Here is a 56,375-nt window from a genome sequence, read left to right as displayed (position 1 = left end):
GACCAGTAGTTGGCCGAGCCGCCGTCCTTGCTCGGCTGGTCCATGTAGCGCAGCGGGGTGCCGTCGCCGTTGATGTTGATCTTCTCGCCGATGAGGTAGTCGCCGACGTCGGAGGTGTTCGCCGCGTAGAACTCGACGGCGGTGCCGAAGATGTCGGAGGTCGCCTCGTTGAGGCCGCCGGACTCGCCCGAGTAGTTCAGGCCCGCCGTGTTCGAGGTGACGCCGTGGGTCATCTCGTGGCCGGCCACGTCCAGCGAGGTCAGCGGGTGGGTGTTGCCCGAGCCGTCGCCGTACGTCATGCAGAAGCAGCTGTCGTCCCAGAAGGCGTTGACGTAGGCGCTTCCGTAGTGGACGCGGGAGTACGCGGCGACACCGTTGTTCTTGATGCCGCTGCGGCCGAACGTCGCCTTGTAGAAGTCCCACGTCGCCTGCGCGCCGTAGGCGGCGTCGACGGCGGCCGTCTGGTCCGTGGTCGAGCTGGAGGCGGCGCCGGTGCCCCACGTGTCGTCCGCGTCGGTGAACAGGGTGCCCGCGGAGGTGGTCGTGGTGTGCGACTTGTTGTACGTCTTGTGGCCGCCGCGCGTGCTGTCCGTCAGGCTGTACGTCGAGCCCGAGAGGGTCGTGCCGAGGGTCACCGTGCCCGAGTAGAGGCTCTTGCCGGTGCCGGTCTCGATGCCCTGGTACTCGTACAGCTTCTTGCCGGTGGCCGCGTCGGTGATGACGTGCAGCTCGTTCGGGGTGCCGTCCTCCTGGAGACCGCCGACGACCGTCTCGTAGGCGAGAATCGGCTTGCTGCCGTTGCCGGCCCAGATCACCTTGCGGGGCGCGTCGCTGGCCTCGGTGCTGGCGGAGCCGGCGTCCTTGGCGAGGGTCAGGGCCTGCTTCTCGGCCTTGGCGGCGGTGACGACGGGGGTGAGCGAGGCGACCTTGATGGTGGTGTTCGTCGCCTTGGTGACGCCCTTGTTCGCGCCGGCGGCCGACTCGTGGACGACCAGGTCGCCGCCGAGGACCGGCAGACCCGCGTAGGTCCGCTCGTAGCGCGTGTGGACCGTGCCGTCCGCGTCCTTGACGACGTCGCGCACGACCAGCTTCTCCTGGACGCCCAGGCCTATCTCCTGCGCGGTCGAGGGCGCGTCGGCCTGCTTGTCCTGGATCAGGGCGGTGCGGGCGGCCGGGGCCAGCGCGGTGGGCACGGCGAGGGGCGTCGCACTGGTGGCGTCCGCCGGGGTCTGGGCGGCGGCGGTACCGGCGGTGAGGCCGGTGGTGACCAGGGCTCCGGCCGCGACGGCGGTGGCGATGGCCAGAGTGGTGCGCTTGTGACGCGCGTAGAGGGAGGTCACACAAGCTCCTTGGATGTGGGGGTGCCCGGGCGGCGTGGGGTGGCTGTCCGTGGCTGTTGTGAAGTTGTGCGGCGGGTGACAGGAAGACTGGCATCAAGGCGCGTACATGTCAGGACCCCGAAGTGATGTTGGCTGAAAATCAACTGCCGGATGAACATTGCCGGAATGTAAACGGACTTGACCTCGGTAAAAGGCCAACAGGGCGTAGGTAAGGCGCCGGCAAAAAGGGGACGCCGTCCCGGAGGAGTCGAAACTCCGGGACGGCGTTCTGTGCGCTGCCTCTCGACCTGCTGTGCTCGGCCCCTGCGAGGCCTGTGACCTACGGGAAGGTCAGTTTCCAGCTGTTGATGTAGCCGGTGTCCTGAGCCGCGTTGTCCTGGACCCGCAGCTTCCAGACACCGTTGGCGACCTCGGAGGAGGCGTTCACCGTGTACGTGGTGTTGATGTTGTCGGTGCTCCCGCCGGTGCCGTACGCCTTCAGCGTGTACGCCGTGCCGTCGGGGGCGAGCAACTGCACCTGGAGGTCACCGATGTAGGTGTGGACGACGTTGACCGCCACCGCGAGGTTCGAGGGCGCGTTGCCGGTCCGGCCGGAGACGGTGACCGAGGAGGTGACCGCCGCCCCGTTGTCCGGAATCGATACGTCGGCCGTGTTCTCGAAGGAGGTGCCGCCACCGCCGCCCCCGCCGTCGGAACGGGCGCCGACCGCGACACCGGCCCACGCGTCCTGCACCGCCTTGTACTCGGTGGAGGTCGTGCCGTACAGCTCACCGGCCGCCGCCAGCGTGCCGGTGCGGGCCGCCGCGTACTTGGTGGTCGTGGTGAACTTCGTGGTCAGCGCGCGGAACCAGATCTTCTCCGCCTTGTCGCGGCCGATGCCGGTGACCGGAAGGCCGTCCGCGGTGGCCGAGTTGTAGGTGACACCGTTGATGGTCTTGGTGCCGCTGCCCTCCGACAGGAGGTAGAAGAAGTGGTTCGCCGGGCCGGACGAGTAGTGGACGTCGACCGATCCGATCCCCGAGTACCAGCTGTCCTTCGACGCGCCGTCCTTGCTCGGCTTGTCCATGTAACGCAGCGGCGAGCCGTCGCCGTTGATGTCGATCTCCTCGCCGATGAGGTAGTCACCGACGTCGGAGGAGTTCGCCGCGTAGAACTCGACCGCCGTGCCGAAGATGTCCGAGGTGGCCTCGTTGAGACCGCCGGACTCACCGCTGTAGTTGAGGCCCGCGGTGTTGGAGGTGACGCCGTGCGTCATCTCGTGCCCGGCCACGTCGATGGACGTCAGCGGGTGGGTGTTGCCGGAGCCGTCGCCGTACGTCATGCAGAAGCAGCTGTCGTCCCAGAACGCGTTGACGTACGCGTTGCCGTAGTGGACGCGGGAGTACGCGGCGACGCCGTTGCCCTTGATGCCGCTGCGGCCGTGCACGTTCTTGTAGTAGTCCCAGGTCAGGGCCGCGCCGTAGTGGGCGTCCGCGCCCGCGGTCTCCAGGTTGGACGCGGCGCCGGTGCCCCAGACGTCGTCGGAGCCCGAGAAGAGCGTGCCGGTGCCGGAGGTGCCCCGGTTGAGGTTGTACGTCTTGTGGCTGCCGCGCGTGCCGTCGGTCAGGTTGTACGTCGACCCCGACTGCGTGGTGCCGAGGGTCACCTGGCCGCTGTACATCGTGTTGCCGGTGCCGGTCTCGATGCCCTGGTACTCGTACAGCTTCGCGCCGGTGGTTGCGTCGGTGACGACGTGCAGCTCGTTCGGGGTGCCGTCCTCCTGGAGGCCGCCGACGACCGTCTCGTACGCCAGGACCGGCGTGCCGTTCGCCGCCCAGATCACCTTGCGCGGGGCGCGGTTGGTGTCCGCCCGCTCGGCGCCGGCGGCCGTGGCGAGGCTCAGCGCCTGCTTCTGCGCCTTGGCCGCGCTGAGGGTGGGCGAGAGCGAGGCGACCTTGATGGCGGCCCGGGTGGCCTTGGTGACGCCCTCGGTGGCGCCGGACTTCGCGGTCTCGACGACCAGGTCGCCGCCGAGGACCGGGAGTCCGCCGTAGGTGCGCTCGTAGCGGGTGTGCAGGGTTCCGTCGGCGTCCTTGACGACGTCGCGGACGACGAGCGCCTCCTTGGCGCCGAGGCCCAGCTCCTTGGCGGCGGCGGCCTTGCCGGCATCGGCCTCGCGTATCAGCGCGGCGCGCTGGGCGGGGGTGAGGCGCACCGACTCGGCGCCCGGGGCGGCCTGGCCGGCCGCCTGCGGTGCCTTCACCGGGGCGGCCGTCGCGGCGCCGGACTGCACGGCGGCGGCGATGAGCGCGGAGACGCCGACGAGGGCGACGGCCGCGGCACGACGGGAGGCGCTGTGGGGGGTGCGTCTGCGAGAGGGACTGCTGCTCAACACTGACTCCTTCTGCGCGGCCACGGGTCACGCGGCCAGGGGAGACCCGACGGCGGGTGAGCCGCGCGGGCACGACAAAGGCGGTACGCAGAACAAAGGCGGAACGTGGAGCGGGCTTAGCTGTGGGGTTGCTGTGAACCAGCAGTGGGAAGAGTGGCAGTGGATTGCGCTATCTGTCAGGAGCGCGTCAGGAAGTTGGCCGGAAACGGTTCGTTGTCCGGTAGTTCATGTTCGATATGCGGTCAATTGGCCGACGTGACATGCCGACTGGCTGGCGGGACATTCCGATTGGCTGGCGGATATGCCGATTGACCGGCGGGACATGGCGGGGGCGAACGGCGGATCAGGATCCGGTCCGCTCCCCGTCAGGCATGCCCCCCTGTCAGGCATGCCCCCCCGTCAGGCATGCCCCCCGTCAGGCACGCTCGCCGTGCCACGTCCGCCAGAGGGCCGCGTACGCTCCGTCCGCCGTCACCAGCGCCTCGTGGGTGCCGAGTTCGGTGAGGCGGCCGTCCTGCATCACGGCGACCCGGTCCGCGTCGTGCGCGGTGTGCAGGCGGTGGGCGATGGCGATGACGGTCCGGCCCCGGAGCACGGCGGCCAGGGCCCGCTCGGTGTGCCGGGCGGTCGCCGGATCCAGCAGCGCCGTCGCCTCGTCCAGGATCAGCGTGTGGGGGTCGGCCAGCACCACCCGGGCCAGGGCGAGCTGCTGGGCCTGCGAGCCGTCCGTACGGGCACCGCCCCCGCCGAGCACGGAGTCGAGGCCGCCGGGCAGCTCCCGGACCCAGTCGGCGGCGCCGACCGCGGCCAGCGCCGACCACAACTGCGCGTCGTTCGCCGCCGGTTCGGCGATCAGCAGGTTGTCGCGGACCGTACCGAGGAAGACATGGTGCTCCTGGGTGACCAGCACGACCTGCCGGCGCAGCGTCTCGGGCGCCAGCTCCGCGACCGGCACCCCGCCCACCGTCACCGTGCCCGCGCTCGGCGCGTCCACCCCCGCGAGCAGTCTGCTCAGTGTGGTCTTGCCCGCGCCCGACGGGCCGACGACCGCGAGCCGCTCCCCGGGCCGCACCGTCAGGTCGACCCCGCGCAGCACCTCGCCACCGCGCTCGTAGGCGTACCGCACGCCCGTCACGTCGATCCGGTCGTCCGCCGGAGTGGGCGCCACGCCGTCCGGCTCGGCGCGCGGCGCCCCGGCCAGGCCCTCCACCCGGGCGAACGAGGCGCCACTGCTCTGGAGTTGCTCGACGCGCAGCAGGATCTGGTCGAGCGGTTCGGTGAACTGCCGCAGATACAGCGCGGCCGCCACCACCGCGCCCAGGCTCATCGCGCCCCGCGCGTGCAGCGCACCGCCCAGCAGCAGCACGCCCGCCACCGGCAGCGAGTACGACACCTCGATCACCGGGAAGAACACCGTGCGCAGGTGCAGGGTCCGCAAGCGGGTGCGCCGTGAGATCTCCAGCGCCTCCCGGCTCGCCGCCGTCCGTCGCTCCTGGAGCCGGAACGCCTCGACCGTGCGTGCCCCGGACGCGGTGGCGGCGACGATCTCGGCGACCTCGGAGGTGGCCGCGCCCTCGGCGAGGTAGGCCGCGCGCGCCCGCCGCAGATACCAGCGCAGCGCGAACCAGATCGGGGTCAGTCCCAGCACTCCGATCGCCCCGAGCAGCGGGTCGATCACGAACACCGCGCCGAGCGTGAACAGTGCCTGGACCGTGCAGACCAGCAGCTCGGGTCCGGCGTCCCGCAGGGTCGTGCCCACGGCCGCCACGTCGGCGGTGCCGCGCGTGGTCAGATCGCCGGTGCCGGCCCGCTCCACCACCGACGCCGGCAGCGCGAGCGCCCGCCCGACGAACTCCTCCCGCACCCGCGCCAGCGTCCGCTCACCGAAGCGGTGCCCCGCGTACCGGGCCCAGCGGGCCAGCAGCAGCTGTGCGAAGGCGCAGGCCAGGATGGCAGCCGCCAGCCGGTCCACGGCCTGCGTGCCGTGTCCGGCCCGCACCTCGTCGATGATCCGCCCCAGCAGCCACGGCCCGGCCAGGCCGGCCCCGGCGGCGAGCACGTTCAGGGCGAGGGCGCCGGCGAAGGCCCGGCGGTCGGCCCGCAACAGCCGGACCGCCGCCCGGCGCACGTCACCTGGCGCGGCGATCGGCAACCGTCCCGAGCCCTCGTCGACCACCGTCACCGCACAACCTCCTCGGCCCCTGCGCCTGCGCCTGCCCCTGCGCCTGCGCCTGCGCCTGCGCCTGCGCCTGCGCCTGCGCCTGCGCCTGCCCCTGCGCCTGCCCCTGCGCCTGCGCCTGCCCCTGCGCCTGCCTCTGTGCCTGCGGCCGCGCCGCCTTCCGTACCCGGGTCCGGATCGCGTGGGTCGGCGTCATCGATGCCGTCGGCGTCGTCGGTGTCCCCGGCCACCAAGGCCCGGTATCCCGGCTCGCGTTCCAGCAGGTCATGGTGGCGGCCGGTGGCCGCGACCTTTCCGTCGACCAGGTAGTGGACGGTGTCGGCCTGGGCGAGGAGCAGCGGGGAGGTGGTGGTCACCACCGTGGTCCGGCCGGTCCGCGCCGCGCGCAGCCGCTGGGCGACCGCCGCCTCCGTGTGCGCGTCGAGCGCCGATGTCGGCTCGACGGCGAGGAGCACCCCGGGGTCGGCGAGCAACGCCCGTGCCAGCCGCACCCGTTGCCGCTGGCCCCCGGAAAGGCTGCGGCCCTGCGCGGTCACGGGCGATTCGAGCCCTTCCGGCAGACCCTGCACGATGTCGTCGGCGGCCGCCGCCCGCACCGCGCGCCCGACGTCCGCCGGGGCGGGCGCACGCCGTCCGCCCACCACCTCGCGCAGGCTCCCGGCGAACAGGTCGGCCTCGTTGTCGGCGACCAGGATCCGGTCCCTGACCTGGTCCAGGGGGACGGCGTCCAGACGTGTCCCGCCCCAGGTGGCGTCCGTGGGGCCGTACCGGCCGAGCCGGTCCACGACGGCGGTCACCTCCGCGTGCCGCGCGCCGACCAGAGCGGTCAGCCGGCCCGGCGCCACCCGCACACCCGAGACGGGGTCGTGCAGCACCGACGGCTCGACGGGCGCGTCGGCGGCAGCGGAGGCTACAGCGGAAGCGGCGGCTGAAGCAGCGGCGAGGGCGGGGGCGGTGGCGGGGGCCGGCTCCAGCCGCAGCAGTCGTACGACGCGCCGGGCGGCCACCACGCCCCGGCTGAGCTGGTAGCCCATGTCGACGAGGAACGCCACCGGCCCGATCAGGACCGCGACATAGCCGTACACCGACACCAGCTCGCCGACGGTCATGTCCCCCTGGGCGGCGAGGCGGGCCGCCAGCCAGGTCACCACGGCGAGGAACAGCGTCGGCAGGCCCATCCCCAGCGCCTGCATCCAGCTGGTGACCGCGCCGACCCGGTAGCCCTGCGCCCGCAGCCGCTGCGAGTCGCGGCCGAAGGAGGCCGCGAACAGCTCCTTGCCACCGAGCCCGTTGAGCACCCGCAGCCCGCCCGCGAGGTCGCCGATCCGCGCGGTGAGCACTCCCTGCCGCTCCCGGTACTCGGTCTCCGTGCCCTGCAACCGTGACATCAGCGGCCCGACCAGCACCGCGACCACCGGCATCCCCAGCAACACGACCACCGCCAGCAGCGGCGACACCGACAGCAGCAGCCCGGCGACGAAGACATAGACGACCACCGAGCCGACGCCCGGCCCGACCACCGTCAGCGCGCCCGCGATCGTGTGCACGTCGCTCACCCCGATGGTGACGACCTCCGCGGCCCCCACCTGACGCGGCAGCGCGGCGCCGAGCCGCACCGTGTGCCCGACGACGACCTTGGTGGTGCGGAGGTAGGCGTCCATGCGCACCCGGGTCATCGTGCGGTGCCGCATGATGCTCACCCAGGCGTTGAACGCGCCGACGGCGAACAGGGCCGCCGTCCAGCCGGCCAGCGCGGCCGTGTCACCGGGCTCGAGACCGTCGTCCACCGCCTTCGACAGCAGATACGGCGTCACCGCCATCAGCACCATCCAGACGCTGGCCAGCACCGCCCCGGCCAGCGCCCGCCACGGCTGGCAGCGCACCAGCCACGCCAGGTACGCCCAGCCGCCGCGGCGGTCGGGCGTGCCGGGATCCTCGTACGCGTCGGTCATCCACTCGTCCTTCCGGCCCCCGAGGTCGACCCCTGGACACTCACGCGAGACTGTCCCGCCAGGCCCGGTGCAGGTCCGCGAACCGGCCGGTGCCCGCGATCAGTTCGGCCGGGCTGCCGTCCTCGACGATCCGCCCGTGCTCCATGACCAGGACCCGGTCGGCGATCTCCACGGTCGACAGCCGGTGCGCGATCACCACCGCCGTACGGCCCTTCAGCACCGTCGCCATCGCCGCCTGCACGGACCGCTCGCCCGGGATGTCGAGCGAGCTGGTCGCCTCGTCGAGGATCAGCACCGCCGGGTCGGCGAGCAGCGCCCGTGCGAACGCGACGAGTTGCCGCTGCCCGGCGGAGATACGGCCGCCCCGTTTGCGTACGTCGGTGTCGTAGCCGTCGGGCAGGGCGCTGATGAACTCGTGGGCGCCGATCGCCTTCGCGGCCCGCTCGATCTCCTCCCGGCTCGCGTCCGGCCGCCCGATGGCGATGTTCTCGGCGACCGTGCCGGAGAACAGGAACGCCTCCTGCGTCACCATGACCACCCCGCGCCGCAGTTCGGGCACGGCCAGCTCGCGCAGGTCGACCCCGTCCAGCAGCACCCGCCCCTCGGACGGGTCGTAGAAGCGGGCGAGCAGCTTGGCCAGCGTGGACTTGCCCGCGCCGGTCGAGCCGACCACGGCGACGGTCTGCCCGGCGGGAAGGGTGAGGTCGAACCCGGGAAGGATCTCGCCGCCCGTGCGGTAGCCGAAGGAGACCCCGTCGAAGACGACCTCCCGGCCGGGCAGTTCGCCCTCGAGCGCCGGGAGCTCCCGCGGCGCCGACGGCTCGGGCACTGACGGCGTCTGCGCGAGCAGCCCGGCGATCTTCTCCAGCGAGGCCGCCGCCGACTGGTAGGAGTTGAGGAACATGCCGAGCCGGTCTATCGGGTCGTACAGCCGCCGCAGATACAGCACGGCCGCCGCCAGCACCCCCAGCTCCAGCGAGCCGTCGGCCACCCGGGTGGCGCCCCACAGCACGATCACCGCGACCGCCGTGTTGGCGACCAGCCGCGATCCGACGACGTACCGGGCCATCTCCAGGAGCGCGTTGCCGTTGATCTGTTCGTGCCGCTGGTTCAGGACCTGGAAGTCGGCGTCGTTGACGGGCTCGCGGCGGAACGCGCGCACCGGCCGGATGCCGTTCATCGTCTCGACGAACTTCACGATCACGGCCGCGATCGCGGTGGAGCGGGCCCGGAACACCTCCCCGGCGCGCCGCTGGTAGATCCTCACGAGGAGGTACAGCGGCACGAAGGAGGCCACCGCGACGGCCCCGAGGCCCAGGTCCAGCCAGAGCAGCATCGCCGAGATGTAGAGGAAGGACAGGATCACCGTCACGAGTTCCTGGAGACCTTCGCTGAGCAGTTCGCGCAGCGACTCCACGTCCGTGGTGGACCGGGAGATCAGCCGGCCCGAGGTGTAGCGCTCGTGGAAGTCGAGGCTCAGCGCCTGCGCGTGCCGGAAGATCCGGCCGCGCAGGTCGAGCAGCGCGTCCTGGCTGACGCGGACGGAGGCGATCAGGAACGCGTACTGGAGCCCGCCGGAGACCAGCGCGCACAGCAGATAGGCGACGCCCACCGCGACCAGCGGCCCGTGGTCGTCGGCCCGGAACGCCGGTACGGCGCGGTCGATGGCGTACGCCACCAGCAGCGGGCCGGCCTGCACGGCCGCCTGCTGGAGCAGCAGCAGGAGCGAGGTGCAGGCGACCCGTGCCCTCATGGGGTCGAGCAGGGAACGCAACAGGGCGCCCGTGGCGCCGGGCGGGGTGGGCAGGACGTCCTTGTCGAAGGGGTCGTCGACGGCCGTCCGCGGCGGGACTTCGGGGTCGTCGTCGGTGACGGGGGAAGCGGTGGTGGGGGCGGTCATCGGCGGTCGGCCTCCTGTTCACCGAACTGGGTGGCGAACTCTGTTCCGGACGGCGTTCCGGATGGCGTTCCGGACGGCTCTCCGGACGGCTCTCCGGACATGAGGTGGGCGTATTCGGCGTTGCTGCGCAGCAGTTCGTGATGGGTGCCCACGGCGGTGACGCGCCCGTCCGACAGCAGGGCGACACGGTCGGCGAGGAGCACGGTGGACGGGCGGTGCGCCACGATCAGCGCGGTGGTGTCGGCGAGGACCTGCCGCAGCGCGGCCTCCACGGCGGCCTCGGTGTGCACGTCCAACGCGGACAGCGGGTCGTCCAGGACGAGGAACCGGGGCTGCCCGACGACGGCTCTGGCCAGTGCGAGGCGCTGCCGCTGCCCGCCGGAGAGGCTGAGCCCCTGCTCGCCGACCTGCGTCTCGACGCCCTGCGGCAGCGTGTGCGCGAAGCCGGCCTGCGCCACGCCCAGCGCCCGCTCCAGCTCGACGGCGCCCGCACCCTTCGCCGCCCCCATGAGGACGTTCTCCCCGACGCTCGCGGAGAACAGGGTCGGCTCCTCGAAGGCGACGGCGACCCGCGAGCGCAGCTCCTCCCGCGACATCGCGGTGATGTCCTCGCCGTCGAGCGTGATGCGGCCGGCGGTCACCTCGTGCAGCCGGGGCACGAGGGCCGTGAGAGTGGTCTTCCCGCTGCCGGTCGCCCCGACCAGCGCCATGGACTCGCCGGGCCGGATGTGCAGGTCGACGCCGTCGAGGGTGGGCGGGGAGTCGGGGGAGGCGTCGGGATAGCGGAAGGTGACGCCGGCGAACCGCAGACCCCCGTCGGCCGCGGCGGCCCGCCCACCGCGGCCGACGGGCTCCTCGGGCAGCTCGTCCATCACCTCGAAGTAGCGCTCCGTCGCCGTCGCCGCCTCCTGGCTCATCGCCAGCAGGAACCCGATCGAGTCCACCGGCCAGCGCAGCGCGAGCGCGGTGGACAGGAAGGCGACCAGGGTGCCCGCGGACAGCTCGCCGTCCGCCACCCGCACCGCGCCGAGCACCAGCGCCGCCCCGATCGCCACCTCCGGGAGCGTCACGATGACGGCCCAGATCGTGGCCAGCAGCCGCGCCTTGCGCAACTCCGTGCCGCGCAGCGCCGACGACAGCTCCCGGAAGGCCCGCGCCTGGCTGCGGTGCCGCCCGAAGCCCTTGATGATCCTGATCCCGAGGACGCTCTCCTCGACCACCGTCGTCAGGTCCCCGGCCTGGTCCTGGGCGCGCCGCGCCACGACCGCGTACCGGTTCTCGAAGTACACGCACATCACGACGACGGGGATGGCCGGCCCGAGGATGACCAGCCCGAGCGTCCAGTCCTGGAGCAGCATGATGACCACCCCGAAGAGGATCGTCACCGAGTTGACCAGCAGGAACGTCAGCGGGAAGGCGAGGAACATGCGCAGCAGCCCCAGGTCGGACGTCGCCCGGGACAGCAACTGTCCCGAGGGCCACCGGTCGTGGAACGCCACCGGCAGCCGCTGGAGCCGCCCGTAGAGATCCGCCCGCATCTCCGCCTCGACATGCGACAGCGGACGCGCCACCAGCCAGCGCCGCAACCCGAACAGCACCGCCTCCGCGAACCCGAGCAGCAGCAGGCAGAGCGCGCCCAGCCAGACTCCGGCCGTGTCCCGGTCGGCCACGGGTCCGTCCACCATCCACTTCAGGACGAGCGGAACGACCAGCCCCGTACAGGAGGCGAGCACGGCGACGAAGGCGGCCACGAACAGCCGTATCCGCACGGGACGGACGTACGGCCACAGGCGCAGCAGGGAGCGTACGGCGGAGCGGTCACGGGAAGCGGTTGCAGGTGTCCTGGGCATCATCGCGAGCCTACGGACCGGCACTGACAACGCCCACCGAGTTTTGGCCCGACCGGGCTCGGCCGCTGGTCCTACGACCTGCGTGTTCGAGGAACGGACGCCATCCCCCACCCACCTGTACGCCAAGTCGGCCGTCACCGACCGGGCTGCCGCGGTGGCGGTGGCGTACGAGCGGGGGATCCTGGGCGGGGCGGGTGCGTGACCGGGGGTTCCCGCTCAGTCGGTGTACGGCAGCAGTCCATGTGATCAGCCGTCCGGTCCCGGGACCAGGAATCCGCAGGGGATTTCACGGGCCTGAAACGTTGCCTGAATCGGTTCCTGAAGCGTTGCCCGAAACGTCGCCCCACCCCACCACCCGCAGCAGCAGAACCGCCCGCCCCGGCACCGTCACCGCCATCCCCGCCTGGTGTGTCACACCCGGCGCCGCCCCCTGCTCCTCGCTCGACGTGTCCACGACCACCTCGTACCGCTCCGCCCACGGCGCCCCCGGCAGGACGAAGCTCACCGGCCGGTCCCCGGCGTGCAGGACGGCGAGGAAGCTGTCGTCGGTGATCGGGGCGCCCCGCTCGTCCCGGCCGGGAATGTCCCGCCCGGACAGATACATCCCGAGGGTCGCCGCGGGCGCGTACCAGTCCCCTTCGGTCATCTCCGTGCCCCGCTCGGTGAACCAGGCGAGGTCCCGCAGCCCGTCCGCCGAATGCGCCCGCCCGGAGAAGAAGGCGCGGCGACGGAGCACCGGGTGCCGGTGGCGCAGCGCGATCAGCCGGGAGGTGAGATCGAACAGGGCCCGCCACCCCGGCTCCTCGAGCAGCCCCCAGTCCACCCAGCTGATCTCGTTGTCCTGGCAGTAGGCGTTGTTGTTGCCCCGCTGGGTGCGCCCCAGCTCGTCGCCCGCGACCAGCATCGGCACGCCCGTCGACAGCAGCAGCGTCGTGAGCAGGTTCCGCTGCTGCCGCCGCCGCAGTGCCAGTACCCGCTCGTCGGCCGACTCGCCCTCCGCCCCGCCGTTCCAGGAGCGGTTGTCGTTCGTACCGTCCCGGTTGCCCTCGCCGTTGGCCTCGTTGTGCTTGCGGTCGTACGACACCAGGTCGCGCAGGGTGAAACCGTCGTGCGCGGTCACGAAGTTCACCGACGCGTAGGGCCTTCGTCCGCCCCACGCGTACAGGTCGCTCGACCCCGAGAGCCGGTAGCCCATCTCCCGCACGTCCGGCAGCGCATGCCGCCAGAAGTCCCGTACGGCGTCGCGGTAGCGGTCGTTCCACTCCGTCCACAGGGGAGGGAAGGCCCCCACCTGGTAGCCGCCCGACCCCACGTCCCACGGCTCGGCGATCAGCTTCACCCGCCGCAGCACCGGGTCCTGCGCGATCACCGCCAGGAACGGGGACAGCATGTCGACGTCGTGCATGGAGCGGGCCAGTGCCGCCGCCAGGTCGAAGCGGAAGCCGTCGACGCCCATCTCCGTCACCCAGTAGCGCAGCGAGTCGGTGATCAGCCTCAGCACATGCGGCTGGACCACGTGCAGGGTGTTCCCGCAGCCCGTGTAGTCGGCGTACCTGCGCGCGTCCGACTGCACCCGGTAGTAGCCCCGGTTGTCGATGCCCTTCAGGGACAGGGTCGGCCCCAGCTCGCCGGCCTCCGCCGTGTGGTTGTAGACGACGTCGAGGATCACCTCGATGCCCGCCGCGTGCAGGGCCCGCACCATCCGCTTGAACTCGCCGACCTGCCCGCCCGTCGTCCCGGCGGAGGAGTACGCGGCGTGCGGTGCGAAGTAGCCGACGGAGTTGTAGCCCCAGTAGTTCTTCAGCCCCCTGCGCAGCAGATGGTCCTCGTGCGCGAACTGGTGGACCGGCAGCAGCTCCACCGCCGTGACGCCCAGCTTCACCAGGTGCTCCACGGCCGCCGGGTGCGCCAGACCGGCGTACGTGCCGCGCAGCTCCTGAGGGATCCCCGGGTGCAGCCGGGTGAAGCCGCGCACATGCAGCTCGTAGATCACCGAGTCGGCCCAGGGCGTCTTCGGGCGGCGGTCGTCGGCCCAGTCGTCGTCATCGTGCACGACGACGCCCTTGGGGACGTGCGGCGCCGAGTCCCGTTCGTCGCGCACGGTGTCGGCGACCTGCTGCTGGGGCCAGTCGCGGACGTGCCCGTAGACCTCGGGCGGCAGGCTGAACTCGCCGTCCACCGCCCGGGCGTACGGGTCCAGGAGCAGCTTCGCCGGGTTCCAGCGGCCGCCGGTCCACGGGTCCCAGCGGCCGTGCACCCGGTAGCCGTAGCGCTGGCCCGGCATGATCCCCGGCACGAAGCCGTGCCAGATCTCGTGCGTGAGCTCGGTGAGCCGGGCGCGGGTCTCCCGGCCGCCCTCGTCGAACAGGCACAGTTCGACGGACTCCGCCCCACCCGCCCACAGCGCGAAGTTGGTGCCCGCGACCCCGTCCGGGCCGACCCGGAACCGGGCGCCCAGTGGTGTGGACGCGCCCGGCCACACGGGTGGACCGGGCACCTTGCGCGATGCACCGTTCATGACGGTGTCCGGCGTGGCGCGCTTCGCCACCGCCTCCTGCTCGGCTGCGCTGGACACCGTTCAGCCTCCCGCGGCTCATGGAACGACGTGGGAAAAGAGCGCGCGGTGTCCCGGCCGCGGCTCCCCGTCGCGTCGTCCTCCCCCCATTTCTGCCCAGAGCGGCCCTCGCACTCACGTTTCCCCGGAGCGTGCCCGGTCGTTGGGCACCATGTGAGGCACGTACATGGGCGCGCACGGCGCGCGGGGGTCGCACTGGCCGCCGTACTGACATGGGCAGGACTACTTGCCGGGGCCGCCGGTTGCACCGGCGGCGACAGCCGGAGCGGACTCGACCGGGTGCTCGGCAAACCCCCGGCCCCCGAGGACGTCATCCGCGTCACCCCGCAGGACGGCACGAAGGAGGTACGGCCCGAGGAGCGGCTGTTGGTGCGGGTACCGGGCGGGCGGCTGGAGTCCGTGAAGGTCGTCAGGTCGCAGGACGCCCAGGAGACCCCGGTCCCGGGCAGGATCGCCGCGGACGGCCTGAGCTGGCGGCCGGACGACGACCGGCTGGGGCTGGCCGCCCGCTACACCGTCGACGCCGTCGCCCTGGACGGCGACGGGAACCGCTCGGCCCGGCACACCACTTTCACCACCTACGTTCCCGAAGAACGCTTCATCGGCTATGTGACCCCCGAGAACCGCGCCACCGTCGGCACCGGGATGATCGTCTCGCTGGAGTTCAACCGGGAGATCGACAACCGCGCCGCGGTCCAGCGCGCCGTCCGGGTGACGGCCGAACCCGCGGCGGACATCCGGCCGCACTGGTTCGGTGACACCCGGCTCGACTTCCGGCCCGAGGAGTACTGGGAGCCCGGCACCCGGGTCACCGTCGCGCTCGGACTGCGGGACGTCGAGGGGGCGCCCGGGGTCTACGGGCTCCAGGACAAGTCGTTCTCCTTCACCGTCGGCCGCAGCCAGGTGTCCCTGGTGGACGCGGCGAAACACACCATGCAGGTGCGCCGTGACGACGAACTGCTGGCCACCGTGCCGATCACGGCCGGGGCGCCGAAGAACACCACCTACAACGGGAAGATGGTGGTGACCGAGATGCTGGAGCTGACCCGGATGAACGGCGCCACGGTCGGCTTCAAGAAGGCCGACGGCAGGGGCGAGTACGACATCCCGGACGTGCCGCACGCCATGCGGCTGACGAACTCCGGCACCTTCCTGCACGGCAACTACTGGGCGGACGACGTCTTCGGCCGGGTCAACGTGAGCCACGGCTGCGTGGGCCTGCGGGACGTCAAGGGCGGCGCCTCGGACACGCCCGCGGGCTGGTTCTTCGACCGTTCGCTCGTCGGTGACGTCGTCGAGGTCGTGCACAGCAAGGACAAGCAGGTCGCCCCGGACAACGGGCTCGGCGGCTGGAACATGAGCTGGAAGGAGTGGATCGCCGGCGGCGCCGTGAAATGACCTCGCCCCCCGGTGCAACCTTCCCCGCGTTCCCACGGTCCTAGTTGGGACTGAACGGTGACAATCTTGGCCCGTCCAGGCCGTTGACCTTGTGGTTAATATGCGGCGAACGCGGGGGACGCGTCGCGGTGCGGGCCCGGGGAGGGCCCGGGGGAGTGGGGAGAACGACTTTGAACGTGCGACCGATATCGGGGGCGTCGGTTGGAGGACGACCGCGAGGCCGCGACAAGCGGCTGGCGCTGATCGTCGGCGGGCTGCTGCTGGCCGTCACGGCCTGCGGCGGCGGCGACTCGGACTCCGGGTCCGGCGGCAAGGACGCCGGCTCCGGCAAGGGCGCTTCGGCCACCGCCGAGAGCAAGCAGTCCGAGGCGGTCGTGACCATCGCCCCGAAGACCGGCGCCAAGGATGTCGACACCAGCGGCGCCCTGAAGGTGACGGCGGCCAAGGGCAAACTGTCCGAGGTCGTCGTCAAGGACGACAAGGGCACGGCGGTCGCCGGCGCGATCTCCGCGGACGGCGCCGGCTGGACGCCGGCCACGCACCTCGCCGGGTCCACCAAGTACCAGGTGCACGCCGTCGCGAAGGACTCCGAGGGCCGCACGTCCGCCGAGGACTCGTCCTTCACCACGCTGAGCCCGCAGAACACCTTCACCGGCAACTTCACGCCCGAGGACGGTTCCACGGTCGGCGTCGGCATGCCGTTCTCGGTGCGCTTCACCCGGGGCATCACGCACCCGGACGACGTGGAGAAGGCCATCTCCGTCACCACCGTGCCGGCCGTCGACGTGCAGGGACACTGGTTCGGCAACGACCGTCTCGACTTCCGTCCCGAGAAGTACTGGAAGGCCGGCACCAAGGTCACCGTGAAGCTGAACCTCGACGGCGTCGAGGGCCGCAAGGGCGTCTACGGCAAGCAGGCCAAGACCGTCTCCTTCACCATCGGCCGCGACCAGGTGTCCGTCGTGGACGCCAAGAAGCACACGATGAAGGTCACGCAGGAGGGCAAGGTCGTCAAGACCATTGCGGTCACCACCGGCAAGTCCGGCTACGCCACCTGGAACGGCCAGATGGTCATGAGTGAGAAGTTCACCGTGACCCGGATGAACGGCGACACGGTCGGTTACGACGGCGAGTACGACATCAAGGACGTCCCGCACGCCATCCGCCTGACCGACTCCGGCACCTTCGTGCACGGCAACTACTGGGGCGGCGACGCCTTCGGCAACTACAACGCCAGCCACGGCTGCATCGGCCTGCGGGACGTGCGCGGCGGCTACGACAGCGGCGTGCCGGCCGCGTGGTTCTTCAACCACTCGATGGTCGGCGACGTGGTGGTCGTGAAGAACTCCACCGACCCGACGGTCAACCCGGCCAACGGCCTCAACGGCTGGAACATCCCGTGGGCGGATTGGGCGAAGTAGCTCCCCCTCGACGACCCGACGAAGGGCCCGGCGCCGCGACACACGGCACCGGGCCCTTCGCCGTTCCCTCGCTCTGTTCCCTCCGGGATGTGACCGACCGCACCGATCCGCTCGCCGTTGGTCCCCGTGCTGTGCCTGCCTGGGGGGGGCGCCCCCCAGACTCCCGGCCCGATGTGACCGACCGCACCGATCCGCTCGCCGTTAGTCCCCGTTAACCTGCTGGCATGACCGTGAATCTCGAAGTCGCCGACGGCGTCGGCACGCTGCGTCTCGACCGTCCGCCCATGAACGCGCTGGACGTGGCCACCCAGGACCGGCTCAAGGAGCTCGCCGAGGAGGCGACCCGTCGCGACGACGTACGCGCGGTCGTCGTGTACGGCGGAGAGAAGGTGTTCGCGGCGGGCGCGGACATCAAGGAGATGCAGGAGATGGACCACACCGCGATGGTCCTGCGCGCCCGCGCCCTCCAGGACTCCTTCACGGCGGTGGCCCGCATCCCCAAACCCGTCGTCGCGGCGGTCACCGGCTACGCGCTGGGCGGCGGCTGCGAGCTCGCGCTGTGCGCGGACTTCAGGATCGCCGGGGACAACGCCAAGCTGGGCCAGCCGGAGATCCTGCTGGGGCTGATCCCCGGCGCCGGCGGCACCCAGCGCCTCTCCCGGCTGGTCGGCCCCTCCAAGGCGAAGGACCTGATCTTCACGGGCCGGATGGTGAAGGCCGACGAGGCGCTGACCCTGGGTCTGGTGGACCGGGTCGTCCCGGCCGCCGACGTGTACACGGAGGCGCACCGCTGGGCCGCGAAACTGGCGCAGGGTCCGGCGCTAGCGCTGCGCGCCGCGAAGGAGTCGATCGACACCGGTCTCGAGACCGACATCGAGACGGGTCTGACGGTCGAACGGAACTGGTTCGCGGGTCTGTTCGCCACCGCCGACCGCGAGATCGGCATGCGCAGCTTCGTCGAGGAGGGCCCGGGCAAGGCCAAGTTCCTGTGAGAGAGGTCTCCTTCGAACTCCCTGGAATCACTTGCAATTGACGGGGTGTCTGATCCCGGTCCCTCGATGGGGCGGTTTATGGGAACCTTAAGGCGACCTTAAGCCTGCCTTGCCGAGCGGCTCCGTCGAGCGCCTCGCGGCGCGTTGTCGCCGCAGGTCAGTCCTGGTTTGTCGGGCTTTGAACTGTCCCTGGCATATGCCTATCGATCCATCCGGAACGCTGTATTCCGGGGGGCGCATTCCGTCGGAACGGCCCCGGAGGCGACTTCGGGCGGCCATGATGGGGGCATGGCGGGGCTGGAGGGCATCGAACAGCCGCGGGGACCGGGCCGTGCGACCGCGGCGCGCTGGTCGCCTGCGGTCGAGGACGAACGGGCGTTGAAGGCGCTGGAGTTGTTCGGCAACCCGACGGACGGCGAGGTTCCGCTGCCGTCCCGCCCCGAGTCCGCCGCCACGGCCCGCCGGCTGGCCCAGGTCGTCGTCCTGCGCCAGTGGGGACTGACCCCCAAGATGACCGAGGACGCCGTCCTCCTCGTCTCCGAACTCGTCGGCAACGCCGTACGGCACACCGGCGCCCGGGTCTTCGGCCTGCGGATGCGGCGCCGGCGCGGCTGGATCCGGGTCGAGGTCCGTGATCCCTCCCGGGGGCTGCCCTGTCTGATGCCGGTCCAGGAACTGGACGTCAGCGGGCGGGGGCTGTTCCTCGTCGACAAACTCTCCGACCGGTGGGGCGTGGATCTGCTGCCCCGGGGCAAGACGACGTGGTTCGAGATGCGGGTCGCCGACCGCTAGCGCCTTTGCCTCCGGCGGTCGGCCGGGTGTGTGCGGGTGCGTTCCGGTGGCCGCCCCCCGGTGGCTGCCGCCCGGTGGCCGCCCCCGGGTCCCGGCTCTGGCCCTGGACGGGCGCCCGCTCTGGCCCTGGGCGGGTCCCGGCTCTGGCCCTGGGCTGGTCCCGGCTCTGGCCCTGGACGGGCGCCTGCTCGGGCCCTGGGCGGGTCCCGGCTCTGGCCCTGGGCGGGTCCCGGCTCTGGCCCTGGACGGGCGCCCGCTCGGGCCCTGGGCGGGTCCCGGCTCTGGCCCTGGACGGGCGCCTGCTCCGGCCCTGGGCGGGTCCCGGCTCTGGCCCTGGGCGGGCGCCTGCTCGGGCCCTGGACGGGTCCCGGCTCTGACCCTGGACGGGCGCCTGCTCCGGCCCTGGGCGGGTCCCGGCTCCGGCCCTGGACGGGCGCCCGCTCCGGCCCTGGACGGGCGCCTGCTCCGGCCCCCGACGGGCCTCGCCCTCGAACGCCGGACGGGCTGGGTGTGTCGCCCCCGGTCGGCAAGCCGGACGGGCCTCGTCCTCAAGCTCCCCCGGAGGGGGTGCCACCGGACGGGCTGGGTCCGGACGGGCCGGCTGTGGACGGGCCGGCTGTGGTGGCCTCCGGGCGGCGAGCCGGGTTGCGTCAATGGCCGGAAATGCCGCATATGCGGCCTTAAATGGTGCGGGTGACCACATCCGACCGTCGTTCCGTGCTGCGGGCGGGCACCGGGCTCGTCGCCGGGGGTGCGTTCGCGGCCGCGTGCTCGCCCTCCACGTCCTCTTCCGGCGCCGCCGCCCGGCACGCCTCCTCCTCCCCGGCCTCAGGCTCCCCGGCCCCAGCCTCGCCGGGCTCCGCCCCCGCCTCTTCGGGCACCGCTTCCCCCACCAGGGCCCCCGCCCGTCCCCTCGTCGCGCCCGCGCCCCGTGCCTTTCCCCGGCAGCCCGCTCAGATCAGTCACGGTCCGCTCGGTCGTTCCCGGGTCGCGCTCACGTTCCACGGTCAGGGGGAGCCCTCCGTCGCCCGGGCCCTGCTCGGCGAGGCCGAACGGCACGGCGCGCGGGTCACCGTGCTGGCCGTCGGGTCCTGGCTCGACGCACACCCCGACCTCGCCCGCCGGGTCCTCGACGGCGGCCACGACCTCGGCAACCACACCCAGCGCCACCTGGACATCAACGCCATGCCGAAGGCCGAGGCGGCGGCCGAGATCGCCGGGTGCGCCGAGCGGCTGCGCAGGCTCACCGGGTCCATCGGCACCTGGTTCCGGCCCTCCCGCGCCACCCGCGCCTCCCCGCTCGTGGAGACGCTGGCCCGCCGCGCCGGCTACCCGCACGTCCTCTCCTACGACGTCGACTCCCTCGACTTCACCTCGCCCGGTGCCGCCGCCGTCGCCCGCAACATCCTCGGCGAGATCCGGGACGGGTCCGTCGTGAGCCTGCACTTCGGGTACGCGGACACGGTCGCCGCACTCCCCGCCGTACTCGACGAACTCGACCGCCGCGGACTGCGCGCGGTCACCACCACGGAGCTGATCGGCTGATGCACCGCAACCTCGCGAAAAGCGCCCTGCTCGCAGGCGCCGCGCTCACCGTCCTCGCCGCCTGCGGCACCGGCACCGGGGGCGAGGCGGGCAAGGAGGGGCCGGGCGGCGCCACCAAGGCTGCCGTCCCCGCACCGGCGAAGAAGGCCAGGCCCCTCGTCGACGGTCTGCCCGGCATGCCGCCGGTGCTCGACCCGAAGGACGTCTACGCCGCCGACCGCCCCGGCAGACTCTCCCCGGTGGTCAAGGACTTCCCGTCCCGGGTCTACGTCCCCAACACCGAGTCCGACACCGTGTCCGTCATCGACCCGAAGACCTACGAGGTGATCGAGACCCTCCGGGTGGGGCGGCAGCCGCAGCACGTCGTCCCCTCCTGGGACATGAAGACGCTGTGGGTCAACAACAACAGGGGGCACACCCTCACCCCCATCGACCCGAAGACCGGCGAGGCGGGCAAGCCGGTCGAGGTGCACGACCCGTACAACCTCTACTTCACGCCCAACGGCAAGTACGCCGTCGTCATGGCCTCCATGGACCGCGAACTCGTCTTCCGCGACCCGCACACCATGAAGCGGATCAAGACGGAACCGGTCACCTGCTACGGCGTCAACCACGCCGACTTCTCCCTCGACGGGAGGTACTTCATCGTGTCCTGCGAGTTCAGCGGTGAGCTGCTCAAGGTGGACACCGAGAAGATGAAGGTCGTCGGACAGCAGAAGCTGCCCTACAAGGGCGCCATGCCGCAGGACGTGAAGGTCTCGCCCGACGGGAAGCGGTTCTACATCGCGGACATGATGGCCGACGGGATGTGGATCGTCGACGGCGACAGCTTCGGCAGGCCGGAGTTCCTGCACACCGGCAAGGGCTGCCACGGGCTGTACGTCGGCCGCGACTCCCGCGAGATGTACGTCTCCAACCGCGGCGAGGGCACGGTCTCCGTCTTCGACTTCCACGAGAACGCGCTCACCGAGAAGTGGCGCCTCCCGCACGGCGGCAGCCCCGACATGGGCGGCGTCTCGGCGGACGGCAAGGTGCTCTGGCTGTCCGGGCGGTACAACGCCGAGGTGTACGCCATCGACACCCGCACCGGAGAGCAGCTCGCCCGGATCAAGGTCGGCAGGGGCCCGCACGGCCTGGCCGTCTACCCGCAGCCGGGCCGCTACTCGCTCGGCCACACCGGCATCTTCCGCTAGGACGACACCGGTCGGTGACACGCCGCCGATCGGGTGATGATCCACGACTTGCCGTCGGGGAACCGACATCGTGCTGCGCATGATCACCACTCGCGTCCGGCGGCGGGTCGCCGCCGCCGTCCTCTCCCTGGGTGCCGTCCTCGCGACCACGGCGGCCGGGCCCGCCGCCGCGCCGGCCGAGGCTCCCCCGAAGGCGAGGACGAAGGCCGCCGCACCCGCCTGTCCCCAGTTCGACGACCCCGTCAAGGCCGCCGCCGACCGGCAGGTGGACGTCCCGCGCATCACTCCGGCACCGGTCTGGCGCAAGACCTGCGGCACGCTGTGGCGCAGCGACAACCGCGCCCCCGAGGTCGTCTTCGACGAGGGCTTCTACCCCAAGGACGTCGTCAACGGCCAGTACGACATCGAGAAGTACGTCCTGAACAACCAGGCCTCGCCGTACGTCTCCACGACCTACGACCACGACCTCTACAAGCGCTGGAAGTCCAACTACAACTACTACATCGACGCCCCGGGCGGCATCGACGTCAACCGGACCATCGGCGACACCCACAAGTACGCCGACCAGGCCGAGGTGGCCTTCCCGGGCGGCGTCGCCCGGCAGTACGTCCTCGGCGCGTGTCCCGTCGACAAGGCGACGAAGACCGAGGTGCTCAGCGGCTGTGTGAGCAACCTGCACTACGTACCGTGGCACTGACCGTCGCGCCACCCGTCCCCTGCCGGACGGTGAGCAGCGCCTCCGCCCCGACCGGCAGATAGCCCGCCGCCCGGAACGCCCGTGTGCTGCGGGCGTTCCCCGGCGAGATCTGCGCCCACACCGGCTCGCCCCCGCCCAGGTGCCGCGCCGCGCCCACCAGGGCCCGGCCCAGCCCCCGGTGCCGTACGCCCTCCTCGACCTCCACGGCGACCTCCAGCCGGCCCGCGACCCCGCGGCCCAGGACGAGCACGCCCCCCTCCGCGGCCCACACCCGCACCTCGTCGCGCCGCCTGCGCGAGCTGACCACCCGGGGATGCTCCGGGTCCTCGATCTCGGTGAGCGCGAGGGACGGCGGGCCCGGCAGCGGGGAGCCGACCACCAGCGCGTCGATCGTCTCCGCGACCCGGCCCGTACGGTCCAGCAGCGCCGTCAGGAACCGGGGGCTCATCGACGCGGCGAGGGCGTCGCAGTCGGCGGCGCGCAGCGTCTCGTAGACCCACTCCGGGTCCTCGTCGGTGAAGACCACCGAGTGCGCGGTGAAGGAGAGGACGCCCGCGTCGCGCGGTGAGGGCTGGGGGAGGACGGTCGTGCGGCCGTCGGGGGGAGGGAAGACACCGCGCGCGGCCGCGTCGAGAATGTCCCGCAGGTTCCCCACCGCACCGCTCCCCTTCGCGCTCCTTGAGTCTCCACCCACTGGAAGGCCCACACTCACACACATGATCGACGACGGCACCGGACTTCTCACCATCGGAGAGCTGGCCCGCTCCACCGGACTGACCGCGCGCACCATCCGCTACTGGTCCGACGAGGGCGTGCTGACCCCGGTGACCCGCTCGGCCGGCGGCTACCGCCTCTACGACGCGGAGTCCGCCGCCCGGCTCGAACTGATCCACACCCTGCGCGAGCTGGGCCTCGGCCTGGCCGATGTGCGCCGGGTGCTGGCCGGGGAGCGGACGGTCGCGGAGGTCGCGGCGGCGCACGTGGTGGCGCTGGACGCGCAGATCGGATCGCTGAGGGTGACCCGGGCCGTGCTGTCGTCCGTGGCGCGACGCGGTTCGACCCCGGAGGAGATGACCCTGATGAACAGACTGGCCCGGCTGTCGGCGGCCGAACGCAAGCGGCTCCTCGACGACTTCATGGCGGAGATCTTCGACGGTCTCGACACCGCCGACCCCGACATCCGCACCCGGCTGCGGTTCGCCGCGGCGGAGCTGCCGGACGATCCCGCTCCCGAGCAGGTGGACGCCTGGGTGGAGCTGGGCGAGCTGATCCAGGACCCGGAGTTCCGGGTCCTGATGCGGAAGATGGTCGAGTTCAACGCGGCGGACCGCGGGCCGGACGTCCCGGCGGGCACGTCCCTGTGGTTCATGAGCCGTCTCGTGCACCTCGGCGGCGAGGCGCTGCGGCAGGGTGTCGCTCCCGACGGCCCGGCGGCCGAGGAGATCCTGATGGGCCTGCTGGGCGACGCGGACCGGGCCGCCGTCCTGGACCGGCTGACCGCCGCCTCGAACGTACGGGTCGCCCGCTACCGCCGGTTGTCGGCGATCCTGAACGGCGTCGGAAGCCGGCCCTCGTACGACGAGGAGTTCTCCTGGGTGGTCGCCGCGCTCCGCGCTCACCAGGGCCGTTAATCTGACCTGCGTCAGTAGAACAGCGAGTATGACCGCAAGGCATGACGAAGAGGGGCGGATCGGTGGCCGACATCGAAGAAGCGCGCAAGCAGTTCCAGCGGATCGACACGGACGGGGACGGCTTCATCACCGCGGCCGAGTTCAAGACCGCCCTGGCCCAGGGGGGTGACTGGAACGTCACCGAGTCGGTCGCCGAGGTCATCATCAAGAGCCGCGACCTCGACGGTGACAAGCTCCTCTCGTTCGACGAGTTCTGGGCGCACCTGAACAAGTGAGACGAGCGGAAAGGGGGCGCCTCGCGGATGCGGGGCGCCCCTTCCTCATGTCCGGCGCCCTCTCCTCATGACCGGCCCTCGATGCGCACGGTCCGACGGCCGCCGTGCCGTTCCCGCGCCGGCGGCAGGTCGAAGCACTTGCCGGCCCGGTCACCGGTGAGGACGTACGCGGCCGGTGCCAGGTCGGCCCAGGACCGCGGAGAATCTCGTACGGATCGCCGCAGGGGCGGAATAGCCCGCCGCCGACCGGGGTTGGCCCCATCAGGTGCATGCGTGTGCATCGAACCTGAATCGACTCGGTCCCGGAAGGCAAGGCCTCTCATGAAGATCGGCATCATCGGCGCGGGCAACATCGGCGGCAACCTCACCCGGCGCCTCAGCGCGCTCGGCCACGACGTCTTCGTCGCGAACTCCCGCGGCCCGCAGACGCTCAAGGAACTCGCCGGCGAGACGGGGGCGACCCCCGTCACCGTCGAGGAGGCGGCGCGCGGTGCCGAGGTCGTGGTGATCACGATTCCGGTCAAGGCGGTCCCGAGCCTGCCGGCCGGCATCCTGGACGGCGCGGCCGACGGCGTGGCCGTCATCGACACCAACAACTACTACCCGCAGCAGCGTGACGGCCGGATCGCGGAGATCGAGGACGAGGGCCTCACCGAGAGCCGCTGGACGGAACGCCGTATCGGCCACCCCGTGATCAAGGCCTTCAACGGCACCTATGCCCAGGACATCCTGGACCGCCCGCTCGCCGCGGGCGACCCCGACCGCATCGCGCTCCCGGTGGCCGGCGACGACGAGGCGGCGAAGGCGAAGGTACGCGCCCTGATCGACGAGCTCGGCTTCGACACCGTCGACGCGGGCGGCATCGACGACTCCTGGCGCCAGCAGCCCGACACCCCCGTCTACGGACTGCGGGCCGGCACCGAGGCGGTCACCAGGGCCCTGGCCGAGGCGACCCCGGAACGCCCGGCGACCTTCCGAGGCTAGGCGGGTCCTAGACGATCCGCAGGGGGCGGTGCGGTCCGTCCGGCAGCTCGATCGTGATCGAGTCCCCGGGCCGCACCACACCCCCGCTGAGCACCACGCTCATGATTCCGGACCGGAAGGCCGGCCGGCCGTCCGGACCCCGCCCGACGACCTGCTTCATGAGGCCCTTGCGGAAGTCGTCGATCTGCTTGCAGGGATTGCGCAGGCCGGTCACCTCGACCACGGCCTGTCCGCCGAGCCGCAGCAGTGTCCCTACGGGCAGCCCGAGCAGGTCGATCCCGCGGGTGGTCACGTTCTCCCCGAGCTGCCCGGCGGCCACCTCGAACCCGGCCGTACGCACCTCCTCGAAGAGCTCCTCGTGTATGAGGTGCACCTGCCGCAGGTTCGGCTGCGAGGGGTCCTTCTCCATCCGGAACCGGTGCTTCACCGTGGTTCCGGCATGCACGTCCCCCGCCACCCCGAGCCCGGCGACCAGCGTGACGCTCTCCCGGTTGGGCTTGGTGAAGGAGTATGTGCCGCTGCTGCTGACAGCGCTGACGACGGACCTGCTCATATCGGGGGAAGCTCCCTCAGCACTCGATGATGTTCACGGCCAGCCCGCCCCGGGCGGTCTCCTTGTACTTGACGCTCATGTCCGCGCCGGTTTCCTTCATGGTCTTGATGACCTTGTCCAGGGACACCTTGTGCGAACCGTCGCCGCGCATCGCCATACGGGCCGCGGTGACCGCCTTCACCGAGGCCATGCCGTTGCGCTCGATGCACGGGATCTGGACCAGGCCGCCCACGGGGTCGCAGGTCAGGCCGAGGTTGTGCTCCATGCCGATCTCGGCCGCGTTCTCGACCTGCTCGGGGGAGCCGCCGAGGACCTCGGCGAGCGCGCCCGCCGCCATCGAGCAGGCCGAGCCGACCTCGCCCTGGCAGCCGACCTCGGCGCCGGAGATGGAGGCGTTCTCCTTGAAGAGCATGCCGATCGCGCCGGCCGCGAGCAGAAAGCGGACCACTCCGTCCTCGTCGGCTCCGGGCACGAAGTTCATGTAGTAGTGCAGCACCGCCGGGATGATGCCGGCCGCGCCGTTCGTGGGAGCGGTCACCACCCTGCCGCCGGCCGCGTTCTCCTCGTTCACCGCCATCGCGTACAGCGTGATCCACTCCATCGAGAGCGCCAACGGGTCGCCCTCCGCCCGGAGTTGACGTGCCGTCATGGCCGCCCGGCGGCGGACCCGCAGGCCACCCGGCAGAATGCCCTCGCGGGACATGCCCCGGGAGACGCAGGCCTGCATCGCCCGCCAGATCTCCAGCAGCCCGTCCCGGATCTCGTCCTCGGTGCGCCAGGCGCGCTCGTTCTCCAGCATCAGCGAGGAAATCGACAGGCCGGTCTCCTTCGCCAGGCGCAGCAGCTCGTCGCCTGTGCGGAAGGGGTACTTCAGGACCGTGTCGTCGAGCCTGATGCGGTCCGCGCCGACCGCGTCCTCGTCCACGACGAAGCCGCCGCCGACCGAGTAGTACGTCTTCGACAGCAGCTCGGCGCCCTGGGCGTCGTGGGCCCATATCGTCATGCCGTTGGCATGGTACGGGAGGGCCTTGCGGCGGTGCAGGACCAGGTCGTCGTCGAAGGAGAACGGGATCTCGTGCGAGTCCAGCAGCCGCAGCCGGCCGGAGTCCTTGATCTGCTCCACCCGGTCGTCCGCGCCCTCCACGTCCACCGTGCGCGGCGAGGAGCCCTCCAGGCCGAGCAGGACCGCCTTCGGCGTGCCGTGGCCGTGGCCCGTCGCGCCGAGCGAGCCGTACAGCTCGCAGCGCACCGAAGCGGTGGAGTCCAGCAGGCCCTCGCCCCGCAGCCGCCGGGCGAAGATGCGGGCCGCGCGCATCGGGCCGACCGTGTGGGAGCTGGACGGGCCGATACCGATCGAGAACAGGTCGAAGACCGAGATGGCCACGGGGACTCCTCAATACAGGGGTGGTGCGGGGTGCCGCCCACACCTCACAGTGTGCGCGGCACCCGGGAAAGGGAACTACTCGCTCAGACCGGGATACAGCGGGTGCCTGTCCGCCAGGGCCGTGACCCGGGCCTTCAGCGCCGCCGCGTCGGCCTTTGCGAACGGGGACGGCGCCTTCAGCGTCTCGGCGATCACGTCCGCGACCTCGGCGAAGTCCTCGGCGGTGAAGCCGCGGGTCGCGAGGGCGGGCGTGCCGATGCGGAGACCGGAGGTGACCATCGGCGGCCGCGGGTCGTTCGGGACCGCGTTGCGGTTGACCGTGATGCCGACCTCGTGGAGCCGGTCCTCGGCCTGCTGACCGTCCAGCTCCGACTCGCGCAGGTCGACCAGGATCAGGTGCACGTCGGTGCCGCCGGACAGGACGTTCACCCCGGCCGCGCGGGCGTCCGGCGCGGTCAGGCGCTCGGCGAGGATCCGCGCGCCCTCGACCGTGCGAGCCTGACGCTCCTTGAAGTCCTCACTCGCGGCGACCTTGAAGGAGACCGCCTTGGCCGCGATCACGTGCTCCAGGGGACCGCCCTGGAAGCCCGGGAAGACGGACGAGTTCAGCTTCTTCGCGAACTCCTTCTTGGCGAGGATGATGCCGCCGCGGGGGCCGCCCAGCGTCTTGTGGGTGGTGGACGTCACGACGTCGGCGTGCTCCACCGGGTTCGGGTGGAGACCGGCCGCCACCAGACCCGCGAAGTGCGCCATGTCGACCCACAGGAAGGCCTCGACCTCGTCCGCGATCCGCCGGAACTCCGCGAAGTCCAGCTGCCGCGGGTACGCCGACCAGCCCGCGATGATCACCTTCGGGCGGTGCTCCTTGGCGAGCCGCTCGACCTCGGCCATGTCGACCAGGCCGGCGTCGTCCACGTGGTAGGCGACCACGTCGAACTGCTTGCCGGAGAAGTTCAGCCGCATGCCGTGGGTCAGGTGACCGCCGTGCGCCAGGTCCAGGCCGAGGATCGTGTCGCCGGGCTGGGCCAGCGCGAACAGGGCCGCCTGGTTGGCCGAGGCACCCGAGTGGGGCTGGACGTTGGCGTACTCGGCGCCGAACAGCTCCTTGACCCGGTCGATCGCGATCTGCTCGGCCACGTCGACGTGCTCGCAGCCGCCGTAGTAGCGGCGGCCGGGGTAGCCCTCGGCGTACTTGTTGGTCAGGACCGAGCCCTGCGCCTCCATCACCGCGAGCGGAGCGAAGTTCTCCGAGGCGATCATCTCGAGCGTGGACTGCTGGCGGTTCAGCTCGGCGTCGACCGCGGCGGCGATCTCCGGGTCGAGCTCGTGCAGGGGCGTGTTCAGGACGGACATGCGACTACGACTCCTCAGCCGGCGGTGTAGGCGGTGTACTCGTCGGCGGTGAGCAGGTCGTCCTGCTCACCCGCCGTGCGTACCTTGAACAGCCATCCGCCCTCGAACGGGGCGGAGTTCACCAGCGCCGGGTCGTCGACGACGTCCTGGTTGACCTCGACGATCTCGCCGGAGACCGGCGCGTACAGCTCGCTGACCGACTTGGTCGACTCCAGCTCGCCGCAGGTCTCGCCCGCGGTCACCGTGACACCGACCTCGGGGAGCTGGACGAAGACCACGTCGCCGAGCGCGTTGGCCGCGTGCTCCGTGATGCCGACCGTCGAGACGCCGTCCTCGGCGACCGACAGCCACTCGTGCTCCTTGCTGTAGCGCAGCTGCTGGGGGTTGCTCATGGCTTGAATTCTCCTGTACGCGGGAGGGTGCTGGTGAATGGGGGACTGCTGTAAACGCACGTGAGCAGCGGAAATGTGCGCAGGGTCACGTGCGGGTGGGCGTCAACGCGCCCAGTGTCTACTTCTGGCGCTTGTAGAACGGCAGCGCCACGACCTCGTACGGCTCGTGGCTGCCTCGGATGTCCACGCCGACGCCCGTGGTCCCGGGCGCCGCGTGGGCGGCGTCGACGTACGCCATCGCGATCGGCTTGCCGAGGGTGGGGGAGGGGGCGCCCGAGGTGACCTCGCCGATCACCTCGCCGCCGGCGACCACGGCGAACCCGGCGCGCGGGACCCGGCGGCCCTCGGCGACCAGGCCCACGAGGACCCGCGGGGGCTGCGAGGCGGCGCGCCCGGCGGCCGCCTCCAGCGCCGTACGCCCGACGAAGTCGCCGTCCTTGTCGAACTTCACCACCCGGCCGAGTCCCGCGTCGAACGGGGTGAGGGAGGTGCTCAGCTCGTGCCCGTACAGCGGCATGCCCGCCTCCAGGCGGAGCGTGTCCCGGCAGGACAGACCGCAGGGCACCAGCCCGACGCCCTCGCCCGCCTTCGTCAGCGCCTGCCACAGCTCGACGGCGTGCTCCGGCCGCACGAACAGTTCGAAGCCGTCCTCGCCGGTGTAGCCGGTGCGCGCGATCAGCGCGGGGACGCCGGCGACGGTGCCGGGCAGGCCGGCGTAGTACTTCAGGCCGTCCAGGTCGGCGTCCGTGACGGCCGCGAGGATTGCGGGGGACTCGGGGCCCTGCACGGCGATCAGCGCGTAGGCGTCGCGGTCGTCGCGGACCTCCGCGTCGAAGCCCTCGGCGCGCTCGGTCAGCGCGTCCAGCACGACCTGCGCGTTGGAGGCGTTGGCCACCACCATGAACTCGGTCTCGGCGAGCCGGTAGACGATCAGGTCGTCCAGGATGCCGCCGTCCGCCCGGCAGATCATGGTGTAGCGGGCGCGGCCGGCCTTGACCGCCCCGATGTTGCCCACCAGGGCGAAGTCGAGGAGGGCGGCGGCCTGCGGGCCGGTGACGGTGATCTCGCCCATGTGCGAGAGGTCGAAGAGCCCGGCCCGCGTGCGGACGGCGTGGTGCTCGTCGCGCTCGGAGCCGTAGCGCAGGGGCATGTCCCAGCCGGCGAAGTCCGTCATCGTCGCGCCGAGCGCGCGATGCGCGGCGTCGAGGGCGGTGTGGCGTTGTTCGGTGGGGGCGTTGCTGCTCATCGGACGTTCGTCTCCCAAGGCATGACGGCGAGGTCTTTCCTCCCCATCTGTCATCGGAACCTGAGAGGTTCGTCGTGACCGCGCGAACGCCGGTCCCGACTTGCACCTTGGGTGGAGCCACTGGAGACAGCGGCCCGCTTTTCAGATGTGCCTCGCCCGCGCGGTAACGGGGCCTGAGAGATTCAAGGGAGGGACTTGCTCCTTCGGCGCCCCAGCGAAACTGCTGCTGAGGACTCTCCCGCGCGGATTCAAACGGCCGGTATGCAGTTGGCGCGGCCATCATTGCACGGCTCGCCCCGATCACGGCAGGCCGCATCTGTAACCGGCTTGTGTCGGTACGCGCACGAAAACGCCGGGCGCGGCGCATTACCTTCTCTTTACGCTCGGTGGGGATGAGGACACCATCTGACCCCAGGGGAGGACGATCACGGTGAACAGGACGACCAGGGCGAGGTCCACGGCATTCGCGACCGGCTCGGCGATCGCGCTGCCCGCGCAGCCCGTCGCCCCGGCCCGGGAGGGGTGCGGTCCGCAGCCGGCGCCCGTCGTCCGCGACCTGCGCGAGCGAGCCGGCCGCAGCCCGCACGGCCTGCTCTTCGGCCCCCGTGACCTGGTCGTGGTCACCGGCCTGCCGGGCAGCGGCAAGTCCACGCTCATGCGGCGGACCGTGCAGGGCAGCCGCGTGGACTCCCAGGACACCCGGGACCGCTGGGATGCCCGCGCCCCCCGCTTCCTGCCCTACGGCCTCTACCGCCCCCTCGTCCGGCTCGCCCACTACGCCGGACTGCGCCGGGCGCTGCGCGGCGGTGCGGGCGTCGTCGTGCACGACTGCGGTACGCAGGTCTGGGTCCGTGACTGGCTGGCCCGCGAGGCCCGCCGCCGCGGCGGCACCCTCCACCTGCTGCTGCTGGACGTCGGCGCGGACACGGCACTGGAGGGGCAGCGCGAGCGCGGCCGGGGCGTCTCCCGGTACGCGTTCCTGCGCCACCGCCATGCCGCCGCCCGACTGGTGCGCTCGGTGGAGAAGGGCCGGCTGCCCGACGGCTGCGGCTCGGCGGTGCTGCTCGACCGCGCGGCGGCCGACGCGCTGCGCCGGATCGGTTTCACGGGCTGAGGGCTCGGGTGCGGCCCCCGGCACCCGCTAGCCTTTCAGCCACAGCGAAGTGAGCGGTTCTCAGCAGGCGGTAGGCAGATGGAATTCCCCCCGGCGAACTTTCCGACGGACTTCTCCGCGGACTTTCCGGCGCAGGCACACCCCCATCCGCACGGCGGATGGCCCGGCAACGAGCTGGAGGAGGTGCTCTCCGTCTCCCTCGGCGTGCCGGGAGCCGGCGGCCGGATCGTCGAGGTGCTCGGGCGCAGCTTCGTCTGGGTGCCGCTGCCCGGCGGCGGCGGCCCGCGCAGCGGTCCCCTCGACCTGCCCACGATGGAGCTCGAGGGCCAGGTGTACGTGCCGGTCTTCAGCTCCGAGGAGCAGTTCCGGCAGGTCGTCGGCTCGCACATGTCGTTCACGATCGCGCCGGCCGTGGAGTTCGCCCGGGGGCTGCCCCCGCAGGTGGGCATCCTGGTCAACCCGGACGGCGTGGTCGGCGTCCCGCTGCCGCCGCCCGCGGTGGCCGAGCTCTGCCGGGCGGGCCGCACCTCGCTGGACGGCACCGCGGCCGGCGGCCGGGTCCGCCTCTACGAGCCCGACTGGCAGGACGACCCGATGGACTTCCTGGCCGCGGCCTCGGCGGAGTTCGAGGCCACGGGCGTGGTCCGCACGGCCCGCCGCTGCCTGGCCGCCATCGAGACGGCGGACCCGGTGATGTTCGTGGGCGTGGAACTCTCCCCGTGGGAGGGCGACCTGCGCGCCCTTCCCCTGGAGGCCCTCGGCAGGGCCCTGACGAGGGCGGCCGCCCCCTGGCCGGTCAACCTGGTCCTCCTGGACGTGGCCCAGGACCCGGTGGCCGACTGGATGCGGGAGCGGGTCCGCCCCTTCTACACGAGGGACCGGTGAACCCTCCTCAGGGGCGCGGGGCCGCACCCGTATGCGGCTCCGCCGCGGGGCGCGCCCGGCCACGCCCGATCGGCAGCCCGAAGATCACAGCAAGCACGAGCTCTCCATGGCCGGACCGGCGGAGCGCCTAAGCTGGGCTCCGACGCGGGGCAACTTCTCGAAGGGGCGATAAAAAGTGAGCGCTGGCACTGCCGCGACCGGCTCGGTCGAGCACATGCTGCGCCAGGTCACGCCCGGGCGCTACGACGCCTACGAGGCGCTCCTGCGCGCGCTCGCGACCCCCTCCTCCGGCCGGCTCTGGATGCTGCTGTGGCACGGCCAGGCCGGCTCCCCCGACGCCCAGTACGGAAACATGGAGGTCGACGGACACGGCTACGCCCCCTGCGTCACCTCCGCGCAGGAGCTCAGCGCGAGTGGCTGGAACAGGTCGTACGAGGTGGTCGAGGGGCTGGACGTGGCCCGCACCCTCTACCCCGACCACTACGGCCTCTGGCTGAACCCGCATGCCCCCGGCGGTGGCGTCGGCATCCCGTGGCTGGATCTGCGGCGTATCGCCACCGGCCTGGAGCGTCAGCCGGCCGGGCCGCTGCGGCTGTCCGAACCGGGCATCGAGATCCCGCAGTTCTACGCCCTGCTCGCGCAGAACGCCCACCGTACCCCGGCGGTCCGCGCGCTGCGCCGCGCCTGGGTGCAGCCGGCGCTGGGCGCGCCCTACCTGGCCATCGGGCTCGACGTGTACGACTCCTCCCCGCCGGCCGTGGACGCCGTACGGGCGATGATGCAGCAGTCCATCGGGGCCGTGCCGGACGGGCTGCCGGTGTCGACGGTGGCCATGACCGACGAGTACGACCCCGTCGTGATGTGGATGCGTGCCACCGCCCGGCCCTTCTACGACCGCGAGGCCCACGCTCCCGCTCCGGCCCAGGCTCCCGCCGGCGGCTACGGCTATCCGCCCACCGGACGTTACTGACGTCCGAAACCGGTCCTGCCGCGAGGTGGGGGCGGGATGTCTTCGCGCGTAGATGGCGACGATTGATACCGGTTTTGTCCGATCTGACCCAATAAGTCACTGTCCGGGGGCCGTTACCCGCCGTCCGGATAACGGAACCCCTCTACCCGGATCACGTTTACGCATCCATTCACTGCCAAGTCTGGCTACAGATCGCCAAACCGTTGAAGACTCCGGCGTCAGGGGACTTATCCCCTGCGTATTACGGACTGATCACGCCGCTACAGCGGCAAGTGCGGGCCGGCTACCGCCGGTTGAGAGGGGTCCCTGCCAGATGACGGCACCATTGCACGAGCCGACCGCGGAAGCGGCCCCGAGCGCGGCCGAGGAAGCGTCGGTCGCCACAAGCGGCGCCAAGGCCGTTCAGGGCCGTTCCCTGGGCCGGATCGCCTGGGAGCGCCTCAAGCGGGACAAGCTCGCCCTCACGGGCGGCGTCGTCGTGCTCGTCCTGGTCGTGGTCGCGCTCCTCGCGCCGGTCATCACCGGGCTCCTCGGGCAGGACCCGAACGAGTATCACGAGAACCTCATCGACCCGCTCTTCGGGACGCCCACGGGCTCCCTGGGCGGCGTCAGCGGCGACCACCTGCTCGGTGTCGAGCCGGTCAACGGCCGCGACATCTTCGCCCGCATCCTCTACGGCGCCCGGATCTCCCTGCTGGTCGGCTTCCTGTCGGCCGTGGTCGCCGTGATCCTCGGAACGGTGCTGGGCATCCTCGCCGGCTTCTTCGGCGGCTGGGTGGACTCCCTCGTCAGCCGGGTGATGGACGGTCTGCTCGCCTTCCCGCAGCTGCTGTTCATCATCGCGCTGGTCTCCGTCATGCCGAGCGACCTGCTCGGCCTCTCCGGTTCGAGCGTGCGTGTCTTCGTGATGATCCTGGTCATCGGCTTCTTCGGCTGGCCCTACATCGGACGCGTGGTGCGCGGCCAGACGCTCTCGCTGCGTGAGCGCGAGTACGTCGAGGCCGCCCGATCGCTGGGCGCGGGGCGGCTGTACATCCTGTTCAAGGAACTGCTGCCCAACCTGGTCGCCCCGATCGTCGTGTACACGACGATGATGATCCCCACCAACATCCTCACCGAGGCGGCGCTCAGCTTCCTGGGTGTCGGGGTGAAGCCGCCCACCGCCTCGTGGGGGCAGATGCTCTCGAGCGCGATCGACTACTACGAGTCGGACCCGATGTACATGGTGGTCCCGGGTGTGGCGATCTTCATCACCGTGCTCGCCTTCAACCTCTTCGGTGACGGCGTCCGGGACGCGCTGGACCCGAAGGCCTCCCGCTGATCCGCCCCGCCGGGGATCCGCGAACACAGCGAGCCGCAGAACCGCCGAACACACGGCGCCCCAACCGTCCCGTGGTCTTCACACGGGGTATCTCTCATCTATCCGGAGGATCCGAGATCGTGACTACCCAACGCACCTCAGGGCGGCGGAAGCAGGCGCTTGCCGCTACTGCCGCGGTCGCCGCGCTGCTGACCACGGCGGCGTGCGGCGGCGGTGGAGACGACGGCGACAAGGGCTCGAGCTCCGGTGCCGCCGGCTTCGACGCCGCGAACAACAAGGTCGCCCAGGCCTCTGCCGCCAAGAAGGGCGGCGAGCTGAAGTTCGGTGCCGCGCAGGATGCCGACTCGTGGGACACCACGCGTGGCTACTACGGCATGATGTGGAACTTCGCCCGCTACTACAGCCGTCAGCTCGTCACCAACAAGGCCGAGCCGGGCGCGGCGGGCGCCGAGGTCACTCCGGACCTCGCCACCGAGACCGCGAAGGTCACGGACGACGGCAAGACCTACACGTACACCCTGCGTGACGGCATCACGTGGGAGGACGGCAAGGCGATCACGTCGAAGGACGTGAAGTACGGCATCGAGCGCGTGTGGGCGCAGGACGTGCTGTCCGGCGGTCCGACGTACCTGAAGGACGTGCTGGACCCCAAGGGCGAGTACAAGGGCCCCTACAAGGACACGTCCGCGGACAAGCTGGGTCTGAAGGCGATCGACACGCCCGACGACAAGACCATCGTCTTCCACCTCCCGCAGGCCAACTCGGACTTCGAGGAGATGCTGGCCCTGGTCTCGGCCTCGCCGGTCCGCCAGGACCAGGACACGAAGGCCAAGTACGGCCTGAAGCCGTTCTCCTCGGGCCCGTACAAGTTCGAGTCGTACAGCCCGGGCAAGGACCTCAAGCTGGTCCGCAACACCTCGTGGAAGCAGGCCTCGGACCCGGTCCGCAAGGCCTACCCGGACACGATCAGCATCAAGTTCTTCTCGGACGCCAACCAGCTCGACCAGCGTCTGCTCAGCGGTGACCTGGACCTCGACCTGAACCAGACCGGCATGTCGCCGCAGGGCCGCACCACCGCCCTGAAGCAGCACAAGGGCAACCTGGACAACCCGGTCACCGGCTACGTCCGCTACGCGGTCTTCCCGCAGAGCGTCGCGCCGTTCAACAACATCGAGTGCCGCAAGGCCGTCATCCTCGGCGCCGACCACGTGTCGCTGCAGACCGCCCGCGGCGGTCCGGTCGCCGGTGGTGACATCGGCACCAACATGCTGCCGCCGTCCGTCCCGGGTGCCGAGGGCCAGAAGTACGACCCGTACGAGATCTCCGGCGCCAACAAGAGCGGCAACGAGGCCAAGGCCAAGGAGGCCCTGAAGGCCTGCGGTCAGCCGAACGGCTTCAAGACCACCATCGCGGTGCGTAACAACAAGCCGGTCGAGGTGGCCACCGCCCAGTCCCTCCAGGCGTCGCTGAAGAAGATCGGCATCACCGCCGAGATCGACCAGTACGACGGCTCGCAGACCGCCGGCATCATCGGTAGCCCCTCGAACGTGAAGAAGAAGGGCTACGGCATCATCATCATGGGCTGGGGTCCGGACTTCCCGTCCGTCCAGGGCTTCGGTCTGCCGCTGTGGAACAGCAAGTACATCTCCGAGAGCGGGAACAACAACTACGCGCTCATCAACGACAAGGCGATCGACGGCCTGTTCTCCTCGTACGTCACCACGCTGGACGACGCCGGCAAGACCAAGATCGCCACGGAGATCAACCACAAGGTGATGGAGGGCGCGTACTACCTGCCCTTCGTCTTCGAGCGGTTCCTCAACTGGCGCTCGGACAACCTGGCGAACGTCTACACCACCGACGGTTACAGCGGTCAGTACGACTTTGTGAACCTCGGTCTGAAGAACCCGAAGAAGTAGTCCCGGCACACCCGCCGAACGGCACGAAAGGCAGGTGAAGGCCGGCGCGGCGGATCCGCGGGTCACTGGACACAATCCGGTGGCCCGCGGTCCGCGGCGGGCCGAGAGCTGTGCTCGCTTATCTCATCAGGCGGTTGTTCGCCGCCGCAGTGATGCTCGTGGTCATCGTCATGGTGGTCTTCGGCATCTTCTTCCTCATCCCCAAGTGGGCTGGCGTAGACATCGCCTTGAGCTTCGTGGGCAAGCAGGCCGACCCTGCCGCCGTCGAGGGTGTGCGCGAGAAGCTGGGCCTGGGCGACCCGATCTACGCCCAGGTCTGGGAGTTCTTCAAGGGCATCTTCGCCGGCCGGACCTACACGGGCGGTGGCGACTCCATCCACTGCGCCGCCCCGTGCTTCGGCTACTCCTTCCGCAGTGAGCAGGCCGTCTGGCCGGTGCTGACCGACCGCTTCCCGGTGACCCTGGCGCTCGCGCTCGGCGCCGCCGTGCTGTGGCTGATCTTCGGTGTCTCGGCGGGCGTGCTCTCCGCGCTCAAGCGGGGCAGCCTGTGGGACCGCGGCGCGATGGTGATCGCGCTCTCGGGCGTCTCCCTCCCGATCTACTTCACCGGCATGGTCGCCCTGTCGATCTTCGTCTACGGACTGGACCTGTTCGACGGGCAGTTCGTGCCACTGGAGGACAGTCTCAGCGGCTGGTTCGGCGGGATGATCCTGCCGTGGGTCACCCTCGCGTTCCTGTACGCGGCCATGTACGCCCGCATCACCCGGGCCACCATGCTGGAGATCCTGGGCGAGGACTACATCCGCACCGCCCGTGCCAAGGGCCTCAAGGAGCACACCGTCATCGGCAAGCACGCGATGCGCTCCACGATGACTCCGCTGCTGACCATGCTCGGCATGGACCTCGGCGCCCTCATCGGCGGCGCGATCCTGACCGAGACGGCGTTCAACCTGCCCGGCCTCGGCCAGGCGGTGCTCAACGCCATCAAGAACCAGGACCTGCCCATCATCCTGGGCGTCACCCTGATCACTTCTCTGGCGGTACTCGTCGCCAACCTCGTGGTGGACATCCTGTACGCCGTGATCGACCCCCGAGTGAGGCTCTCATGACCGAACTCAGCAAGAGCGGAGCGGCCGTGGGCGAGCCCACCCCCGCCTCGCCCGCGCCGACCGCCTTCCTCGAAGTGCGCGACCTCAAGGTGCACTTCCCGACCGACGACGGTCTGGTCAAGTCCGTCGACGGGCTCAGCTTCCAGCTGGAGAAGGGCAAGACCCTCGGCATCGTGGGCGAGTCCGGCTCCGGCAAGTCGGTGACCTCGCTCGGCATCATGGGTCTGCACACGGCCGGTCAGTACGGCAAGCGCAAGGCGCAGATATCCGGCGAGATCTGGCTGGACGGCACCGAGCTGCTGTCCGCCGACCCGGACCATGTGCGCAAGCTGCGCGGCCGCGAGATGGCGATGATCTTCCAGGATCCGCTGTCGGCGCTGCACCCGTACTACACGATCGGTCAGCAGATCGTGGAGGCGTACCGGATCCACCACGACGTCACCAAGAAGGCCGCCAAGCGCCGCGCGGTCGAGATGCTCGACCGGGTGGGCATCCCGCAGCCGGACAAGCGGGTCGACAGCTACCCGCACGAGTTCTCCGGCGGTATGCGTCAGCGCGCGATGATCGCGATGTCGCTGGTCAACAACCCCGAACTGCTGATCGCGGACGAGCCGACGACCGCCCTGGACGTGACCGTCCAGGCGCAGATCCTCGACCTCATCCGTGACCTCCAGAAGGAGTTCGGCTCCGCGGTCATCGTCATCACCCACGACCTGGGCGTCGTCGCCGAACTCGCCGACGACATCCTGGTGATGTACGGCGGCCGCTGCGTCGAGCGGGGCCCGGCCGACAAGGTGTTCTACGAGCCCCGGCACCCCTACACCTGGGGTCTGCTCGGCTCGATGCCGCGGCTGGACCGTGAGCAGCAGGAGCGCCTGATCCCGGTCAAGGGCTCCCCGCCCTCGCTGATCAACATCCCGTCCGGCTGCGCCTTCAACCCGCGCTGCCCGTACGCGGACCTCCCGAAGGACAACGTCACCCGCACCGTCCGGCCCGAGCTGGCCGAGGTCGGCAGCCGGCACTGGGCCGCCTGCCACCTGGGCACGGAGCAGCGGGAGCGTATCTGGACCGAAGAGATTGCGCCGAAGCTGTGAGTGACGACGAGAAAGCGGTGAAGATCCCCGCGCAGGCCGAGGGCCCGACGCAGGGCGCCACGCTCACCAAGGACGCCGCCCCCGGCGAGGTCCTGCTGAAGGTGACCGGGCTTCAGAAGCACTTCCCGATCAGGAAGGGCCTGCTCCAGCGGCAGGTCGGGGCGGTGCACGCGGTCGACGGCATCGACTTCGAGGTCCGCTCCGGCGAGACGCTCGGCGTCGTGGGCGAGTCCGGCTGCGGCAAGTCCACGATGGGCCGGCTGATCACCCGGCTGCTCGAGCCGACCGCGGGCAAGGTCGAGTTCCAGGGCAAGGACATCACGCACCTCGGGGTCAGCGGTATGCGTCCGCTGCGCCGCGATGTGCAGATGATCTTCCAGGACCCGTACTCGTCGCTGAACCCGCGCCACACCATCGGCACGATCGTCGGCGCTCCGTTCAAGCTCCAGGGCGTCGAGCCCGAGGGCGGCGTCAAGAAGGAAGTGCAGCGGCTGCTGTCGGTCGTGGGTCTCAACCCCGAGCACTACAACCGCTACCCGCACGAGTTCTCCGGCGGTCAGCGCCAGCGCATCGGCATCGCCCGCGCGCTCGCGCTGAACCCGAAGCTGGTCGTGGCGGACGAGCCGGTCTCGGCGCTCGACGTGTCGATCCAGGCCCAGGTCGTCAACCTGCTCGACGACCTCCAGCAGGAGCTCGGCCTCACCTACGTGATCATCGCGCACGACCTCTCGGTCGTCCGGCACGTCTCGGACCGCATCGCGGTGATGTACCTCGGCAAGATCGTGGAGCTGGCCGACCGGGACCTGCTCTACAGGTCGCCGATGCACCCGTACACCAAGGCGCTGATGTCGGCGGTGCCGATCCCGGACCCGCGGCGCAAGCACGCCAAGAGCGAGCGGATCCTGCTCAAGGGCGACGTGCCCTCGCCGATCTCGCCGCCGAGCGGTTGCCGCTTCCACACCCGGTGCTGGAAGGCGACCCAGGTCTGCAAGACCACCGAGCCGGTCCTCGTCGAGCTGCGGACCGGCCAGCAGGTCGCCTGCCACCACCCGGAGAACTTCGAGGACCAGGCCCCGCAGGACACCGTCCTGCTGACCGTCGCCAAGGAGGCGGCGGAGCTGGTGGCCGACGAGGTGCTCGCGGAGTCGGCGGAGACGTCGGCCGCGGTCGCGGCGGAAGTGGCGGAAGTGGCGGCCGAAGCGGCTGCCGGGACCGCCGGTCCGAGCGAGCCGGGCGAGCCGGGCGAGGCCACAGAGGCCACAGAGGCCACAGAGGCCACAGAGGCCGCAGAGGCCGCAGAGGCCACGCCTGAGGCTTCCGGTGACGACGACGCTCCGGTCAAAGAGAAGTAAGTAACACCCAGCCCCCGCCTTGCAATGTAAGGCGGGGGCTTCGTGCTGGGTGAGAATATAGGGGTGCTCCAGCAAATCTTCAGCCCCTCCGTCCAGCACACGCTCGACCTGATCGGCATCTTCGTCTTCGCCATCTCGGGCGCGCTGCTGGCCGTCCGCAAGAACTTCGACGTGTTCGGCATCGCCATGCTCGCCGAGGTCACCGCGCTGGGCGGCGGAGTCTTCCGGGACCTGGTCATCGGGGCCGTGCCCCCGGCCGCCTTCACGGACCTGGGGTACTTCCTCACCCCGCTGCTGGCCGCCCTCCTGGTCGTCTTCCTGCACCCGCAGGTGGAGCGCATCCAGGCGGGCGTCAACGCTTTCGACGCGGCCGGCCTCGGCCTGTTCTGCGTCACGGGGACGACGAAGGCCTACGACTACGGCCTCGGCCTCACCGCGTCGGCCGCGCTGGGCGTCGCCACCGCCGTCGGCGGCGGTGTGCTGCGCGATGTGCTGGCCAACGAGGTCCCCTCGCTGCTGCGCTGGGACCGCGACCTCTACGCGGTCCCGGCGATCGTCGGCGCCACCGTGGTGGCGCTCTGCATCCGCTACGACGCGCTCACCCCGCTGGCCAGCGGGGTGGCCTCGGTCACCGCCTTCGTGCTGCGGCTGCTCGCGATGCGGTTCCACTGGCGAGCGCCGCGTGCTTGGAATCGACGTTCGACGGTGCGCGAGGAGTAGTCGCCTTCCCCTTCCCCTTCCCCTTCCCCTTCCCCTTTCCGTCGTGGGTGACCGGGCGCTGGTCCAGCTGGGTGGTCAGCCAGCGGAACGCCGGCACGACCTGCGGCCGCCACAGCGCCATGGTGTGGCCGCCCGCACCGGTGGGGATGTAGACGACGTGCACGGCCGTCGGCGCCTTCGCCTCCTGGCGCAGGGCCAGGGCCGCCTCGTAGCCGTCCTTCGGCTGGCCGGAGAGGTAGAGGGCCACCGGGGGCGGCACAGCGGCCTTGCACAGCAGCAGGTAGGGGTTGTTGGCCCGGCGCAGGGCGGGGCTCTGCGCGGCGAGGGAGTTGGGCTCGACGATCGGGTCGCTGTACCCGGACAGGCTCACCGCCGCCCGGTAGCGGTCCGGGTGGGCGACGGCGAGCTTGGCCGCGCAGTGGCCCCCGGCGGAGTACCCGGCGACCGCCCAGCCCTTGGGCGTGGGCTGGACCCGGAAGTTGTCCCTGACCATCTTCGGTACGTCGATGCTGAGCCAGCTGTCGGCGTTGACGGTGCCCGGGACGTTGGCGCAGCCGGTGTCCACGCCCGGCAGCAGTGTGGTGCGCGGCGCGACCAGGATGAACGGAGCGACCTTGCCCGCGCGCATCAGCGGTGCCAGTTGCTCGTGCACGTGCAGCGTCCCGTACCAGGACTTCGCGGAGCCCGGGTAGCCCGGCAGCAGCTCCACCACGGGGAAGGCGCGGTGCGCGTAGGCGGGCTCGCCGTACTGCGGGGGCAGCCAGACGTAGACCTCGGCGTTGACGCCGGAGACCTGGCCCTTGAGCTGGGTGACGCGTACCCCGCCCGCCGCGTGCATGCCCGGCCCCTCGGCCTGGGTGAACGTCTGCCGGACCCTGGGCAGCCGGTCCAGCGCGATACCGCCGGTGCCGTCGGCGCCCAGGTCGGCGGCCTGCTGCACATGGGTGCCGGTGCCCAGCAGGTCGTCCCAGGTGTCGTACAGGCCGTTGGCGTTGTTGACCAGGACGAAGACCAGGGCCACGGCCGTGCCCTGGGCGAACAGCAGCATCACCATCCGGGCCGCGGCGCGCAGGACCCGCGGCCCGCGCAGCCGCGACCACATCAGCAGCGGCAGCGCGACGGCGAGCACGGACAGCGCGATCAGGGTGTAGAGGAACGGAGTCCCGGTGAGGCTCATGTCCTTGCAGAGGGGAAAGCGGGCGTCGAGGTTACGGACGAGTTCGGACACTTACCAAGAAATTGCCGACCGCTCACCCGAACCGGTCACCGATGAGAGCCGAACCGGTCATGAGTGGGCTCGGTGTGTTTATCCGGCCGCATCACGGCCGTAGTGCGGCCTTGGCGCTGCGTAGCGCTGTAGTAGCGCGGCCGCAGCGTGCCCGCAGCGCGGCCGCAGCGTGCCCGCAGCGCGGCCGCAGCGTGCCCGCAGCGCGGCCGCCGCATCCAAAGCTACCGCTTAGTAATGAGCTGTTGTACGGTTCAGGCATGCCAGAAGCAGCTACCGCGGCGGCCGAGCGCACCTCCACCGCCTTCGTCACGACCCCGACCGGTGACAACGGGTTCGAGTTCGAGTTCGACCGCGACACCGCGCTCACCCGACGCGCGCCCGGCGTCTACGACATCGACCTCTCGGCCGGCTGGACGATCATCAGCGCCGTCAACGGCGGCTACCTTCTCGCCGTCCTCGGCCGCGCGCTCGCGGACGCCCTGCCGCACCGCGACCCGTTCACGATCTCGGCGCACTACCTCACGGCGTCCCAGCCCGGCCCCGCGGTCGTCCGTACGGACGTCGTCCGCACCGGCCGCACCCTGTCCACCGGCCAGGCCTCGCTCTTCCAGTACGACGAGAACGGCGCCGAGGTCGAGCGGATCCGCGTCCTGGCCTCCTACGGCGATCTGGACACCCTGCCGGACGACGTCCGTACGACGGCGAAGCCGCCCGCCATCCCGCCGATGGACCAGTGCTTCGGCCCCGAGGACGGACCGGCGCCCGTCGACGGCAGCTCCGCGATCGCCGACCGGCTGATGCTCAAGCTCGACCCGTCGACCCTCGGCTGGGCGCTCGGACAGCCCTCCGGCAAGGGCGAGATGCGGGCCTGGTTCGGGCTGAAGGACGGCCGTGACCCCGACCCGCTCTCCCTCCTCCTCGCGGTGGACGCCCTGCCGCCCACCGCCTTCGAGATCGGCCTGCGCGGCTGGGTCCCCACGGTCGAGCTGACGGTCCACGTCCGCTGCCGTCCGGCCCCGGGCCCGCTGCGCGTCTCCATCACCACCCGCAACCTCGCGGGCGGCTTCCTGGAGGAGGACGCCGAGGTGTGGGACAGCGCGGACCGACTGGTCGCACAGTCACGGCAGTTGGCGCGGGTCAGGCTCGGCTGAGCCTCGGGCACGCGGGCTTCTGTCACGGAGCTGTACCAGCGCACCGACCGGGTCATCGAGGTGAACTGCCTGGTCAGCAAGGTTTCTTGAGATGTGCTTTACCTGATTGACAGGCAGGGGACAGAGGAGCCCCAAGGAAGGCCTAAGCGCCGTTGGTTGAGTTCCGGTCTCAGGTCCTCCTCATCTTCCCTGGAGCTGTTTCTCATGAAGCGTGCGCTGATGCCCGTCCGTCTCGTCCCCGCGGTGGCGTTGCTGGCGCTCTCGCCCCTCGCCCTGGTGGCCTGCGGCTCGGGCGACTCCTCCTCGGGCAGCGGGACGTCCGCCCAGCAATCCTGTCAGCCGCAGTCCGGCAACCCCTCGGGCATGCCGAGCGGCGCCCCGTCGGGCGCCCCGACCGGCGCCGCCTCGGGGCAGCCGACGGGCACACCGACCGGCACATCGACCGGCATGCCGACCGGTGTTCCGTCGGGCATGCCGAGCGGCGGTCCCGGTGGCGGCGGTCAGGGCGGCGGCCAGGGTGGCCCGGGCGGTGGCCAGGGCGGCGGCTGCGGCGGTCCGGGCGGAGGCCAGGGGCAGCAGGGGCAGCAGGCCCAGCAGCAGGGCTGACGACGGTTCGGCCACAGGGGCGGCGCACCCGGGAACGGGCGCGCCGCCCCTGTGGCGTCGGTGTACGGCTGTGCCGGGCTTGTCAGTCCAGCCAGTGCCGGCGGCCGATGCTGATGAGCCGCATCTGGCGGGCGGCGAGCAGGCTGACCCGTTCCCTTTCCTCCTGTGAGGACTCCAGCGCCTCCAGGAACAGCGAGGCCGTGACGAGCATCTGGTCGACGTAGAGGTGCGAGAGCATCAGCAGGTCGTCGTCGCTCCAGCCGTCGGCCTCGGCGTCCTTGGCCAGTTCGGTCTTCACCTCCTCGGCGAACCGGGCCAGTTGGTCCCGGATCGCCTCCCGCACCGGCTGTACCCCGCCATGCCGCTCACGGGCGATGAAACGGACGGGGGCGGGGTACGCGGTCACGTGACCGGCGATCAACTCGACGGCGCGCGTGATGCGTTCCTCGCTCGATCCGCCCGTGGTCACGGTGGTGCGGATCATCGGGTGCAGGCTGCCCAGCGCCTCCTCGACCAGGGCCACGCCCAGATCCGCGGTGGAGCGGAAGTGGCGGTAGAAGGCGGTCGGGGCGACCCCGACGGCACGGGTGACCTCGCGCAGCCCCAGGCTGCTCAGGCTCTGCTCCTCCAGCAGCACCAACGCCGCGTCCATGAGCGCCTGCCGGGTCTTCTGCTTCTGGGCCTGCCTGATGCCGAGGGTGTGACTCATATCATCCAGTTAACAACTGTTCTCTGGAATTGGAAAGCCGGGGTACACGCTAGACTCTGAAGTCAGTGAACAAGTGTAACCACAACTGTTCACCCAAACTTTACGGAGGGGGATCCGATCCCATGCTGTTCCTCGTTGCGGCCCTGCTGCTGTTCGGCGTCGTCATGGGCACCGTGGCCCACGCGCCGTTCGCCTTCACCCTCGTCGCCGCCGCCGTGATCGCCGCCTGGCTCGGCGTCTTCGCGCTCCGCGAGCGCCACGGCCGTCGCCGGCACACCTCGACCCACTGACCCGCCGCACCGTCATCCACAGGAGCTGACCAGCCATGCAACTCACCGCACCGGCCACCCGCCGCACCGGCATCCGTGACACCGGCATCCGGGACACCGACGGAATGGCCGTCGCGTCCTTCGTCCTCGGCCTCCTGGGCCTCCTCGTTCTCAACGTCTTCCTCGGTCCGATCGCCATCGTCCTGGCGACGGTCGCCCTCTGGCGCGGCACGGCCCGCCGCGGGCGCGCCTTCCTCGGACTGGGTCTGGGCATCGCCGACCTGCTGGTCCTGGTGGCGTTCATGCAGGCGGACTCGACGGTTTCCTGGAGCTTCTGACCGCCCGGGCTCACCTGCCAGCGAGGCGTGCCACCCGGCCCCCGTAGAATCGGGCCCACCATGGCATACCTCGACCACGCCGCGACCACGCCGATGCTCCCCGAGGCGGTCGAGGCACTCACCGCGCACCTGGGCGTCACCGGCAACGCCTCCTCCCTGCACGCGGCCGGCCGGCAGGCCCGCCGCACGGTCGAGGAAGCCCGGGAGACCCTCGCGGACGCGCTCGGCGCCCGTCCCAGCGAGGTCGTCCTCACCTCCGGCGGCACCGAGGCCGACAACCTCGCGGTCAAGGGCCTGTACTGGTCCCGCCGCGACACGGACCCCGCCCGCACCCGCGTCCTGGCCAGCCCGGTCGAACACCACGCGGTCCTCGACGCCGTGCACTGGCTCGGCGAGCACGAGGGCGCCACGGTCGAGTACCTGCCGGTCGACTCCTACGGGCGGGTCCACCCCGAAGCGCTCCGCGAAGCCGTCGCCCGCAACCCTCACGACGTGGCCCTGGCCACCGTCATGTGGGCGAACAACGAGATCGGCACGATCCTGCCGGTCCGTGAACTGGCGGACGTGGCAGCCGAGTTCGACGTCCCGCTGCACGCCGACGCCGTCCAGGCCTTCGGTCAGGTCCCCGTCGACTTCGCCGCCTCCGGCCTCGCCGCGATGACGGTCTCCGGCCACAAGATCGGCGGCCCGTACGGCATCGGCGCCCTCCTTCTCGGCCGTGAGTACACCCCCGTGCCCGTCCTGCACGGCGGCGGCCAGGAGCGCCATGTCCGCTCCGGCACCCTCGACGTCCCCGCCATCGCCTCCTTCGCGGTCGCCGGACGCCTCGCCGCCGAGCAGCGCGAGTGGTTCGCCCGCGAGATCGGCGCCCTGCGCGACGCGCTGATCGACGCGGTCCGAGCGGCCGTCCCGGACGCGATCCTCGGCGGGGACCCGGTGGACCGGCTGCCGGCCAACGCCCACTTCATCTTCCCGGGCTGTGAGGGCGACTCCCTGCTGCTGCTGCTCGACGCCCAGGGCATCGAGTGCTCCACCGGCTCCGCCTGCACCGCCGGCGTCGCCCAGCCCAGCCACGTCCTGCTGGCCACCGGCACCGATCCCGACCTGGCCCGCGGCACCCTGCGCTTCTCCCTCGGCCACACCTCCACCGAGGCCGACGTCGAGGCGGTCGCCAAGGTCATCGGCCCGGCGGTGGAGCGGGCGCGCGCGGCCGGACTGACGTAACGCCGACGATCTTCGGTGGCGGTGGCGGTGGCGGTGGCGGTCTGACGATCTTCGGTGGCCGTGGCCGTGGCCGTGGCTGCGGATGCTGCTGCCGCGGTGGCTTCGGTCGCCTCGGTTGCTCCTGTCTAGTGTCGACACTCGGCTCGAATATAAGGGTCACCTGTCAATACTGCCGCTAGGTGTCGACAGTTGAGGGTGTGTGGTCTACCTTCCGGTGCAGGTTCCCGCCCAGTCCTGTCGACAGAAGGCCACCCCATGACCGCCGATGCCTCGCGCGAACGCCACGTCACCCGACGGAAGTTGTTCCTGCTCGGCGGTGCCGGAGCCGCCGGGCTCGTACTGCCCGGCCGGGCCCCGGCGGCAGCGGCGCCGGGCGCCGCGCGGGAGGACGCCGCCGGGGAGGAGCTCGTGGAGATCCCGGCCGATCCGGACTTCGTCTTCGCCGCAGACCTGTCCAACAACAAGGGCGCGGGGGAGGCCGCCGCGGTCCCCGCCGGCTACTGGCTCGGCGCCTGCCAGGTCACCAACGCCCGGTACGGATCGTTCCTCGAGGACTCCGCCCGCACCGCCCCCTCCTACTGGCCCGACGGCGCCGTCCCGTCCGGCAAGGAGCAGCACCCGGTGCTCGGGGTCTCGGCGGCGGACGCCGACGCCTACTGCGCCTGGCTCACGGCCCGGGCCGACGGCCGGACCTTCCGGCTGCCGACCGAGGCGGAGTGGGAGAACGCGGCGCGCGGCCCCGGCGCGTACGCCTACCCGTGGGGCCGGGACGCCGGTACCACCTACACCGGCTCCACGCTGACCAGCAGATACAACTACAACGCGGTGTGCGCCGCGTACTACCTCGCCCACCACGGTTCCACCGAGGCGACCTACGACAACGCCCGGTCCAGCCGCTACGGAGAGAGCGAGCCGATCTCCGACATCCTCTCGGTCACCGCGACCGGCGGGGTGGGCGGCTGGATCGACCACTCGACCTGGACCGGTTTCGTCTACACCGACGTCTTCGACGCGCTGACCGCGACCGGGGGCCACACCTCGGCCGTCGGCGCGTACCCGGACGGCGTCAGCGCCCACGGCGCGTACGACATGGCGGGCAACTGCTTCGAGTGGACCTCCAGCGTGGTCACGGCCACCAACGGAGCCGAGGCCGGGCAGCGGGTCAACGCCGTGCGGGGCGGCTCCTGGTACGCGACCGGCCGCAGCTGCGCCACCTGGTACCGGGGCGAGGGCCGCGAAGGCGGCGGCGGCTACCCCACGGTGGGCTTCCGTGTCGCGGCCGACCGGAGCTGACCGCCACCGAGCCGACCGCCACGCCGTGCCCGGCTGAGCAGGACAGAACTCGCAGCCGCTTCGGCAGGCCGATCGGCCGGTGCGAGCCCCATGACTTGGAGCGGAGCCGACGGCAGCCCTCCTCGTACGCCACGACCAGCGCCACGACCAGCGGAAGGAACCGCATGAGCCCGACCCCGTCGAAGTGCCGCCCCGCCCTGGCCGCCCTGCTCCTCGTCGGAGCCCTGGCCGCTGCCCCTGCGGCCACCGCCGGCGAACGGGCCGCGAGCACCTCCTGCGCGGGCAGGCTCTCGTACACCCGGTTGGACACCTCCTCGACGGCCGCCGCGCAGACCCGGCACCTCGTCACCGGGGACCTGAACGGCGACGGTACGCAGGACGTGGTCGCCGCCAACCTCGACGCCGACTCGGTGACCGTGCTGCTCGGCGCGGGCGACGGGACCTTCGCCGCGGGCGCCGCCCACGCGGTCGGTACGCGCCCCTACCAGAGCGTGCTCGCCGACTTCGACGGCGACGGCAGCCTCGACCTCGCGACCGCCGACTTCGGCGGCGCCCAGGTCAGCGTGCTGCTGAACAACGGCGACGGCGGGTTCGGCACGGCCTCGGCGCTCGGCGTCGGCACCTCGCCGCGCGCGCTGGCCACCGGTGACCTCGACGGCGACGGCACGCCCGACCTCGTCGTCGCCGAGCAGGGCCCGAGCACGGTGCGCGTCCTGCTCGGCCGCGGCGACGGCACGTTCGACGACCGGGGCGCAACCGCCACGGGGAGTCAGCCGCACGGCGTCGTCGTCGGCGACTTCGACGGCGACGGCGCGGCGGACGTGGCCACGGCGAGCGTCGGGAGCGCCGGGGTCGGTGTGCTGATCGGTGACGGCACGGGCGGCCTCGGCGCCGTGACCGGGTACGCGGCCACCGCCCGTCTCTACTCGCTCGCCGAGGGCGACTTCGACGGGAACGGCACCCTCGACCTGGCCGCGGTGAGCAACGGCGCCGACGCGCTGGACGTGCTGCCGGGCAACGGCGACGGGACCTTCGGGGCGGCCACCACCTACGCCACCTCCGCGCTGCCGGTCGCCGTGGGCGCCGCCGATCTGGACGGCGACGGACTCGCCGACCTCATCGTCTCCTCCCTGAAGGGCGACTCGGTGGCTCTCTTCCAGGGGGTGGACGGCGGCCCGCTCACCCCGCTCGCCGAACTGCCCGCCCCCGGCGCCTACGACGCGGCGGCGGCCGATCTCGACGGTGACGGCGTACACGACCTCGCGGTGGCCAACAGCACCGGAGGTGAGGTGGATGTGTTCAAAGGCGCCTGCTAGCCACCGCCACCACCATGGACCTGGCCCGGGTGCGCCGGGCCAGGGGCTGCCGCCGGCACTTCCACTGCCGGCGGCAGCCTGCTCAGGAGGCTGGAGTGACTGGCCCGCGGGAGCCGGGCTAGCTCTCCGTGACCATGAGGGACGCCATCATGCCCTCGTCCTCGTGCTGGAGAAGATGGCAATGGAGCATGTACATGTACGTGTCGTCGGTGAAGTCGGTGAACTTCATCGCGATCTTGATGGAGCCGCCGCCGACCACCTCGAAGGTGTCGAACCAGCCCAGGTTCACGCCGGTCGGCGCCTCACCGTTGATCTCGATCAGCTGGTAGGGCACGTCATGCAGATGGAACGAGTGTTCGAGCTGCGTGCTGTTCGTGATCGTCCAGATCTCCTCGGCGTCCAGCGTGGTGCTGATCATCGCCATCTTGGCCATGGTGGTGCCCGCCGAGCCGTTGATGGTCATGGTCCCGCCGGTGCCCTGGCCGAGGGTGATCGTCCGCGCGGTGAAGGTGCTCGTGTCGTACCGGGTGATGGTGTTGAGCGTGCTCGGCAGGGCGGCCGGGGTGTCGGTGGCGTCCGGGGTCACGGTCAGGAAGTCGTAGGTGCCGCTTCCGCCGCGGATCCAGCCGGTGGTGACGACGGCCTGGAGCGTGACCGCGTCCTCGAGGTCGAGGACGAACTCGGCGCGGGCGCCGGCCACCAGCCGGATCGTGGTCACCTCGGTGGCCTCGGTGAGATAGCCCTGGTCGGTGGCGATCTGGGTGAGCGTCCCGCCGTCGCCGCGCTGGACGGTCATGATGTCGGCGGGGGAGGCGTTCAGGACCCGGAAGCGGGTGCGCTTCTTGGTGGCGGTGAAGCCGAGGGTCGTCGAGTCCACGTTGGTGCCGTTGACCAGCACCGGGAAGGCGACGCCGGAGCTGCGGTAGCCGGTGGCCTCGTACTTGATGTCGCCGGCCGCGTCGACCGCCAGACACTGGAGGATGATCGGGATGTCGTCGACGCCGTACTCGCTCGGCAGCGCGGCCGAGACGTCCGAGTCGTCCTCCACGATGATCATCCCGGCCAGGCCGTGGACCACCTGCTCGGCCGTGGTGCCCAGGGCGTGCGGGTGGTACCAGAGGGTCTTGGCCTCGTCGAGGACCTCGAAGGTGGGCGACCAGGTCACGCCGTCCGCGAAGGCGTTCTGCGGGCCGCCGTCCATCTTGGGCGGGATGTGGGCGCCGTGGAAGTGGACCGAGGTGTCCGCGCCCAGGGTGTTGGTGAAGTTCATCAGGACCGTGTCGCCCTTGGTCCACTTCATGGTCGGGCCGAGGTACGAACCGTTGTAGCCGGCCGTGGTGCTGGTGACGCCGCTGAGCACTTCGCTGGTGCCGGTCTTCGCCGTCAGGGTGTAGGTGGTGGCGCCGTCGGCGGTGGTGGCCTCCAGCAGGTCGGGGATGGTGAGGGTGCCGGTGGCGTCGGCGGCCGACGCCTTGTTGCCGTTGCCGCCCGTCAGCAGGGAGAAGGTGACCCCGGCGGTCCCGACGGCGGCCAGCCCGGCCGCGCCCGCCATGCCGCCGAGGAACTTCCGGCGGTGCAGGCCCTTGCCGTGCCCGCCCTTGGCCTCGCTGCCCTTCGTGTGGCGCTCGTCCTTGGCACCCCGGTCGCTTCGCGCGTGGGCACCCTTGCTCTGCCGTCCCGCGCCGGAGGCGGGATCTGTGGTGTGGGTCATGGCCGTGGAGCTTTGGGCTAAGGCCTATGTAAAGACTGGGTCGAACATAGGAGTGAGCCGAGGAGGCTGTGCGACCGCCGTGCGCACCAACTCCACTGAATGAAAGCCAAGTTGGTGGAACGCAGGTCATGTTCGGGGCGCGGGACACATCGGACGGCCGACTCTCATCAGTTGTTCACGATTTTGGGCACATGTGACCTGTATCACATTGCCGGCCCTCAGGGGGTCGAGGTCTGCGCCTCGCGCACGAGCCGCAGATACCGATCCCAGTCCCAGTGCTCGCCCGGGTCGGTGTGATCCGTGCCCGGCACCTCCACATGCCCGATGATGTGCTCCCGGTCGACGGCTATGCCGTACCGCCGGCAGACCGCGGCGGCCAGCCGGGCGGAGGCGGCGTACATCGCGTCGGTGAAGTCCTGCGGCCGGTCCACGAAGCCCTCGTGCTCGATGCCCACACTGCGCTCGTTGTACGCCCGGTTGCCCGCGTGGTACGCCACGTCCAGCTCCCGGATCATCTGTGTGACGTGTCCGTCCTTGCCGACGATGTAGTGCGCGGCCGCCTTGTGTCCGGGGTCCTCGAACGCCTTCACCGCGCTGTCGAGGTCGCCCTGCGTGACATGGACGACGACCATGTCGATCCCGTAGTCGTCCGGCCGGTCCGCCCAGCGGAAGTTGGCCTCCGACGCCGCCACCCACCGGGCGCCCCGGAAGTCCACGGCCCCCTCCACACGCTGTCTGCGCACGCCCGGCAGCCGCCAGTACAGCCGCGCCAGTTCGTCGCGCGCCAGCACGCCCGTGCCGACGGCGGCCGCCGCCCCGCCGATCAGCAGGGCTCGCCGCCCGATCCGCCGGTCGGAGTCGCTCTTCTTCGCCCCCATGTCCGTGCCCTTCCTCGCCCCTCGTGATCGTCAACGCATACTCGCGGGCTCCGGTTCCCGACGACCCGTACCCTGGAACGGTTATGACTGAGACCTCGCAGCGTTCCCGCCCCCTTCGCGTACTCGCCGCCATGTCCGGCGGAGTCGACTCCGCCGTCGCCGCCGCCCGCGCCGCCGAAGCCGGCCACGACGTGACAGGCGTCCATCTCGCGCTCTCCGCGAACCCGCAGTCGTTCCGCACCGGCGCGCGAGGCTGTTGCACGATCGAGGACTCCCGCGACGCCCGCCGTGCCGCCGACGTCATCGGCATCCCGTTCTACGTCTGGGACCTCGCCGACCGCTTCCGCGAGGACGTCGTCGACGACTTCGTCGCCGAGTACGAGGCCGGCCGCACCCCCAACCCCTGTCTGCGCTGCAACGAGAAGATCAAGTTCGCCGCGCTGCTCGACAAGGCGCTCGCCCTGGGCTTCGACGCGGTGTGCACCGGCCACTACGCGAAGGTGCTGGTCCGAAAGGACGGCACGCGCGAACTGCACCGCGCCTCCGACATGGCCAAGGACCAGTCGTACGTCCTCGGCGTCCTCGACGACCGGCAGCTCGCCCACGCGCTCTTCCCTCTCGGTGACACGCTGACGACGAAGGACGAGATCCGCGCGGAGGCCGAGCGCCGGGGCCTGGCGGTCGCCAAGAAGCCCGACTCCCACGACATCTGCTTCATCGCCGACGGCGACACCCAGGGCTTCCTCGCGAACCGGCTGGGCCGGGCGGAGGGCGACATCGTCGACGAGTCCGGCGCGAAGGTGGGCAGCCACGAGGGCGCGTACGGCTTCACCATCGGCCAGCGCAAGGGCCTGCGCATCGGCACCCCGGCCGCCGACGGCAAGCCGCGCTACGTCCTCGACATCTCCCCGGTGAACAACACGGTGACGGTCGGCCCGGCCGCCTCCCTGGACGTCGGCGCCCTGACCGCGATCAGGCCCCGCTGGTGCGGAGCCGCCCCGACCGGCCCCGGCACCTACACGGCCCAGCTGCGCGCCCACGGCGGCGAGACCGAGGTGCGGGCCGAACTCGTCGACGGCTCACTCGAGGTCACCTTCGCGGAGCCCGTCCGGGGTGTGGCCCCCGGCCAGGCGATCGTGCTGTACGACGACACGCGCGTGGTGGGCTCGGCGACCATCGCGACCACCGTGCGGGCGACGGCCGGGGTGGCCTGAACCGTCAGCCGCGCGACCCGAGGAACTCCGCCAGCACCGGTGCGAGGACGTTGGGGTCCACCATGTGGCTCTGGCCCCCGAGCTCGCGGTACGTGCCGTCCGCGACCGCGTCCGCGACGGCACGTGTGGCCTCGCGCAGCCACGGCGGACTGGCCTCGCCCGCCAGGGCGAGCACCGGGACGCCGATCGAGGCCAGCCGCTCCCGGGGCGGCGGGCCGCCGCCCAGCACGGCGTCGTCGTGGGCGAGGGTCGGCGCGATGGCCTCCATCCCCGCCCACATCGGTGACTGCCGGGCGCCCCGGATCATCTCCTCGGCCAGACCCGTCAGCCGCAGGAACAGCTCGACGGCGTCCCCGCGCCGCCCCTGCGCGAGCGCCTCGGTGAGGTTCGCCGTGTACGCGGCCCGTCCCCGCACGTCCTGCTCGTCCAGGGCGTACGGCGTCTCGTACACGGCCACCCGCGGCACCGGCAGGCCGGCGGCCGCCGCCTCCAGCACCAGCGCGCCGCCCGAGGAGATGCCGTACAGCGCCGCCTCGCCGCCCGCCGCGTCGATGAGGGCCGCCAGGTCCTCGACCTCGCGGGCCACCGCGTAGGGGTCCGTGTCGCCGCTCTCGCCGCGGCCCCGGCGGTCGTACCGCAGGACCGTGAAGCGGTCCGCGAGCAGGCCGGCCAGGGGCGCCATGGTGCCGCCCGTGGACATCGCCCCGCTCACCAGGACGACCGCGGGCCCCTCGCCGGCGCGTGCGTACGCGAGTTCGGTGCCGTCGCGCGAAATGGTCTTCTTTTCCATGCTCATGCAGACTGCCGCACGGCACGGCGGTCATCGGCCTACGACACCTCCGCTTCCGAGACTTCCACTTCGTAGAAGCAGAGATGGTTCTTGATCTCGGCGACATCGGGCTTGGGATCGGGGTAGGCCCAGACGAGGTCCGCCGCGTCCGGCAGCGACCAGTAGGACGCCGTTCCCTTGAAGGGGCAGTACGTGTGGGTGTCGGAGGGGGTCAGGAGGTCCAGCCGTACGTCCTCGGCGGGGATGTAGTACCGCACGGGACAGCCGGTCTCGCGCAGGGCGAGCGCCCGGCCGGTCTCGGCCAGCACGTGGTCCCCGTGGACGACCCTGAGGCGCCGGCCGTCCCGCTCGATCGTGATCGTGTGTCCGTTGGCCATACCGGAACAGCACCCGCGGGCCCCCGGTTCTTCCCGCGTACCGTGGCTCCATGCGTATCTGCGTCTTCCTCTCCGCCGCCGACCTCGACGACCGCTACACCCGGCCCGCGCGCGAGTTCGCCGAACTCCTCGGCAAGGGCGGCCACACCCTCGTGTGGGGCGGTTCCGACGTCGGCCTGATGAAGGTGGTCGCGGACGGCGTGCAGGAGGCGGGCGGCCGGTTGTGCGGGGTGTCGGTGGACTTCCTCGCGGCCACCGCTCGGGCCGGGGCGGACGAGATGGTCGTCGCGCGGGACCTCGCCGAGAGGAAGCGGCTGCTCCTGGAGAAGTCGGACGCGGTCGTGATCATGGTCGGCGGGACCGGGACGCTGGACGAGGCGACCGAGATCCTCGAGCTGAAGAAGCACGGGCACACCGACAAGCCGGTCGTGCTGCTCAACACCGCGGGTTTCTACGACGGCCTCAAGGAGCAGTTCCGGCGCATGGAGGACGAGGGCTTCCTGCCCGTGCCCCTCACCGGCCTGGTGTTCTTCGCCGAGGAGCCGGTGGGCGCGCTGGCCTATCTCGAAGAGAGCCGGGGCATCGAGTGATGTGACGGTGATGCGAGCATGGCGGGCATGGCTACTCATGTGATCACCGGAGCCGGTTCCGGCATCGGCGCGGCCGTCGCCCGCCGCCTGCACGCGCGCGGGGACGAACTCGTGCTGCACGCGCGCGACGCGGGCCGCGCGAAGGAACTGGCGGCGGAGTTTCCCGGGGCCCGGACCCTGGTCGGCGACCTGGCCGAGCCCGCCAAACTGAGCTGGGCCTTCTCCCACCAGACGCTCCCCGACCGGGTGGACTCCCTCCTCCACATCGCCGGCGTGGTCGACCTGGGCCCGGTCGGCGACCTGACCCCGAAGTCCTGGCGCCACCAGCTCGACGTCAACCTGATCGCCCCGGCCGAGCTGACCCGCCACTTCCTGCCCCAACTCCGGACCACCCGGGGGCACGTGGTCTTCGTGAACTCCGGGGCGGGGCTGCGGGCGAGCGCCGACTGGTCCGCGTACGCCGCCTCCAAGCACGGCCTGAAGGCGCTGGCGGACGCCCTGCGCGCCGAGGAGCACGGCAACGGCGTCCGCGTCACCTCCGTCTACCCCGGCCGCACCGCCGGCCCCATGCAGGCCAAGGTCCACCAGCAGGAGGGCAAGGAGTACGACCCGGGAGAGTGGATCGACCCCGAGTCGGTCGCGACGACGATCCTGCTGGCCCTCGACCTGCCCCGGGACGCGGAGGTCAACGACCTGACGGTGCGGCCCGGACGGTGAGGCCGCCCGCGGGGCGGGACACGCTCCCGCGCCTACGTAGGCTTCACCCGTGAACGCACACTTCAGTTTCGGCCCCGCCACCGGCGTCGGCTCCCTGCCCGGCGGTGACGCCCGCGAGGCCGCCAGGGCCGCCACCGGGTCCTTCGAGGACTTCCCGTTTCTCGCCGAGCTGCCGGCCCGCGGCCCGGGCGCCGACATGATCGGCCGCACCGCGGGGATGCTCGTCGAGCTGTTCGCGCGCGTGGAGCCCAGCGGCTGGCGGCTCGGCGACCGGCCGGGCCGGGACACCAAACGGGCCCGGTCCTGGCTGGGGGAGGACCTCGACGCGCTGGAGGAGTTCACGCAGGGCTACGAGGGCCAGGTGAAGGTGCAGGCCGTCGGGCCCTGGACCCTCGCCGCCGCGCTCGAGCTGAAGAACGGTCAGTCGGTGCTCTCCGACCACGGCGCCCGCCGCGACCTCGCCGGCTCCCTCGCCGAGGGCCTGCGCCTCCACCTCGACGAGGTGCGGCGCCGGCTACCCGGCGCGCAGCTCGTGCTCCAGCTCGACGAACCCTCCCTGACCGCCGTCCTGCGCGGCCACGTGAAGACCGCCAGCGGCTACCAGACCCACCGCGCCGTCGACCGGCAGGTCGTGGAGGCCACGCTCCGGGACGTGGTCGGCGTGCACGGCGACGGCCCCGTCGTCGTCCACTCCTGCGCACCGGACGTCCCGTTCGCCCTGCTGCGCCGGGTCGGCGCGGCGGCCGTCTCCTTCGACTTCTCGCTGCTCACCGAGCGTGACGACGACGCGATCGGCGAGGCGGTGGAAGGCGGTACCCGGCTGTTCGCCGGTGTCGTGCCCGGCGTGGACGCTCCTTTGTCAGACCCTGCCGGTAGCGTCATGGGTGTCAGGACGCTGTGGCGCAGGCTGGGGCTGCAACCGGGGCTGCTCACGGAGGCGGTCACCCTCACGCCGTCGTGCGGCCTCGCGGGAGCTTCCCCCGCGTACGCGCGCCAGGCCCTCGCCCACTGCGTCCTGGCGGCGAGATCCCTCGCGGACAACCCAGAGTAACGGGAGGACGACACGGTGGCCGGCGACAGGCAAGCGGAGACGACGGTGCCCAGCGAGGCACGGGAGCAGCACGCGCAGCTGGCTGAGCAGATCGAGGAGCACCGCTTCCGTTACTACGTGAAGGACGCTCCCGTCGTCAGCGACGCGGAGTTCGACCGGCTCCTGCGCGCCGTGGAGGCACTGGAGGAGGAGTACGCCGAGCTGCGGACGCCCGACTCGCCGACCCAGAAGGTCGCGGGCGCGTACGCCACGGAGTTCACGGCCGTCCAGCACCGCGAGCGCATGCTCTCCCTCGACAACGCCTTCGACGACCTGGAACTCGCCGCGTGGGCCGAGCGCGTCCACAAGGACGTGGGCAGCTCCGCGTACCGGTTCCTGTGCGAGCTCAAGGTCGACGGCCTCGCCG

Annotated in this window: 50 protein-coding genes and 1 riboswitch (2 of these 51 cut by a window edge); of the genes, 31 read left to right on the top strand and 19 right to left on the bottom strand. The window is 71.4% G+C overall.

The features are described from left to right. From ACFWBD_RS21420 to glgX, 7 genes are all read right to left on the bottom strand, one after another. Positions 1-1,340, bottom strand: partial view of a M4 family metallopeptidase gene (locus ACFWBD_RS21420; RefSeq protein ID WP_385668857.1) — the 5' portion only. Its footprint begins 325 nt before the window's first position; the window shows 1,340 of its 1,665 coding nt (coding positions 1-1,340); its start codon is at positions 1,338-1,340; its stop codon lies off the left edge, out of view. 319 nt (positions 1,341-1,659) lie between these two features. Continuing rightward, entirely contained in the window at positions 1,660-3,714 is a 2,055-nt protein-coding gene (locus ACFWBD_RS21415) for a M4 family metallopeptidase (protein WP_385668855.1), read from the bottom strand. Between the two features lie 412 nt (positions 3,715-4,126). Beyond that, positions 4,127-5,893, bottom strand: coding sequence for an ABC transporter ATP-binding protein (locus tag ACFWBD_RS21410; protein ID WP_385668852.1), 1,767 nt, complete (start codon positions 5,891-5,893; stop codon positions 4,127-4,129). Then, positions 5,890-7,842 carry an ABC transporter transmembrane domain-containing protein gene (locus tag ACFWBD_RS21405; protein ID WP_385668849.1) on the bottom strand — a complete coding sequence of 651 codons (1,953 nt, stop codon included), beginning with the start codon at positions 7,840-7,842 and terminating at the stop codon, positions 5,890-5,892. The genes ACFWBD_RS21410 and ACFWBD_RS21405 overlap by 4 nt, the downstream gene beginning before the upstream one ends. A gap of 40 nt (positions 7,843-7,882) precedes the next feature. Next, positions 7,883-9,742, bottom strand: a complete 1,860-nt coding sequence (locus ACFWBD_RS21400) for an ABC transporter ATP-binding protein (RefSeq protein ID WP_385668846.1) — start codon at positions 9,740-9,742, stop codon at positions 7,883-7,885. After that, positions 9,739-11,592 (bottom strand): ABC transporter ATP-binding protein, encoded by a 1,854-nt coding sequence (locus ACFWBD_RS21395; RefSeq protein WP_385668843.1) that lies wholly within the window; start codon positions 11,590-11,592, stop codon positions 9,739-9,741. The genes ACFWBD_RS21400 and ACFWBD_RS21395 overlap by 4 nt, the downstream gene beginning before the upstream one ends. Before the next feature lie 286 nt (positions 11,593-11,878). Further along, positions 11,879-14,167, bottom strand: coding sequence for a glycogen debranching protein GlgX (gene glgX, locus ACFWBD_RS21390; RefSeq protein WP_385668841.1), 2,289 nt, complete (start codon positions 14,165-14,167; stop codon positions 11,879-11,881). Between the two features lie 153 nt (positions 14,168-14,320). Between glgX and ACFWBD_RS21385 the strand changes: the two genes are divergently transcribed. The 7 genes from ACFWBD_RS21385 to ACFWBD_RS21355 all read left to right on the top strand — a co-directional run bounded on the left by ACFWBD_RS21385 (position 14,321) and on the right by ACFWBD_RS21355 (position 22,205). Next, a complete protein-coding gene (locus ACFWBD_RS21385) occupies positions 14,321-15,565 on the top strand; it encodes an Ig-like domain-containing protein (RefSeq protein WP_385668839.1) in 1,245 nt (414 codons plus the stop codon). A gap of 170 nt (positions 15,566-15,735) precedes the next feature. Then, positions 15,736-16,986, top strand: a complete 1,251-nt coding sequence (locus ACFWBD_RS21380; RefSeq protein WP_385668837.1) for an Ig-like domain-containing protein — start codon at positions 15,736-15,738, stop codon at positions 16,984-16,986. Between the two features lie 224 nt (positions 16,987-17,210). Continuing rightward, positions 17,211-17,978, top strand: a complete 768-nt coding sequence (locus ACFWBD_RS21375; protein ID WP_385668835.1) for an enoyl-CoA hydratase/isomerase family protein — start codon at positions 17,211-17,213, stop codon at positions 17,976-17,978. A 288-nt stretch (positions 17,979-18,266) separates the two neighbouring features. After that, positions 18,267-18,770, top strand: coding sequence for an ATP-binding protein (locus ACFWBD_RS21370; protein WP_057601615.1), 504 nt, complete (start codon positions 18,267-18,269; stop codon positions 18,768-18,770). Positions 18,771-19,454: 684 nt separating this feature from the next. After that, positions 19,455-20,315: a polysaccharide deacetylase family protein gene (locus ACFWBD_RS21365; RefSeq protein ID WP_385668833.1), complete on the top strand. Its 861-nt coding sequence runs from the start codon at positions 19,455-19,457 to the stop codon at positions 20,313-20,315. Next, positions 20,315-21,508 (top strand): YncE family protein, encoded by a 1,194-nt coding sequence (locus ACFWBD_RS21360; RefSeq protein ID WP_385668831.1) that lies wholly within the window; start codon positions 20,315-20,317, stop codon positions 21,506-21,508. The genes ACFWBD_RS21365 and ACFWBD_RS21360 overlap by 1 nt, the downstream gene beginning before the upstream one ends. 79 nt (positions 21,509-21,587) lie before the next feature. After that, positions 21,588-22,205: an ADP-ribosyltransferase gene (locus ACFWBD_RS21355; protein WP_385668829.1), complete on the top strand. Its 618-nt coding sequence runs from the start codon at positions 21,588-21,590 to the stop codon at positions 22,203-22,205. On the opposite strand, the gene ACFWBD_RS21350 is transcribed toward ACFWBD_RS21355, so the two are convergent. Then, positions 22,162-22,860, bottom strand: coding sequence for a GNAT family N-acetyltransferase (locus tag ACFWBD_RS21350; protein ID WP_385668826.1), 699 nt, complete (start codon positions 22,858-22,860; stop codon positions 22,162-22,164). The genes ACFWBD_RS21355 and ACFWBD_RS21350 overlap by 44 nt on opposite strands. A gap of 61 nt (positions 22,861-22,921) precedes the next feature. On the opposite strand from ACFWBD_RS21350, the gene ACFWBD_RS21345 reads away from it, so the two are divergent. From ACFWBD_RS21345 to ACFWBD_RS21335, 3 genes are all read left to right on the top strand, one after another. Beyond that, on the top strand, positions 22,922-23,836 hold the full coding sequence (locus ACFWBD_RS21345; RefSeq protein ID WP_385668823.1) for a MerR family transcriptional regulator: 915 nt from the start codon (positions 22,922-22,924) through the stop codon (positions 23,834-23,836). A 62-nt stretch (positions 23,837-23,898) separates the two neighbouring features. Further along, positions 23,899-24,111, top strand: a complete 213-nt coding sequence (locus ACFWBD_RS21340; RefSeq protein ID WP_351763777.1) for an EF-hand domain-containing protein — start codon at positions 23,899-23,901, stop codon at positions 24,109-24,111. 27 nt (positions 24,112-24,138) lie between these two features. Next, complete coding sequence (locus ACFWBD_RS21335) at positions 24,139-25,095, top strand: NADPH-dependent F420 reductase (RefSeq protein ID WP_385668820.1); 957 nt, start codon at positions 24,139-24,141, stop codon at positions 25,093-25,095. A gap of 7 nt (positions 25,096-25,102) precedes the next feature. Here the strand turns inward: ACFWBD_RS21335 and ACFWBD_RS21330 are convergent, their stop codons facing one another. The 5 genes from ACFWBD_RS21330 to gcvT form a co-directional block, all read right to left on the bottom strand. Further along, positions 25,103-25,648, bottom strand: a complete 546-nt coding sequence (locus ACFWBD_RS21330) for an MOSC domain-containing protein (protein ID WP_385668817.1) — start codon at positions 25,646-25,648, stop codon at positions 25,103-25,105. 16 nt (positions 25,649-25,664) lie between these two features. Next, positions 25,665-27,032 (bottom strand): L-serine ammonia-lyase, encoded by a 1,368-nt coding sequence (locus tag ACFWBD_RS21325; RefSeq protein WP_385668814.1) that lies wholly within the window; start codon positions 27,030-27,032, stop codon positions 25,665-25,667. 75 nt (positions 27,033-27,107) lie between these two features. After that, complete coding sequence (gene glyA / locus ACFWBD_RS21320; protein WP_385668811.1) at positions 27,108-28,385, bottom strand: serine hydroxymethyltransferase; 1,278 nt, start codon at positions 28,383-28,385, stop codon at positions 27,108-27,110. Positions 28,386-28,399: 14 nt separating this feature from the next. After that, the gene (gene gcvH, locus ACFWBD_RS21315; protein WP_355708815.1) at positions 28,400-28,777 is read right to left on the bottom strand and encodes a glycine cleavage system protein GcvH; all 378 of its coding nucleotides are present in this window, start codon (positions 28,775-28,777) and stop codon (positions 28,400-28,402) included. A gap of 118 nt (positions 28,778-28,895) precedes the next feature. Beyond that, positions 28,896-30,023, bottom strand: a complete 1,128-nt coding sequence (gene gcvT, locus ACFWBD_RS21310; protein WP_385668808.1) for a glycine cleavage system aminomethyltransferase GcvT — start codon at positions 30,021-30,023, stop codon at positions 28,896-28,898. 151 nt (positions 30,024-30,174) lie between these two features. Then, positions 30,175-30,274: riboswitch (glycine riboswitch) on the bottom strand. Positions 30,275-30,447: 173 nt separating this feature from the next. Between gcvT and ACFWBD_RS21305 the strand changes: the two genes are divergently transcribed. The 9 genes from ACFWBD_RS21305 (at position 30,448) to ACFWBD_RS21265 (ending at position 40,507) form a co-directional block, all read left to right on the top strand. Then, positions 30,448-31,137, top strand: a complete 690-nt coding sequence (locus ACFWBD_RS21305) for an AAA family ATPase (RefSeq protein WP_385668886.1) — start codon at positions 30,448-30,450, stop codon at positions 31,135-31,137. A gap of 78 nt (positions 31,138-31,215) precedes the next feature. Further along, positions 31,216-32,022, top strand: a complete 807-nt coding sequence (locus tag ACFWBD_RS21300) for an enhanced serine sensitivity protein SseB (protein ID WP_385668805.1) — start codon at positions 31,216-31,218, stop codon at positions 32,020-32,022. Between the two features lie 214 nt (positions 32,023-32,236). After that, positions 32,237-32,992: an enhanced serine sensitivity protein SseB C-terminal domain-containing protein gene (locus ACFWBD_RS21295; protein ID WP_385668883.1), complete on the top strand. Its 756-nt coding sequence runs from the start codon at positions 32,237-32,239 to the stop codon at positions 32,990-32,992. Between the two features lie 313 nt (positions 32,993-33,305). Then, complete coding sequence (locus ACFWBD_RS21290) at positions 33,306-34,313, top strand: ABC transporter permease (RefSeq protein ID WP_385668802.1); 1,008 nt, start codon at positions 33,306-33,308, stop codon at positions 34,311-34,313. A gap of 119 nt (positions 34,314-34,432) precedes the next feature. Further along, positions 34,433-36,232 (top strand): ABC transporter substrate-binding protein, encoded by a 1,800-nt coding sequence (locus ACFWBD_RS21285; protein WP_385668799.1) that lies wholly within the window; start codon positions 34,433-34,435, stop codon positions 36,230-36,232. Between the two features lie 110 nt (positions 36,233-36,342). After that, the gene (locus ACFWBD_RS21280; protein WP_351763692.1) at positions 36,343-37,341 is read left to right on the top strand and encodes an ABC transporter permease; all 999 of its coding nucleotides are present in this window, start codon (positions 36,343-36,345) and stop codon (positions 37,339-37,341) included. Beyond that, positions 37,338-38,435, top strand: coding sequence for an ABC transporter ATP-binding protein (locus tag ACFWBD_RS21275; RefSeq protein WP_355708804.1), 1,098 nt, complete (start codon positions 37,338-37,340; stop codon positions 38,433-38,435). Before ACFWBD_RS21280 ends, ACFWBD_RS21275 begins: the two co-directional genes overlap by 4 nt. After that, positions 38,432-39,787: an ABC transporter ATP-binding protein gene (locus tag ACFWBD_RS21270; protein WP_385668795.1), complete on the top strand. Its 1,356-nt coding sequence runs from the start codon at positions 38,432-38,434 to the stop codon at positions 39,785-39,787. The genes ACFWBD_RS21275 and ACFWBD_RS21270 overlap by 4 nt, the downstream gene beginning before the upstream one ends. A gap of 63 nt (positions 39,788-39,850) precedes the next feature. Further along, positions 39,851-40,507 carry a trimeric intracellular cation channel family protein gene (locus tag ACFWBD_RS21265; RefSeq protein WP_385668792.1) on the top strand — a complete coding sequence of 219 codons (657 nt, stop codon included), beginning with the start codon at positions 39,851-39,853 and terminating at the stop codon, positions 40,505-40,507. On the opposite strand, the gene ACFWBD_RS21260 is transcribed toward ACFWBD_RS21265, so the two are convergent. Further along, positions 40,416-41,684, bottom strand: coding sequence for an alpha/beta hydrolase (locus ACFWBD_RS21260; protein ID WP_385668881.1), 1,269 nt, complete (start codon positions 41,682-41,684; stop codon positions 40,416-40,418). The genes ACFWBD_RS21265 and ACFWBD_RS21260 overlap by 92 nt on opposite strands. 308 nt (positions 41,685-41,992) lie before the next feature. Here ACFWBD_RS21260 and ACFWBD_RS21255 point away from each other — a divergent pair, with 308 nt between their 5' ends. Both ACFWBD_RS21255 and ACFWBD_RS21250 read left to right on the top strand, forming a co-directional pair. Beyond that, positions 41,993-42,886 (top strand): thioesterase family protein, encoded by an 894-nt coding sequence (locus ACFWBD_RS21255; RefSeq protein WP_385668789.1) that lies wholly within the window; start codon positions 41,993-41,995, stop codon positions 42,884-42,886. Positions 42,887-43,090: 204 nt separating this feature from the next. After that, a complete protein-coding gene (locus tag ACFWBD_RS21250; protein WP_385668786.1) occupies positions 43,091-43,492 on the top strand; it encodes a hypothetical protein in 402 nt (133 codons plus the stop codon). Positions 43,493-43,574: 82 nt separating this feature from the next. Here ACFWBD_RS21250 and ACFWBD_RS21245 read toward each other — a convergent pair whose 3' ends face one another. Beyond that, a complete protein-coding gene (locus tag ACFWBD_RS21245) occupies positions 43,575-44,201 on the bottom strand; it encodes a TetR family transcriptional regulator (protein ID WP_385668783.1) in 627 nt (208 codons plus the stop codon). A gap of 122 nt (positions 44,202-44,323) precedes the next feature. On the opposite strand from ACFWBD_RS21245, the gene ACFWBD_RS21240 reads away from it, so the two are divergent. From ACFWBD_RS21240 to ACFWBD_RS21220, 5 genes are all read left to right on the top strand, one after another. Next, positions 44,324-44,491 carry a hypothetical protein gene (locus tag ACFWBD_RS21240; RefSeq protein WP_199824938.1) on the top strand — a complete coding sequence of 56 codons (168 nt, stop codon included), beginning with the start codon at positions 44,324-44,326 and terminating at the stop codon, positions 44,489-44,491. Between the two features lie 35 nt (positions 44,492-44,526). Further along, on the top strand, positions 44,527-44,808 hold the full coding sequence (locus ACFWBD_RS21235) for a DUF4190 domain-containing protein (protein WP_385668780.1): 282 nt from the start codon (positions 44,527-44,529) through the stop codon (positions 44,806-44,808). Positions 44,809-44,868: 60 nt separating this feature from the next. After that, on the top strand, positions 44,869-46,032 hold the full coding sequence (locus ACFWBD_RS21230) for a cysteine desulfurase family protein (RefSeq protein ID WP_385668777.1): 1,164 nt from the start codon (positions 44,869-44,871) through the stop codon (positions 46,030-46,032). Between the two features lie 255 nt (positions 46,033-46,287). Next, entirely contained in the window at positions 46,288-47,325 is a 1,038-nt protein-coding gene (locus tag ACFWBD_RS21225) for a formylglycine-generating enzyme family protein (protein WP_385668774.1), read from the top strand. A 164-nt stretch (positions 47,326-47,489) separates the two neighbouring features. Further along, a complete protein-coding gene (locus ACFWBD_RS21220; RefSeq protein ID WP_385668771.1) occupies positions 47,490-48,641 on the top strand; it encodes an FG-GAP repeat domain-containing protein in 1,152 nt (383 codons plus the stop codon). A gap of 118 nt (positions 48,642-48,759) precedes the next feature. Here ACFWBD_RS21220 and ACFWBD_RS21215 read toward each other — a convergent pair whose 3' ends face one another. Both ACFWBD_RS21215 and ACFWBD_RS21210 read right to left on the bottom strand, forming a co-directional pair. Next, positions 48,760-50,352 (bottom strand): multicopper oxidase family protein, encoded by a 1,593-nt coding sequence (locus ACFWBD_RS21215; protein WP_385668768.1) that lies wholly within the window; start codon positions 50,350-50,352, stop codon positions 48,760-48,762. 218 nt (positions 50,353-50,570) lie between these two features. After that, positions 50,571-51,230: an N-acetylmuramoyl-L-alanine amidase gene (locus tag ACFWBD_RS21210; protein WP_385668765.1), complete on the bottom strand. Its 660-nt coding sequence runs from the start codon at positions 51,228-51,230 to the stop codon at positions 50,571-50,573. 83 nt (positions 51,231-51,313) lie between these two features. Here ACFWBD_RS21210 and mnmA point away from each other — a divergent pair, with 83 nt between their 5' ends. Further along, positions 51,314-52,444, top strand: a complete 1,131-nt coding sequence (gene mnmA, locus ACFWBD_RS21205) for a tRNA 2-thiouridine(34) synthase MnmA (RefSeq protein ID WP_385668762.1) — start codon at positions 51,314-51,316, stop codon at positions 52,442-52,444. A 4-nt stretch (positions 52,445-52,448) separates the two neighbouring features. Here the strand turns inward: mnmA and ACFWBD_RS21200 are convergent, their stop codons facing one another. Both ACFWBD_RS21200 and ACFWBD_RS21195 read right to left on the bottom strand, forming a co-directional pair. Then, on the bottom strand, positions 52,449-53,234 hold the full coding sequence (locus ACFWBD_RS21200; protein ID WP_385668759.1) for an alpha/beta fold hydrolase: 786 nt from the start codon (positions 53,232-53,234) through the stop codon (positions 52,449-52,451). A 38-nt stretch (positions 53,235-53,272) separates the two neighbouring features. Then, positions 53,273-53,611 carry a DUF427 domain-containing protein gene (locus ACFWBD_RS21195; RefSeq protein WP_385668756.1) on the bottom strand — a complete coding sequence of 113 codons (339 nt, stop codon included), beginning with the start codon at positions 53,609-53,611 and terminating at the stop codon, positions 53,273-53,275. A gap of 50 nt (positions 53,612-53,661) precedes the next feature. On the opposite strand from ACFWBD_RS21195, the gene ACFWBD_RS21190 reads away from it, so the two are divergent. The 4 genes in view from ACFWBD_RS21190 to ligA are tightly spaced (at most 49 nt apart) and all read left to right on the top strand, a layout consistent with a single transcriptional unit that may run on beyond the window. After that, complete coding sequence (locus tag ACFWBD_RS21190; RefSeq protein ID WP_385668752.1) at positions 53,662-54,201, top strand: TIGR00730 family Rossman fold protein; 540 nt, start codon at positions 53,662-53,664, stop codon at positions 54,199-54,201. An 18-nt stretch (positions 54,202-54,219) separates the two neighbouring features. Next, the gene (locus ACFWBD_RS21185; RefSeq protein ID WP_385668749.1) at positions 54,220-54,918 is read left to right on the top strand and encodes an SDR family oxidoreductase; all 699 of its coding nucleotides are present in this window, start codon (positions 54,220-54,222) and stop codon (positions 54,916-54,918) included. Positions 54,919-54,967: 49 nt separating this feature from the next. Continuing rightward, complete coding sequence (locus ACFWBD_RS21180; protein ID WP_385668746.1) at positions 54,968-55,969, top strand: methionine synthase; 1,002 nt, start codon at positions 54,968-54,970, stop codon at positions 55,967-55,969. Positions 55,970-55,984: 15 nt separating this feature from the next. Continuing rightward, positions 55,985-56,375, top strand: partial view of an NAD-dependent DNA ligase LigA gene (ligA, locus tag ACFWBD_RS21175; RefSeq protein WP_385668743.1) — the beginning only. The gene runs 1,802 nt beyond the window's last position; 391 of the gene's 2,193 nt are visible here — the first part of the coding sequence; the start codon lies at positions 55,985-55,987; its stop codon lies beyond the right edge, outside the window.

Origin of the sequence: Streptomyces sp. NPDC060002 (assembly GCF_042737245.1) — a bacterium.
Lineage (GTDB): Bacteria > Actinomycetota > Actinomycetes > Streptomycetales > Streptomycetaceae > Streptomyces.
Note: the sequence above shows the minus strand (reverse complement) of the source record. Positions and strands in the feature narration are given on the sequence as shown.

What these genes read in the sequence shown, in the direction of transcription:
- ACFWBD_RS21405 (WP_385668849.1), bottom strand. Translation starts at nt 7,842, where the DNA reads ATGACCGACGCGTACGAGGATCCCGGCACGCCCGACCGCCGCGGCGGC.
- ACFWBD_RS21400 (WP_385668846.1), bottom strand. Translation starts at nt 9,742, where the DNA reads ATGACCGCCCCCACCACCGCTTCCCCCGTCACCGACGACGACCCCGAA.
- ACFWBD_RS21395 (WP_385668843.1), bottom strand. Translation starts at nt 11,592, where the DNA reads ATGCCCAGGACACCTGCAACCGCTTCCCGTGACCGCTCCGCCGTACGC.
- ACFWBD_RS21375 (WP_385668835.1), top strand. Translation starts at nt 17,211, where the DNA reads ATGACCGTGAATCTCGAAGTCGCCGACGGCGTCGGCACGCTGCGTCTC.
- ACFWBD_RS21370 (WP_057601615.1), top strand. Translation starts at nt 18,267, where the DNA reads ATGGCGGGGCTGGAGGGCATCGAACAGCCGCGGGGACCGGGCCGTGCG.
- ACFWBD_RS21365 (WP_385668833.1), top strand. Translation starts at nt 19,455, where the DNA reads ATGGTGCGGGTGACCACATCCGACCGTCGTTCCGTGCTGCGGGCGGGC.
- ACFWBD_RS21360 (WP_385668831.1), top strand. Translation starts at nt 20,315, where the DNA reads ATGCACCGCAACCTCGCGAAAAGCGCCCTGCTCGCAGGCGCCGCGCTC.
- ACFWBD_RS21355 (WP_385668829.1), top strand. Translation starts at nt 21,588, where the DNA reads ATGATCACCACTCGCGTCCGGCGGCGGGTCGCCGCCGCCGTCCTCTCC.
- ACFWBD_RS21345 (WP_385668823.1), top strand. Translation starts at nt 22,922, where the DNA reads ATGATCGACGACGGCACCGGACTTCTCACCATCGGAGAGCTGGCCCGC.
- ACFWBD_RS21335 (WP_385668820.1), top strand. Translation starts at nt 24,139, where the DNA reads ATGCGGGGCGCCCCTTCCTCATGTCCGGCGCCCTCTCCTCATGACCGG.
- ACFWBD_RS21330 (WP_385668817.1), bottom strand. Translation starts at nt 25,648, where the DNA reads ATGAGCAGGTCCGTCGTCAGCGCTGTCAGCAGCAGCGGCACATACTCC.
- glyA (WP_385668811.1), bottom strand. Translation starts at nt 28,385, where the DNA reads ATGTCCGTCCTGAACACGCCCCTGCACGAGCTCGACCCGGAGATCGCC.
- gcvH (WP_355708815.1), bottom strand. Translation starts at nt 28,777, where the DNA reads ATGAGCAACCCCCAGCAGCTGCGCTACAGCAAGGAGCACGAGTGGCTG.
- gcvT (WP_385668808.1), bottom strand. Translation starts at nt 30,023, where the DNA reads ATGAGCAGCAACGCCCCCACCGAACAACGCCACACCGCCCTCGACGCC.
- ACFWBD_RS21300 (WP_385668805.1), top strand. Translation starts at nt 31,216, where the DNA reads ATGGAATTCCCCCCGGCGAACTTTCCGACGGACTTCTCCGCGGACTTT.
- ACFWBD_RS21295 (WP_385668883.1), top strand. Translation starts at nt 32,237, where the DNA reads ATGCTGCGCCAGGTCACGCCCGGGCGCTACGACGCCTACGAGGCGCTC.
- ACFWBD_RS21290 (WP_385668802.1), top strand. Translation starts at nt 33,306, where the DNA reads ATGACGGCACCATTGCACGAGCCGACCGCGGAAGCGGCCCCGAGCGCG.
- ACFWBD_RS21275 (WP_355708804.1), top strand. Translation starts at nt 37,338, where the DNA reads ATGACCGAACTCAGCAAGAGCGGAGCGGCCGTGGGCGAGCCCACCCCC.
- ACFWBD_RS21260 (WP_385668881.1), bottom strand. Translation starts at nt 41,684, where the DNA reads ATGAGCCTCACCGGGACTCCGTTCCTCTACACCCTGATCGCGCTGTCC.
- ACFWBD_RS21255 (WP_385668789.1), top strand. Translation starts at nt 41,993, where the DNA reads ATGCCAGAAGCAGCTACCGCGGCGGCCGAGCGCACCTCCACCGCCTTC.
- ACFWBD_RS21250 (WP_385668786.1), top strand. Translation starts at nt 43,091, where the DNA reads ATGAAGCGTGCGCTGATGCCCGTCCGTCTCGTCCCCGCGGTGGCGTTG.
- ACFWBD_RS21245 (WP_385668783.1), bottom strand. Translation starts at nt 44,201, where the DNA reads ATGAGTCACACCCTCGGCATCAGGCAGGCCCAGAAGCAGAAGACCCGG.
- ACFWBD_RS21240 (WP_199824938.1), top strand. Translation starts at nt 44,324, where the DNA reads ATGCTGTTCCTCGTTGCGGCCCTGCTGCTGTTCGGCGTCGTCATGGGC.
- ACFWBD_RS21235 (WP_385668780.1), top strand. Translation starts at nt 44,527, where the DNA reads ATGCAACTCACCGCACCGGCCACCCGCCGCACCGGCATCCGTGACACC.
- ACFWBD_RS21230 (WP_385668777.1), top strand. Translation starts at nt 44,869, where the DNA reads ATGGCATACCTCGACCACGCCGCGACCACGCCGATGCTCCCCGAGGCG.
- ACFWBD_RS21225 (WP_385668774.1), top strand. Translation starts at nt 46,288, where the DNA reads ATGACCGCCGATGCCTCGCGCGAACGCCACGTCACCCGACGGAAGTTG.
- ACFWBD_RS21220 (WP_385668771.1), top strand. Translation starts at nt 47,490, where the DNA reads ATGAGCCCGACCCCGTCGAAGTGCCGCCCCGCCCTGGCCGCCCTGCTC.
- ACFWBD_RS21215 (WP_385668768.1), bottom strand. Translation starts at nt 50,352, where the DNA reads ATGACCCACACCACAGATCCCGCCTCCGGCGCGGGACGGCAGAGCAAG.
- ACFWBD_RS21210 (WP_385668765.1), bottom strand. Translation starts at nt 51,230, where the DNA reads ATGGGGGCGAAGAAGAGCGACTCCGACCGGCGGATCGGGCGGCGAGCC.
- mnmA (WP_385668762.1), top strand. Translation starts at nt 51,314, where the DNA reads ATGACTGAGACCTCGCAGCGTTCCCGCCCCCTTCGCGTACTCGCCGCC.
- ACFWBD_RS21200 (WP_385668759.1), bottom strand. Translation starts at nt 53,234, where the DNA reads ATGGAAAAGAAGACCATTTCGCGCGACGGCACCGAACTCGCGTACGCA.
- ACFWBD_RS21195 (WP_385668756.1), bottom strand. Translation starts at nt 53,611, where the DNA reads ATGGCCAACGGACACACGATCACGATCGAGCGGGACGGCCGGCGCCTC.
- ACFWBD_RS21190 (WP_385668752.1), top strand. Translation starts at nt 53,662, where the DNA reads ATGCGTATCTGCGTCTTCCTCTCCGCCGCCGACCTCGACGACCGCTAC.
- ACFWBD_RS21185 (WP_385668749.1), top strand. Translation starts at nt 54,220, where the DNA reads ATGGCGGGCATGGCTACTCATGTGATCACCGGAGCCGGTTCCGGCATC.